Raw genomic sequence first — 57,377 nt, 5'->3', positions numbered from 1 at the left:
GTTGGGATCACTATCAGGTCGACGCCAACGTGGCAGGCAGCCAGGTCGGGACGACGACGAGTTTCGCCAGCCCCAAGGCTTCATTGATTTGGGAGCCGACCACCCAGCAGACTTATTATTTCAGCTACGCGCAGTCGTTCACGCCACCCGCCAACAATATCACCTCGCTCAGCTCCTCCCTGGGGCTTTCGCAGTATGGCACGCAGCCGAACCTGAAGCCCGAGGGCGATGAGACCTTTGAGATCGGCGCCAAATGGAGCCTTCTCGATGATCGGCTCGGCGCAACAGCGGCCTTGTTCCGTGTGAATAAAAGCAATGCCTCCTACACCGATCCGGTGACAGGCATTGCGACAACCACCGACGACAATGACCGTGTTCAAGGCGTGGAGCTGGGCCTGACCGGGAAGATTACCGCCGAATGGGATGTGCAGGCGTCCTACTCCTACATGGACAGCAAGATCGTCGCATCCGCCATCAGCGCGTTCACGCCCGTCTCCGCGGCGGGCAACCGGGTGCCATACGTTTCGAAGCACGGCGCCTCTTTGTGGTCGACTTATGATGTGGCCTCCCTCGTCCAGGGATTGCCCGGCCATCTTCTTGTCGGCGGTGGTGTTAACTATCGCTCTGATTATTTTGTGAACGACTTGAATACGCTGCGTATACATGCGGCGACCACGGTCGATGCGATGGTTTCTTACGATCCTACCGAAAAATACCATGTCGCGATCAACGTCACAAACCTCACCGATGCGCTGGCCTACAGCTCCGCTTTTTCCAACGGGTACGCGACGCCGGTCGCTGGCCGCACTGTGACCGTGACCGCGGCTGTGAGGTTCTAGTCAATGCTGATCGAAATTCCCCAGGTCCTGTCGGCGGAAGAGGTCGCCACCGTCCGCCGCATGATAGAGGTAGCGGCGGTTGTGGATGGTCGTGTCACGGCCGGTGACCAGGCGGCCCGTGCGAAGCATAATCTTCAGCTTCCGGAAGGTTCGGCCGCGGCGCGTGAAGCCGGCGACATCATCCTGCGGGCGCTGGGCCGAAACGCCCTGTTCAACAGCGCCGCGCTGCCCTTGCGCGTCCTGCCGCCGCTTTTCAACCGGTACGATGTCGGCATGCGGTTCGATACCCATGTCGATGGCGCCGTGCGGGCGGTACCCAATGTCGGGATCCGGATGCGCGCGGATTTGTCGTCAACACTCTTCCTCACGGATCCTGAGGCTTATGACGGCGGGGAGTTGGTGGTCGAAGACAGCTACGGCGTGCATGTGGTTAAGCTGCCCGCCGGTCACATGGCCCTGTATCCAGCCGGCAGTTTGCACCGGGTGAACGAGATCACCCGTGGCACACGCTGGGCATCATTCTTTTGGACCCAGTCGATGATCAAGGACGAAGGGTTGCGCACGCTGCTTTACGACCTTGATCGCGCGATCATAGAGGTCCGAACGTCCTTGGAGGGCGACACGCAGGGGACCCTGGCACTTACCGGGGTGTATCACAACCTGCTCCGGCGGGAGGCGGAACTGTGAGACGCCCGCGCGGCGCTCTCTCTCCGCCTTCGTTGCGACGCCCGCAGCGCTGATTGTGCCGATGAAGAAGCCAAACATGAGCGTAGGCAATCCCAAGCCATAGGCTGAGGTCTGCCGCGGACATCATCAATCGAGTTTTCTTGAATATTGGAGGAATGGCCATGAATGAATCGGCGACACTATTGCGACATCAGGTGGCCTTGCTGTGGGTGATGACGGCAATTGGCAGCCTGATCTACGCCGTCATGCAGTTGTTAACTTATCTGAGCGCCTACATCGCGAACCATGGCGCCACGCCGGAAATTGTCTTGGACGCAGGCGCTCTATGGGCGTTCGCCATCCTTTATGTGCTTTGGCTCGTTCCCCCCCTGTTGGCTGTCACAGTGCGCTCCGGCGCGGCGAACTGGTCCATGCTCCTCCTGGGGGGGCTCCTTGTTCTTGGGGGTACATTGGGTGGTATCTTTGACGGTATTCGTGACGGCGGCCACATCATGGCCACCGCTTTGATTGCGGTTACCTTGCCTGGCGTCATCGCGCTCCGCGCGACGTGGCGTCTGCTGCGCAACGATAGGAACCTGGTTGTGAACAGCAGGGCAGCTCACGATGGCGCGCCTGGCTGACGGGCCAAGGTGGGGAAAGGGCGCCGACATGTGGGGAGGATGACGCTTACGCGACCATTCCGGCCATCCTTATTGCCGCGAGGTTCAGGAACTGGGCAAAGCCTCGGCGCTCGATCCGAGACGGCAGCGATCAGCCAGATATCGGGCTGGGGATTTGCCCAGGGCCTTCCGGAACATGGTGATGAACGCGCTTGCGCTCTCATACCCGAGATCCTGGGCGACCACCTTGACCGAAACCCCCTGGGCGAGGTGCTGCAAGGCCAGCTGAATGTGAAGCTGCTGGCGCCACCGTCCGAAGCTCATACCGGTTTCCGTTCTCAGGATGCGCGTGAGGTTGCGCTCGGACGCGCCGACTTGGCGGCCCCATTCGGCGATTGTCAGGCGCTCCGCCGGGTCGGACAGCATGGCATTGACGATCTTTCTAAGCCGTGGATCGCGCGGCATCGGAAAGTGCAATTTCTCGACGGATGCGGCCGCCAACTCATCCAGAAGCACCGTAACCAAGCGGCCGTCCGGGCCACCCATGTCATAAAGCGGGGGAAGCGACGCGGTACGCAGCATCAATTCCCGGAGGAGAGGGGTGACGGCGATTGTACAGCATTCGGCCGGCATGACCGCCGCCGCGTCTGTCTCGACAAAGAGGCAGTAGATCTTGAGATCGCCGGAGGCTCTGAGGCTGTGGGCCTGCCCGCCCGGTATCCAGAGTGCGCACTGCGGTGGGACTATCCATGCGCTGTTATCCACCTCGCAGGTGACGACACCGCTGAGCGTCAGGATCAGCTGCGCCTTTCGATGATGATGAAGGCTGGTTTCCTTCATCGCCGCGAGTTTGGTCTCGACACCGACGGCGATGACCGGACGCGCGATTTCGTAAGCCCAGTGTTCGTCAGCGTCATGCTGCCGGGGACCAAACGCATCGTGAGCGTCCAATTCAGCATTAGCTGGAGAGAATTGGCTGGGCTGGTGATGTTGCAGCATGATTGCCCGACACAAAGAGGGGAGGCGCCCATCATGCGACCGGCGGCGCGATATCTGCAAGTGATAATCAGTATCACATCTATGACAGGCCGCTAATACCAAGGAGCGATGATTCCCATTCGTCGCTCCTTGGTATCGGCGGCGACTGCCGCCGCGCGCCGTAAGGCGCGGAAGCCAAGCCGCCGGATGGCGGCGCCGGCGACTAAGGTCGATGAGCCTGCCATAGGTCAGGATCATCGCTACTTGGTATAAGGTAGATGCTGCGGCTGCCCGCCGGCCCGTTCTTGGAGGTCGGCAGCACGATCAGCGGACTGGGCATTGTCTCATTAAGGGAGGTGCCGGATTATGCCTCATATGTTGAAAAGCTGGCCGCATATCTTCTTAAGGTTGTTTGCCTTTTGGTCGCGTCCCATGCCGCTGGCGTCATCCTGGGCGCCGACGGCAGGCGGAGGACATCACTGACCTTTCTGGAAAGGATACGGCGCAGGTCCGGCGTCATGGGGTGAAACGTCGCCGTGGACCTGCCCGGTGTTATTCGCCTCCGGGGCCGGGGTGTCCAATACCGAGGCCACCGCGGCATGGTCGGGAAAGCCCGCGTGGGCGCCGATGGCGGTGATGGCCAGACTGGCGGCGGCGGCGGCGAAGCGCAGGGCGTCGGCCAGGCTGTCGCCGTGGAGCAGGCGGGCGAGCACGGCGGCGTTGAAGCAGTCGCCAGCCCCGGTCGCGTCCACCAGGCGCGCCGGGAACGCGGGCTGGATCACGCTCTCCTCACCCCGCACGGCGATGGCCCCCCGGGCGCCCAAGGTCACCACCACCAACCCCGGCCCTTGGTTCAACAGCGTGCGGGCATGCTCCGGCGTCGGCGGCTGGCCGGTCGCGGCACGGAACCCGCCTTCGTTGAAGAACACGATGTCGCTCAGGGGCAGCAGCGCCGCCAGCCGTTCCGGGCCCGGGGCCACCGCCGCCTCCACATCGATGGCGACCAGGGTGCCGGTGGCGCGGGCCAGGCGGCTCACGACATCGAACTCCGCCAGGTCGTACGGCATGGCGTAGACGATGCGGGACTGTTCCAGGGCCGGGGCCAGGGTGGCCGTATCCAGCGGCCAGCCGGGCAGCGGCGCGTAGACCAGCGCCTTCTCCCCATCCCCCTCCACCAGGATCAGGGCCGTGGCGCAGGGTCCCGGCACCCGCCGCACCCACTGGGGGGCGACGCCGAAGCGCTGGAACTCCGCCACCAGGTGGTCGCCATCGCCATCATCGCGGCCGACCCGGCCGTAGGCTGCGGTGGGCAGGCCCAGGCGGGCGGCGGCGCAGGCCACGTTGGCCGCCGTGCCGCCGGCGTGGCGGCCCAGATGCCGGCCCAGCACCTTCTCGTCCGCCGCCGGTGCGCGGTCCACGGCGAAGACCAGGTCGATATTGGGGTCGCCATAGGCCAGCAGGCCAAAGCGGCGGGGGCCGGGCGGGATCATGGGGCCACCCCCGTGCTGGCGAGGGTCCGGAAGCGCCCGACGCGGGCGGCGGCGTCACCGGCGGCCAACGCCAGGGCCTGGCCCTGCATCAGCAACGGCAGGGGCGTCATGGGCTCATCCATCCCGGGCACGGGGAAGTCCGGCCCGCCCAGCACCGCCACCGCCGCACCGCGCTCGCGGGCGGCGGTGGCGGTCTCAGCCAGGTGGTCCGCCGCGCGCGCGCCGGGGGGCGCCAGGAGCAGCACCAGGTCGGTGGGGGTCAGGGCCTGCAGGCGCAGGGCGTGGTGGAACTCCTCCACCGCATGGGGCAGGGCCGCCAGTCCCGCCGCCGCCGTCAGCAGGTCGGCGATGCAGCGGGCGGTGCCGGTGTTGGGACCGGCGCCGACAATGTGCAGATGGCGCCGGGTGGCCAGCGTGGTGCCCAGGGTGTGGATTGCGGTGTCGGATCGCAGGACGCTTTCCAGGGTGGCCGGCAGGGCGGCGAGCTCCCGGCGGGGGCCTGCCATTGGCCGTCGCAGCACCTCGCCCCATTCCAGCGCCAGCAGGATCAGGACGGCCAGCGTGGCGGTGGTCGATTGCGTGGGCATGCCGTCCTTGCTGGCGCCGGGGCACAGGCCCAAAACCGGCGGGGCCAGGAAGGGCGTGCCCTCCCGATCGCAGATGCCGATAACCAGGGCGCCACTCTCCCGGGCGCGGGCCAGGGCGTCATGGGCGGGCGACGGACGCCCGCTGGAACTGATCACCGCCACGGCGGTATGGGCTCCCAGGTCGGGGTGGCCATATCGCGCCAGGTCGAAGGCCTGGACCGCCTGGCAGGGAATGCCGGCATAGGCGGCGAAGGCCGGCGTGGCCATCAGCCCAGCGGACAGGCTATCGCCGGACCCGGCCATCAGCAGGCGGCCGATCCCCCGGGCGGTCAGCGCCGCCGCCAGGTCCCGCACTGGTGCGGCCAAGCGGGTTAGCGCCCTGTCCACGGCGGTGGGGGTGTCCGCCCGCTCCCGTGCCGTGGCGGGCAAGGGCATCAAGGTGTCGGCCTCCGTCATGCCGCCAGCCGCCGCTGGGCGATGGCGGCCAACTCGGCCGCCAGGGCATCCAGGCCGTAGTCCAGGGCGTTCACCGCCTTGAATTCGGCGGTGAGGCCGGCGGGCAGGGCGGAGGCGCCGCACAGGGCGCCGGCCAGTGCTCCCGCCATGGTGGCGATGGAATCGGTGTCGTTGCCGATGGTGGCCGACAGGGCGATGGTGCGCAACGGGTCGCCCTTGGCGTAGGCCAGGATGGCGATGGCCGCCGGCACCGATTCCGCCGCCAGGACCGAGGCGCCGACCTGCGCGTCCAAGGCCTCGAGAAAGGCCAGGTCGTCCGTGGCCCGCGCGGCGATCTCCAATGCCAGGTCCAGGCGCGCCTGGAAGCGGGGGCCGGGGCCCACGCGGGCATGCCGGGCGGCCAGGGTGGCGCCTTGGCGTCCCCCCTCGATGCAGGCGGTGATGACGTCGGCGATGTCATCCGTCACCAGGGCCCGGGCCGTGCCAGCGGCGATGGCGCAGGCGGCGGCGATGGCGACATCGGTGTCGTGCGAGGGCAGGCAGGTCACCAGCGCCTGGGCACAGGCGGCGTCCAGGTCGCCGGGATGGACCAGGCCGGCGGGCGCCACCCGCATGGCCGCGCCATTGGTGGTGCCGATGGTCGTCATCTTGCGCCGCGACTGGCCGATGACCCCCACCAGCGCTGGGTCGGTGCCGGCACGCAGGGCCGCCACGATGCCCACCGTGCTGGGCCCCATGAAGCCGGCCTTGGGCGAGGTGTCGGCCCAGTCCAGCAGACAGGCGACCCAGCCGGCCGCGTCCAGGCGGCCCCCGCCGCGCACCAGGGCGCGGGCCAGGTAGTACATCTGGCTGGCGTCGTCCGTCACCTCCGCCCTCTTGCCGGCGTTGGCGCCGGCGAAGGTGTCGGCCGTGGGCGTCACGAAGCTGGCAACCGGCCCGCCATGGGCGGCCAGGATCTCGGCCATGGACCATTGCTCGGTGGGGGCGCCCAGCGCGTCGCCCATGCCGGCCAGCAGCAGCGAACCGGCGATCCGGTCCTGCAGGGTGTGTGTGTTCATGGATGTCATGTCCGTCAGGAGGAAAGAAGGGTGGCACGGCCGGCTGCGGCGCGGCGCCGGGCGGCCAGGCGTTGGTGCTGCTTGACCAGGACCAGGGCGGCGATGGTGACCAGGGGCGGGATCATGAAGACCACCTCGGCCGGCACGGCCAGCAGGCCCAGGCGGGCGGCCATGACGGTGGCGCCACCGAAGACCAGTGCCGCCGCCACCGTGCCCAAGGGCCGGTGGCCGCCCAGGAACACGGCGGCCAGGGCCAGGTATCCCCGCCCCGCCGCCATGTCGGCCTGGAACAGCGTCAAGTAGCCCATGCCGAGGAAGACGCCGCCGCCGCTGGCCAGCAGGCCGCTCAGCAGCAGGCCGGCATAGCGCAGCCGCTTCACCGGCAGACCGGCGGCCAGCGCCGCCTCCGCGTTTTCCCCCGCCGCCCTGAGGCGCAGGCCGAAGACCGTGTGGCGCAGCGCCCACGCGACCCAGCCGGTGGCGGCCAGGGCGCCATAGACCAGCACGTTGTGCCCGGCATCCCCGTCGCCGTTCAGCAGGACGCCCAGCACCGGCACGCCGTCCATTCCAGGCCAGCGCAGGTTGGGCAGGGCGAAGCTGGTCAGGCTGGCGGTGGAGCCCTTGTCCCCCGTCAGGTGGGCCATCAGCAGCACCGTCAATCCCTGGGCCAGGATGTTCAGCCCAATGCCGGCGACGATCAGGTCGGCCCCCAACTCCAGATGGAACACGGCCAGCAAACCCGCCAGGGCCGTGCCGGCCAGCAGGCCGGCGGCGCACCCCAGCCACGGGTGCAGCCACAAGGGGGCGTCCGGGAACCACAGGGCGGAATAGGCGGAGGTGATGACGCCGGCGAAGGCGGCCACCAGCATCACGCCCTCCAGCGCCACGTTGATGCAGCCGGCCAGTTCGGAGATCAGGCCGCCCAGGCTGGCGAAGATGATGGGGGTGGCGGCGCGCAGGGTGCCCGCCACCACCACGGTGGCCACGGTGCCGGCCGCGACAAGGTCCAGGCTCATGCCGCCCTCCCCCCGATGCGCGCGCTTGCCCGGCGGGCCAAGCCCAAGGCCAGGGGCGCCAGGCGGTCCGACACCACGAACAGGATGATCAGCGCCTGGATGACCAGAACCACCTCGCGCGGGACATCGGTGGCGCGCTCCATGGCCTGGGCGCCCACACGCAGGTAGGCGTAGCCCAGGGCCGCAAGGGGCAGGGCGCCCACCCGCCCGCGGGCCAGCAGCGCCACCACGATACCCTCCAGCCCGATGCCGGGGGTGAGGTCGACGGGCAGACGCTTCAGCAGGGCGTTCGACACGTGGAAACCCGCCAATCCGGCGAAGGCGCCACCCAGAGCGAACGCCAGCGCCGTGGCCCGGGCCACCGGCACCCCGGCGCGGACCGCGAACCAGGGGTTGGCGCCGGCCAGGTCGATCTCATACCCCAGGGTCGTCCGCCGCAGCAGGAACAGGGCCGCCGCCACCGCCGCCGGCGCCACCAGCACCATGGCCGTCACGGTGGTGCGGGCGATCAACGGCGCCAGGGTCGCGGCCTCGGGCAGCGGGGGCGTGGTGATGAAGCCGGCGGAGGGGTCGTTCAGCACCCGGCCCACCACCAGGCGGTAAACCTGCACCGCCACCACGTTCAGCATCAGGGTGGTCACGATCTCGTTGGCCTCGAACCGGGTTTTCAACAGCCCTGCCACCAGGCCCCAGCCGGCGCCGGCCGCCGCCGCCGCCAGGAAGGCGAGCGGCAGGGCGGTCGGCGTATCCCCCAGGCCCAGGCTGATGGCCGCCGCCGCCAGCGCGCCCATGAACAGCTGGCCGTCAGCACCCAAGGAAAACTGTCGCGCGCGGAAGGGGATGGCGATGGCCAGCCCCACCAGGGTCAGGGTGGTGGCGTCCTGCAGCCAGGCGCCGAAGCGCACCAGCCGATGCACCACCACGCGGCCATCGGCGGCGCGCTCGATCGAGGGCAGGGGGCCGGTCAACAGCGCGCGGAAGGCGGCCCAGGGCTGGTCGCTGACACAGGCCATGACGGCGAAGCCCAGGGCCAGGGCGGCACCCACGGCCAGGGCGATGCGGGCCCCTTCACGCGACGGCGTCATGGTCGTCCCCGTCCAACGAGGGCCCCAGCCCCGTCATATGCAGCCCCAGGGTCTGGGCGTCGACGGCCCCGGCCGCGAACCGGGCGACAATCCGCCCCCGGTACAGCACGGCGATGCGGTCCGACAGGGCCAGCAGTTCATCCAGGTCAGCCGAAATCAGCAGGATGGCGGCACCTTGATCCCGCAACGCGGCCAGGCGGGACTGCAGGGCGGATGCGGCGGCGATGTCCACGCCCCGGGTCGGCTGGCTGGCGACCAGGAAGGCGGGGGCGTCGGCGATCTCGCGCGCCAGGATCAGCTTCTGCATGTTGCCGCCGGACAGCGCGCCCATGGGCTGGTCCGGCCCGGCCGCGCGCACGCCGAACCCGTCGATCACGGCCTGCGCCCAGCGTCGCGCGGTGCCGCGATCAATCAGGCCCCGTCGTGACAGGGGCGGGCGGGCGTAGCGGGTGGCCAGCAGATTGTCGAGGATGCTGAGCGTCGGGGCGGCACCGTCATGCAGCCGGTCCTCCGTCACCACCGCCACGCCCAGGGCGTGGACGGCGCGGGGGGAGAGGCCGGTGAAGACCCGGCCATCCAGGCGGGCGTCGCCGGCGCTGGGGATGGCGGCGCCGGACAGCAGGCGCGCCAGCACGTCCTGCCCGTTGCCCTCCACCCCGGCGATGCCCAGGATCTCGCCGGGCGCGACGTCGAAGCCGACGTCGCGCAGCCGGATGGCCCCGTCATCGTCGACATAGCCCAGGCCGCGGGCGACGACACGCGGGACTGGGCGGGTGCGGGCTGTGCGACGGGGCGGCGGGGGCGGCAGGTCCCGACCCACCATCAGGTGGGACAGCGCGCCCTCATCCAACTCCGCCATGCGGGCGCTGCCGGTGACGCGGCCCTGGCATAGGACGGTCACGCCACCGGCCAGGGCCTTCACCTCATCCAGCTTGTGGGTGATGACCAGGATGGTGCGGCCGGCCTCGGCCAACTGGCGCAGGGTGGCGAACAGGGTTGCGGTCTCCGGCGGGGTCAGGACGGCCGTGGGCTCATCCAGCAACAGGATGCGGGCGCCCCGGTGCAGCACCTTCAGGATTTCCACCCGCTGGCGCACCCCAACCGGCAGGCTGGCCACCGTGGCCGCCGGGTCCACCGCCAGCCCGGATTGCTCCGCCAGCGCCCGGACGCGGGCCGCCGCCGCCGCCCGGTCCAGTCGCCCACCGGCCCGGCGCGGCTCATGCCCCAGCACCACGTTTTCCGCCACCGTCAGCGACGGCACCAGGTTCAGGTGCTGGGCGACCAGGCCGACCCCGGCGGCGATGGCATCGCCGGGGTGGCGGAAGTCCACCGGCCGGCCATGGATGCGCAGGGCGCCGGCCGTCGGCCGCTCCAGCCCATACAGCATCTTCATCACCGTGGACTTGCCGGCGCCGTTCTCACCCACCAGGGCGTGGATCTCGCCGGCTGCCACGGCGAAGCTGACGCCACTGTTGGCCAAGGTGCCGTTGGGGTAGCGCTTCTCCACACCCTCCAAGGCGATGGCGAGTGGGGCGACGGTCATGGCCGCCCCCCTGCGAAGGCGGTGGGGACGGTCAGGGTGCCGTCGATGATGCGCTGGCGCGCGGCCGCCACCGCGGCGCGCACGGCGGGCGGCACCGCCAGGGCGGCCTCCGGGTTGTCCGCCAGGCCGATGGCGCCCTCCTTCAGGCCCAGGGACTCCGTCCGGCCCAGCGGCAGGCGGCCTTGTTGCCACAGCCGCAGGGCGCGCAGGATGGCGGCGTCCACATTCTTCATGACGGAGGTCAGGATGCGGGCGGCGCGGCGGGGGCTGGACGTGCGGTAGAGGGCCGCCTGGTCGGAATCCACTCCGATGACGTAGCGCCCGGTTTCCTCGGCCGCCTCGATGACGCCTTGGCCGGTGGCCCCCGCCACCTGGAAGATGACGCCGGCCCCCTGGCCATACTGGGCCTTGGCGATCTCCTTGCCCGTCGCGGGGTCGGAGAAGGAGTTGGCGAACTGGCGCAGGATCGTGATTCCGGGCGCCGCGTCCCGCGCCCCGGCCTCGTAGCCGGTGGCGAAATCGTTGATGACGGGGATGGGCATGGCGCCCACCAATCCCACCGCTTCCCTGGCCCCGGGAATCGTCCCGGCCCGCACCAGGCCGGCCGCCAGCACGCCGGCCAGATAGCCGCCCTCGTTCTGGCGGAAGCGCATGGAATAGACGTTGCCGCAGGCGCAGTGGGCGTAGTCGACCACGCCGTCGAACAGGATGAAGGTGACGTCCGGATAGTCGGGGGCCACCTTCTGCACCAGCGGCCCCATGGTGTAGGTGCCGGTCACGATGATGGGGAAGTCGCCGCTGTCGGCCAGGTCCACCAGGCCGCTTTCCCACCGCGTGGGGTCATAGCCGCCCTCGATGGTGCGGGTGGCCAGGTGCAGGTCGGCCTCCGCCTGGCGCAGGCCCCGGGCCGCGGAATCGAAGAAGGACTTGTCGCCCAGCGCCCCGTTGACGAAAAAGGCCACGCGTGGCGGGCCGCCGTCGGCCGCATGCGCGCCGGCGCCCGCTGGCGCCAGCCCCGTCATGACCATCAGCACAAGGGTGAGCGCCGGTCCCCTCATGGCAGCCGGGCCAGGCGCTCAGCCATCAGGGACAGCAGGCCATCCGTATCCAGGCCGGTGTACAGCATGGCGTTGACCTCGCCCTCCTGGTGAAGGCGGCTGCGCCCCTCGTCGGGGCCCGGACGCCAGTCCACCTCCAGCCGTCCGGCCTGTCCGCTGAACAGCTGGGGCCGCAGCAGGGCCGCCACCGGACAGGCGTCGTGCAGCAGAGGATCCTTTTCGCCGTACACCGCCAGCATGGCGGCCAGGGCCTGGGCTGATCGCGTGGGTTGGGCCGCCAGGGCCGCCAGCCACGCGGGCGTCATGGCCGCCTGGCCGGTGACGTCCAGCGGGAAGACCTCCAGCCTGGCGCCTGCGGTCATGACCACATGGGCGGCCGCCGGGTCCGCCCAGAAATTGAACTCCGCCGCCGGGGCGACGTTGCCGGGGCAATGGGCGGCCCCGCCCATGACGTGGATGGAGCGGGCCCGCGCCAGCAGGCCGGGATGCCGTATCTCCGCCAGCGCCAGATTGGTCAGCGGTCCCATGGCCACGATCGTCAGGTCCGCCCCCAGCGGCGACAGCAGCAGGTGGGCCAGGGCGTCGGCCGCATGGTCCGCCACCACCTGCCGCGCGTCCACGCCCAAGGCCACCCCGCCCAGACCATCCTCGCCATGCACCAGGTTGGTCCGGGCCTGGGGATACAGCAATGGCCGCGCGGCACCGGCGTAGACGGGGATATCCGGCCGGCCGAACAGGTCCAGCAGGCGCCGGGCGTTGGTGGCGGTGACAGCCACTGGCCGGTTGCCGGCCACGCAGGTCACCGCGCGCACGTCCAGTTCGGGAGAGGCGACCGCCAAGGCCAGGGCCAGGGCGTCGTCGATGCCGGGATCACAGTCAATCAGAACCGCAGTCATGAACGTCTTTCTTGGGAAATAGCAAAAGCGTGTTTCAGGTGTGCAGGCTGTCCAGGGCCACCGTGTGCTGGATGCCGAGGCCGCCATCGGCCATCCGCACCTCCATCACCACCTGGGGCTCCGGCGCCTCCCACAGGATGTGGATCATGCCGAAATTGCGTTGGGCCACGGTGCCTATGGGCAGGCGGTTCAGGTTGGGGCCGGGCAAGGGCCAATAGTGGGTCAGGCCGCTGCTGGTGACGTCATAAAGGGGATAGGGCGTGCCCCGCGTCAGGACGCTGATCTCGCCGTAATGCACCTCCCCGCTCAGGAACAGGACGCCGCCGGCGCCGGTGCGGGCGATGAGGTCGGCCAGGCGCTGACGCTCCAGCGGGAAGTTGGTCCAGGCCTCATAGCCCCGGTGGCCGGCGGCATAGGGGACGCTGGACCCGATCAGGCGAACCCGGGCCGGTCGCCGCAGTTGCGCCTCCAGCCAGCGCCATTGCGCGACCCCCAGCATGGTGGCCGCCGGATCCAGGTTGGGCAGATAGGGGCCGAAGCCGCTCTTGGCCGTGCGTTCCGGCTCGTCATGGCGCAGCAGGGGGCTGCGGTTGTAGCGCAGGTCCAGCAACAGGATCTGGACGCGCCGTTCCGGCGGGCCCAACTCCAGCGCGTGGTAGACGCCATCGGGACGCGTTCGCCTCGGGTCGTTCGCGGGCACCTGGAAGAAGTCCAGGAACAGCGTGCGGGCGGCGTCCTTCCCGGGGAAATCGGCGCCACCGTCATGGACCCCATAATCGTGGTCGTCCCAGGTGGCCTTGATGGGCACATGGGCGCGGAAGGCCTGGAATTCGGGGGAGGCGTCCAGACGCTGGTACATCTTGGCCAGGGCCGGAATGATCCCCGCCTTGGCCGTCACGGCGTCGTCGGCATAGACGGTGTCGCCCAGGAACAGGAACAGGTCGGGGTCGGTCGCGGCGATGGCCGGCCAGATGTCCTGCGCCATTTCCGGATGGTCGCAGCAGCCGAAGGCGATGCGCGTCAGGCGTTCCCCGGCCACACGCGGCGCCGGGGCGGCCCGCCCCAGGCGGGTCAGCAGCGTGGCGCCCGTGGCGGCCAGCAGGGAACGGCGGTTGAACATCGGGCACCCTCGGGGTGGAAGGCCCCGCCGGTGACGGCGGGGCCCGATCGGGCTTTACGTGTCAGGCTCAGTATTTGGTGCGCAGGGTCACGACGAAGGTGCGCGGGCTGCCCAGGAAATAGCGGCCGGACGTCAGCGGATTGCTGGTCGTCAGTTCCATGCCGATGCCGGCCAGGTAGTGCTGGTCGAACAGGTTGTCGACGTTCACCGCGATCTCGGTGTCGTGCAGCGGGCCCGTCCATCCGTCGTCCAGGCGGTAGGTCGCCGACAGGCCCACCAGGGTGTAGGCCGGCATGTATTCCCGCGGGTAATAGGCCGGGCCGCCTGCCACCACCGTGTTCTGCACCGCGCCGTAGGTCCCGGCCTGGCGGCCGACATAGCGGGCGTTGACCATCAGGCGCAGCGGGTCGATGGGGCGCCAGCCCACCTCGCCATAGAGGCTGTGGCGCGGCTGGCCCAGCACCGGGTCGCCCTTGGCAATGCCCTCCGCCGGGGTCGCCACCTTGTAGAAGGCGTCGTTGAAGGCGTAGTTGCCGTAGAGGTCGACGGCGCCGAACTGGGCGGTGGCGGTCAGTTCCACGCCGCGGGAGGTGATGCCGCCCTGGTTCAGGAAGGTGGTGGTGGCGTCGCGGCTGAAGATATCGCCGTCGGGGTTGCCGTTCTGGATGGAGATGCGATTGTCGTAGTCGATCCAGTAGCCCTGGACGGAGAAGCCGACATTGCCCAGGGCCCAGCGGGCGCCCACGTCGTAGTTGGTGGAGGTCTCCGGCTGGATGCCCTTCTTGCTGTCGATGGCGGCGGTGCCCTCGAACACGCTGTCGGGCAGGGCGCTGAAGTTCCGCGAGCCGCTGGCGAACAGTTCCAGGCTGTCGGTCAGGTGGTACAGCAGGCCCACCTTGGGCAGCACGTCGGAATGAACGCTCAGTTCCCGCGTGCCGGCGAACTCCACCGGCGAACGGTAGGTCTCATCGAAATCCTGGTAGGTCAGGCCGGCCGACACCTCCGCCTTGCTGTCCAGGAAGCGCAGCTTGTACTGGCCGTAATACATATGCGTGTCGGACGCGTAGTGGCGGTCCTGGGTGATGGAGTACAGGCCGCTGTCGCTGTAGTCGTCGCTGATCTTGGGATCGGTGACCTTGTACCAATTGCGGGTCTTGGCGCGGTCGATATGCTCCACCCAGACGCCGGCGCGCAGTTCCTGGTTATCGCCGATGGTGCCCTTCAGCTCGCTCAGGCCGCCCTCGCGATCCATCTCATAGCCGCCCTTGCGGCGGGAGGCTTCGCGTGCGCCCCACTGGCTGGCGGGGTTCATCTGGTATTTGGCGGCGGCTGGGCAGCCGGCGGCCTTCAAGGCCGCAGCGCTGGTGCCGCCGGGGTAGGTGACGGCCGCCACCGGGATCAGGGCGCCGCTGGCGGTGTGGGCGTACTGGTTGGCATAGCATTCCTGCACCGTGCCGGTGGCCTTGCCGCCGGGCGCCACCGCGCTGTAGAGCTGGCCGTTGGCCGGTAGCTGGACGTAGGGCACATAGAACCAGCCCGCCCCCTCCTCATGATGGTAGTAGGGCTTGACGGAGAAGGAGATATTGTCCGTCAGGGGTGTCGAAATATCGATGTGGCTGAAGTATTCGCGGCTGTCGATGCCGCGTGTCTTGCGGTTGTTCTGGTCGATGTTGGGGTCGCCGGTCCAGGCGTCGGTCAGCCCGTCGGTGTTGGGATTGGTCTCGAAGTTGGCCTTGTAGAAGGGTGCGCTGACGGCGCGCAGGGCCACGGCGTCGTAATCGTTATCCGACAGGTTGTTGTAGCTGAAGCTGGCCTTGACCTTGGCGCCGTTGTCGAACTCCTTCACCATCTTGAAATCGACATGGTCGCGCTTGCTCTCGCCCGATTGGGCGCCGGGCCAGGTGTTCAGCTGCTCATGCGAATAGCTGACATAGGCCGTCAGGCCGCGCGCGATCTCACCCGTGTCCAGGCGGGCGAAGGCGCGGCGGTAGCCGACGTCGCCGCCCGACAGCTCCGCCGCGCCGCCGGCGGTGGCGGCGGGGTCGCGGCTCTGGAAATCGATGTAGCCGCCCAGGGCCTGGTTCGACGGCGTGCCGATCTCACCCGCCGATTGGGAAACGGAGATGCGCTCCAGGTTGCCGCCGTCGACCAGGCGTGACGGCATGGTGCCGCCGTTGGACAGGGTGGAGCCGTTGGGGATGCCGTCGACGGAAACGCCGATCTGCTCCTTGTTCAGCCCGCGCATGCTGAGGCGCATGGAAAAACTGCCGGTCATGGCGTCGCTGGACCCCACCAGCACGCCGGGCACCCGGTTGATCATCTTCAGGGGATCCAGGCCGGGTGGCAGCTCCTTGATGGCCTCCGCGTCGACGATGCTGTTGGCCCGCGTCTCGCCGATGCCCAGTTTATGGGCCGTGATGACGATGTCATCCAAGGGGGCGTCGTCAGACCCGGTCGCCTCCGCCGCACTGGCCATCCCGGACACCGCCCCGGCCAATATCCAGAGAGAGGCGCCGGCTAAGGCCGTCCTGGTCAGTTCATTTCTCCGCGTCGCCGTCCGGCGCCCCGTCATCCGCTTCATGCCCCAATACCCCTTCTTGGTTTCGGCCCCTGCCGTGATCTCCGCGGCCCTCGCCGCGGTGCCTCCATCCGGTATGGGCTTTCGATGAAACGTTTCATATTTAATGCGCGGCAGGTGCGCAATGTCAACTTATACGTTTCACTCAAATGTCATGAAGGGCAGCCGCACTGATCCCCCGCCGCAGGGCAAGGGTCAAGGGGGCATGGGGCAGAGTTCAGGGGGTGGGCGGGGGTGCCACGGTGCCGCGTTCGACATAGGTCACGTCGAACACCAGGCGGCGCCGGGACTCCGTTGGCTTGGCGATGCGGCGCAACAGGGTGTTCACCGCCTCGATCCCCATCTCTTCCACCGGGATGTTGATGGTGGACAGGCCGGGAAAGGCCAGCGCGCCGTAGGGAATGTTGTCGAACCCGATGATGGAAACGTCCTCCGGCACGCGCAGGCCCCGCTGGCGCAGGGTGTTGATGGCGCCCAGCGCGATCAGGTCGGCGCCCACGCACAGCGCCGTGACCGACCCGTCCGCCACGGCGGCGGCCACCGTCGGTTCCAGGTCGAAGGAATAGGCGTTGTGCAGGTGCCAGGCCAGGGCGTCGTGCCGGCGCAGCACCTCGGCGCTGCTCTCGGACCGTTGGCGGGAACTGCGCACGTCGGTCGGGCCGGAAATGACCCCGATGCGCCGGTGCCCCGCCCGAATCAGCCGCTCGGCCGCCATGCGCCCCCCGGAATCGACGTCGATCTGGATCAGGTCGTGGCGGGGGTTGTCGCGGTCCAGCACCAGCACGGGCAGCCCGCCGGTCAGGTGGGCCAGCGTGTCCTCGTCATTGATGGGGAACCAGATCAGGCCGTCCACCCCGCGCTGGATCAGGGCTTGGGCGGCGGCGCGCTCAGCCTCGGGCGAGCCCTGCGTGTCGGTGACGAAGACGCTGTAGGCGCTTTCCCGTGCCGCATGCACGACGTTCTGGGCCAAGGCCGGGAAGAAGGGGTTGGTCAGGTCGGGCAGGATCAGGCCGATGGCGCTGGTCTTGCCCGTCCGCATGGCCTTGGCGCTGAGGTTGGGGCGATAGCCCAGGCGCGCCGCGACCTCCAGCACATGGCGGCGCGTGTCCCCGCCTACGGAACCGACATCGTTCAGCGCGTACGACGCCGTTGCCACCGACACGCCCGCCGCCAGCGCCACGTCCTTCAGGGTGGGGCGTTTGGCGCTGTTTTCATCCTTGGTCATCGGGGTCTCTGGTTGGCGGGGGTGGTTAATCGTTTGCGGCGTATTTCAGCCGAATCCCGTTGGAAATGGGAAGGGGCATGGTGGCGCCCAGTTGACGAGGGCGGTGGAAGTCCGTCAAGCGCCGAGCTTTTATGAATCGATTAAAAATTCGTAATCCCACCTTGACGGGCAAGAAATGCCAGGCAAGCATAGGAAATACAGGGCATCAGTTCGGCGGCGCTGAGCCACCGGGCGCGTCTTTTTGCGCCTTATAAATGAAACGTTTAATTAAAGCAGACCGCACCGCCAGGGTAATGGCGTGGCGGCAACGGACAGGGCATGAACGATGGGAGTTAAAAACGATGGGACTCATGAGGGTGACGACGGCGGCGGCGCTGGTGGCGTTGGCGGCGGGGGAAGGGGCGGCGGCCGCGCGGGCGGCGGAGGCGGCGGACGGCCCGCCCGCCTTGGAGGAGATCGTGGTCACGGCGCAGAAACGGACGGAGGACCTGCAGCAGGTGCCGCTTTCCGTCAGCGTCATGAACGGCGATGACATGCGCGGCCTGGCGGTGTCGGGTGATGACATCCGGGTGCTGTCCGGGCGCGTGGCCAACCTGAACGCGGAGTCCACCTTTGGCCGCGTCTATCCGCGCTTTTACATCCGGGGACTGGGCAACGAGGACTTCACCCTGAACGCCTCGCAGCCGGTGGCGCTGTACTATGACGACGTCGTGCTGGAGAACCCGGTGCTGAAGGGCATGCCCGCTTTCGACCTGGAACGGGTCGAGGTGCTGCGCGGTCCCCAGGGCACGCTGTGGGGCAAGAACACCACGGCGGGCGCCGTCCATCTGGTGTCCCGCAAGCCCACGGACGCGACTGAGGGTTATGCCGATGTCACCTATGGCAACTTCAGCAGCTACACTGCGGAATCGGCGGTGGGGGGCAGCCTGGGCGACGGCCTCGCCGCCCGGGCGTCCGTCTTGTATCAGCACCGCGACCCGTGGGTGCGCAATGTGGTCACGGGGAACAAGCTGGACGGCTATGACGATTTGGCGGCCCGGGTGCAGATTCAGTGGAAGCCCGGTGAGCGCTTCACCGCCCTGGTCCAGGCTTTCGGCCGCTCACTGGACGGCACCTCCACGCTGTTCCACGGCGCCGGCACCGATGCGACCGTCGGCGTCCTGCCCTTCGACAAGTATGACCTCGCGGAGGAGAGCGATAACAACAACCGGCAGAAGGTGACCACGCGCGGCGTCACCCTGAACGTCGCCTATGAATTCGACGACGTCACCCTGACCTCCATCGCCGCCTGGCTTACCGGCAGCATGTTCAGTGTCGGCGACGTGGATGGTTCCCCCCGGCCGGCGCTGGTCAACGCGTCCGACGTCGACGGGCTGACGCAGGTGACGCAGGAACTGCGTCTCGCCTCCAACCCCGGTGGGCCCTTTGGCTGGCAGGGCGGCCTCTACTATTTCTCCGAGGATCTGAACTACTGGAACACCACCGCCAACAACAGCTTCCAGACGGCGGATGGCATGCCCGGCTTCGGCGCCTATCAGCGGGCGCGCCAGCGCAGTCACAGCGGTGCGGCCTTCGGCCAGGCCAACTATTCCCCCACCGAGCGCCTGACCCTGACGGCCGGCTTGCGCTACACCGTTGATGCGGTGGACTTCTGGCAGGACTCATCCTCCTTCACGCCCAAGCCCACCGACCTCGCGGCCTTTCCCAACTTCGCCACCGATCCGTTTTACAAGGTGGCGGGCCGGGGCCCCGGCCCCTGGTTTCTGCCCCGGTTTTCCAGCACCGACGGCCGCTGGGGCAAATTCACCTATGACGGCAGCGTGGCCTACCGCCTGGATGACCAGATCAACCTCTACGCCCGCGTGGCGGAGGGGTACCACGCCGGCGTGATCACGGGGCAGGCCATGTTCGACCCGTTGCAGAAGGCCGATCCCGAAACAGTGACCTCGTACGAGGCCGGGGCGAAGGGTGACTTCTTCGGCCGGCGCTTGCGTACCGACCTGTCGATCTTCCACTACGTCTACCGCAACCAGCAACTGGTGGCCTACAGCACCCTGGCGGCGGGTCAGGAAATCATCCGCCTGATCAACGCCAAGGGCGGTGTCGGCACCGGCTTTGAGCTGGAGAGCAAGCTGCAGGTGACGGACAGCCTGCTGCTGGGCGCCAATCTCGGCTTTGTGAAGACCGAGATCCAGGGCCCGACGGAGGTGGATGACCCCCGCAATCCCGGCCACCCCTTGGACATCGCCGGCCAGCCCTTTCCCTTCGCCCCCCGGTGGACCGCTTCGCTGACGGCCGACTACACCTATCCGCTGGGCGGCGGGCGGGAGGTGTTCCTGGGCACGGACTGGACCTATCGCGGCGATGAGAATTTCCAGCTGACCAGCTTCGTTCAGCCGCAATTCCGGGGGCAGGGGTATTGGGAGGGCGGGGCCCGGGCGGGCTATCGCTTCGGCCGCACCCAGGTCGCGGCCTGGGTACGCAACATCACCGACGCCTCCGTCTTGACCAGCGCCGTGAACGTCAACGGCTACGCCGGCGTGTTCACCAACCCGCGCACCTACGGCGTGGAACTGTCCACCCATTTCTGAAGACCAGCGATCCCCGGTGGCGCTCCCCCGGGGATCAGGAGCGACCATGACCGATACCCTTGCCCCACCCTTGGCCGATTTCATCCGTTGCCTGCCAAAGGCGGAGCTGCACCTGCACATCGAAGGCAGCCTGGAACCGGAGCAGATGTTCGCGTTCGCCCGCCGCAACCGCGTGGCGCTGCCCTTCCGCACGGTGGAGGAGGTGCGGGCGGCCTACGCCTTCACCAACCTTCAGGACTTCCTGGACATCTATTACCAGGGGGCCCAGGTCCTACGCACGGAGGAGGATTTCCGCGACCTGGCGCTGGCCTATTTCCGCCGGCTGGCCGCCGACGGCGGCGTGCATGCCGAGATCTTCTTCGATCCCCAGACCCACACCGACCGGGGCATCCCCTTCCAGGTGGTGGCCGACGGCCTGCTGGCCGGCATGGCGGCGGCGGAGAGGGAGCTGGGCATCACCGCCCACCTCATCCTCTGCTATCTGCGCCACCTGGATGAAGAGGCGGCCTTCGCCACGCTAAGGGCGGCGGAGCCCTATCTGGACCGCATCGCGGGCGTGGGGCTGGATTCGTCGGAGGTGGGCAACCCCCCGTCCAAGTTCGCGCGGGTGTTCCAGGCTTCGCGGGAGCGGGGGCTGAAGCTGGTGGCCCACGCGGGGGAGGAGGGGCCGCCCGACTATGTCTGGCAGGCGCTGGACATCCTGGGCGTGGATCGCCTGGACCATGGCAACCGCGCGCTGGAGGATGAGGCGCTCACCCGCCGCCTGGTGGACCAGGGCACGACGCTGACGGTGTGCCCCCTGTCCAACCTCAAGCTCTGCGTTGTGCCCAGCCTGGAGGCGCATCCCTTGCGGCGCATGCTGGACCTGGGCCTGAGGGCCACGGTCAATGCCGACGATCCGGCCTATTTCGGCGGCTACCTGCTGGACAACTACGTGCGGGTGGCGACGGCCCTGGGCCTGGACCGGGGGCAATTGGCGCAACTGGCCCGCAACAGCATCACCGGCTCCTTCCTGGATGCCGCCGCCCAGGCGCCCCACCTGGCGCGGTTGGATCAGGGGCATCATAACTAATTGGATTTAAACAGAAGATGATCTCTTTGCCGGAGCCTGTCGCCTTGACGCGACGGGTGCCGGGAAGCCACCTGCTGACCGGTGTTCTTACTGTTCGTCAAATCGTCGCCGCGAATCGTAAACGCTCTCGCGATTGGCGGCGACCCAGTCGACGAGCGCCAGCAAGGGCGTCATCAGGGCGCGCCCCAGCTCGGTCAGCGCATATTCGACGCCCGGTGGCCGGGTGTCGAAAACAGTCCTCCGCAGCAATCCATTCCGTTCGAGATCGCGCAGGCCCTGCGTCAGCATGCGCCGCGAGATATCCGGCAGCGATCGCAGCAACATGTTGAAACGCTTGGGCTCTTCCTGAACCTCAAGAAGAATGAGGACGGTCCACTTGGCGGTGATCTGATCCAATATGCTGCGGACGGGGCAATTGTGCGGATCAAACCCCTCGGCTTGCCAGGCGGCGATGCGCGCGCGCCGCGACCCCGCGCCCAGGTTACTCTCAGGTAACGTGGTCACGATAACCTGCCTCCTTGTTGCGAAATCGAAAGGTCCCTAATTGAGACCTGCGATCATTTATACCGAGAGGCTTCTTCATGACCACCTATCTCGTCACCGGCGCTTCGGGCCAGTTGGGCCAGCTTGCGGTCGCCCATCTCGCAACCATCGTCGATCCTTCAGAGATCATCGCGTTGGTTCGCTCCGACGCGGCGGAGGCCGTCTATGCGGCCCAGGGTATCGCTACCCGGCGCGGGGATTACGATGACCGGGCGTCGCTGGTCGCCGCTTTTTCCGGCGTCGATCGCCTGCTGTTCATCTCCTCTTCCGCAATCGGCCGCCGCGTCGCCCAACACGAGAATGTCGTGGAGGCGGCGAAGACGGCCGGCGTGGGCTTCATCGCCTATACCTCCCTGGTCGGCGCGGCGGCCAAGGCGATGGTGCTCGGCCAGGAGCATGTGGCGACCGAGGCGATGCTGGCGCGCAGCGGCATTCCCCACACCCTCATCCGGAACGGCTGGTACATCGAGAATTTCCTGATGAACCTGGGGCCGGCGCTGGCCATGGGCCAAATCTTCGGCACCTCCGGCGACGGCCGCTTCTCGGCCGCCACGCGGGCGGACTATGCCGCCGCCGCCGCCATCGTCCTCAAGGGCGGGTATGACGGTCAAACCCTGGAACTGGGCGGGGACGACTCCTTCACCATGACGGAGTTCGCGCAGACGCTGTCGCACTTGAGCGGCAAGCCCATCCAGTTCGTCAACATCCCGCAGGATGCCTTGGTGAGCGGCATGGTGCAGGCCGGCTTGCCCGGGCCGGTCGCCGTGGTTTTGGCTGATGCCGATGCCCGGGCCGCCGAGGGGGTGTTGCTCACGGAGGGCAAGCGGCTGTCGCGTATCCTTGGGCGGCCGACAACGTCTTATGGCGCCGTGCTCGAGGCGGCGCTTGCTCAGCCGGCCTGATCAGCGGGCCGGATCAGCGCGCAGGTGATCGGCCCGGCGATTGGCCGGGCCGATGCCGCCTCGGGGCCTCACCGATCAATTCGCCGCGGGTTCCGCAGCAATGACCGGCCTGGCGAATTCCGGGCTGCGCGCGCCCAGCTTGTAGAAGCCGATGCAGACGGCGTTGCAGATGAACAGCAGCAGGGGGATGACGACGTAGCCGGCGTAGAGCGCCAGGATGGCGGATCGCGGCTGTTCCACCAGCTGGCCGTTCTTGGTCGGAATATAATGGGCCAAGTTGAGCATGATGCCCAGCAGGGCCACGCCCAGGGCGAAGGTGCCCTTCTCGATCACGGCCATGATGCTGGACAGCAGGCCCTCGCGCCGCAGGCCGGTCAGTTCCCGGTCGTAGGCCAGGGTGTCCGCCAGCATGGAGATGGAGAGCAGGATCATGCCGCCGGCGCCGACGCCGCTGGCCACGCCACGGATCAAGAGTTCAAGGGTGCTGACGCCATCCTTGCCGACGAACAGCCAGCTGGCCGCCGCTAGGGCCATGACGGCCATGCCGACCAGATAAGCATTGCGCTTGCCCATCCGCCGTTCCAGCCACAGCCAGGCGGGCATGGATAGTCCGGAGGCGATGTTCTGGGCCAGGGCCAGCTGCATCTGGCCCTCATAGCCCAAATGCAGCACGTTCAGCATGAACAGCAGGCTGGTGGTGGCCAGGCTGGCGAAGGCCAGGAACTGGCAGACCTTGGCCGCCATCAGCAGGCAGAAGGGCCGGTTGCGGAACACGGTCACCCATGAGCCGCCGGCGGCCTTTTCCGCCGGGGTGGGCGCGTCCTCCAGCACCGGCGCCTTGGCCGTCCCGAAGAAGGACAGCGCCATCGCGGTGCCGATGATCAACGCCATGGTCCAGCCCATGATGGCGTAACCCTGCGCGCCCCCGCCGCCGTGGGTGATAAGGGCGGCGGTGCCCGCCATGGCCAGGATCTGGCCCAACGAGACGAAAAGCGTGCGGAAGGACAGCAGGCGCGACCGTTCATAGCGCGACGGTGTCATCTCCGACGGCATCGCCATATAGGGTACGTTGAACAGGGAATAGCCGGTGGAATAGATGATCAGCGCCAGCAGCATGTAGAGGATCAGGGCGGTGTCGCCCATGTCCGGCGCGCAGAAGATCATCAGGAACGAGGCTGCGGACACGAAGCCTCCGGCCAGCAGAAAGGGGCGGCGCCGGCCCCAGCGGCTGCGCGTGCGGTCGCTGAGCGTGCCGATGACCAGGTCGGCGACGGCGTCGTACAGCTTCGACGCCATCAGCAGATAGCCCGCCAGCTCCGTGTTCTTGCCCAGCACGGTGGACATGAAGGCCGGGAAATAGGCTGTCACCGTGTTCAGCATGATGGAGACGCCGACGGTGCCGACACCGAAGCCGATGCAGACGCCCATGCTGAGGCGGGTGGTTTCGCCGGTGCCGGCGGGCGGGACGGTCATGGGCGATCTCCATCCAGGAAGTCGACGATGGCCCGCGCCTTGGCCACAGGGTCGGAGGCGACCGGGGCCACCCGGCCGTGCCGCAGCAGGCCCGCCGCCTCGTCGATGGCGGCGTTCAGGGCCGCCAGCTCCCCTTGCGCCTTCAGCAGCAGCACGGGGCAGTGGATGAGGGGAAGGCGCTCCAGCGGCCGGTAGCGGAAGGCCGCGAGATAGGGCAGGGCGTAGGTGTCCAGCGCCTTCAGCACATCCAGGGCGGCGTCGTGCAGTACCCGGTTGCTGGGCATGTGGCCGGGCAGGCGGTGGTCCGGGTCGCGCATGAAGTGCGGAAAATACAGCGCCTGGTCACGCACGAAATGAAAGGCCCAGACCAGGTGGGCGCCATGCTCGTCAGGCTCCTTGCGGGGGGCGTAGTGCTCCAGGACGGCGGCGCGGGTGGCGTCATCGTACTCCTTGATGCCATCCAGCACGGCATGGCGCACGCGACCGTTCCCGTCGGCGCCGCCCGCCATGACCGCCAGTTCGCAGGCCGTGCGGGCGCCGGTGTGGGTGCCATAGACGTCGAAGGCGCTGATGTCCATGGCATCGGCCAGACGCACCACGCTGTCGGCGAAATAGGCGATGTCCGGCGACGGGATGGCAGGGGCCGGTGAATCGCCGTTGCCCAGGGTGTCGGGTGCCACCACCGTGCGGCCGGACCGCGCGATCTCCACCATCAGCCCTTCCAGCCAGCGGGAGGAGGTGGGGGAGGCATGCAGCAGGAACACCGGCGGCTGGGTCGCCGCCGGGTTCACGATGCGCCGTAGGTGGACTTGGCCCTCCCGGATACGGATGAAGGCGCGTTCGACCGATGTGTCCGTCATGCCCGGAACTCACCAAGAAGATGATCGCGCAGGGTCGGTCCCTGGTACTCCCGCCGCAGCAGGCCGCGCTGCTGCAACAGGGGCGCGACGTGGGCGCAGAACAGCTCCAGCTCGCTGGGCATATAACCGGGCTGCAGGGTGAAGCCGTCGCAGGCGCCGGCGTCGATCCAGGTTTCCATGCGATCGGCCATCTGTTCCGGCGTGCCGACGAAGATGGCGTGGCCGCGTGGCTTGCGGGCGTAGTCGCGGCAGGCGTCCGCGATGGACAGGCCGGCCTCCACCGCCGGTGTCAGCATGCGGCGCACGTCTTCCGCCGGGAACTCGCAGGCGGCGCAGATCTCGTCCAGCGGGAAGGGTTGGTTGGCCGGCAGCCGTGTCAGGTCATAGCCGATGGATTCACTGAGGTATTCGATGCAGAGCTGGTCGTCGGCCAATTCCAGCACATGGCGGTGCTTGCGCTGCGCCTCCTCCTCCGTATCGGCCAGGATGAAGGCCAAGCCCGGCATGATCAGCATCTTGGAGGGGTCTCGGCCCAGGGCGCGCGCCCGTTCGTGGATGTCGTCGCGATAGGCGCGGCCGGCGTCGATGGTGGGGGCGGGGCAGAAGATGGCCTCCGCCGACTGGGCGGCGAAATTCCGTCCGTCCGGCGACTGTCCCGCCTGCACCAGCACGGGCCGGTATTGCGGGGAGGTCGGGAAGTCCAGGGTGCCGGCGATGTCGAACCACTGGTTCCTCAGCGCATCGGCGGCGTTGGCGGCCGGGTGGCCCGCCGCCTGCCGCCAGAAGGCGTCCGCGGCGTCGACGAAGGCCTGGGCGCGGGCATAGCGCGCCGACTTTTCCAGCAGTTCCGGCTCGCCGAAATTCCAGGGACTGTTGGGGTGCACGGTGGTGACGATGTTCCAACCGGCCCGGCCCTCGCTGATGAAGTTGAGGGCCGCGAACTTGGCCGCCACCTCCGCCGGCTCATTGTAGGTGGTGGACACCGTGGCGACCAAGCCGACGCGGCTGGTCACGCCCGCCATGACGGCCAGCAGGGTAAAGGGGTCCAGCGTGGGGATGGCGAGCCGGCCGGGCGTGCGGCCGGCGGCGTCGCGCCCCTGCAACTGGTCGCCGAAGACGATGGCGTCGAAGCGCGCGTCCTCCACCATGCGGGCGATGCGCTCGTAATAGGCGCGCTGGAACACCGCGTCGGGGGTGGCCTTCTCCACCCGCCAGCCGCCGGGAAAGAAGCCGATGCCCTGCAGGAAGGCCCAGAGGTGCAGTCTACCGTTCTCGCGTGACATCAGGCGGGGACCTTCTTCGAATAGGGGTTGGCGGGCGCGGCCAGGCCCAGGCGGGCGCGCGCCGTGGCGCCGGTGGCAGGCTGACGGGTGTAATGCCGGCGCAGCGCCTCAAGCTGGTCGATGGCGTCCGGCCCCGCCACATGCAGGCCCTCGGCCTTGCCGGCCCGCACCAGGGCCTCGCCCTGTTCCACCGTGGCGGCGGTCACCTTCAGCAGGCGCACGGCACCCCGGGCATCGACGCCCGCCAGCCGGTCGGCGCCGCCCAGCACCACGTCCGCCGGTATGGTGCTGCCGGCCACGTCGTCCAGGTCGCGTACCAGCAGGGGATGGCCCTGCGGCGGCCGGGCGGCGTTCAGCGGACCCATGGTGGCGAAGAAGGGGCCGCGGTAATCCACGCGGCGGACCTTGGCGCTGTCCAGGTAGGCGCCGCTGTCCTTGTTCAGGATCAGCGCGTCCTGGTCCCAGCTATCCCACAGGGCGCGGGTGGCGCGGATGAAGTCATCATGCTTGGCCACCCGGTCGCCGGGGGGCAGGTGGTAGGCGTCGCCATAGGCGGCGTCGAAGCGGGCGCCGCCGTGGAGCAGGGGCAGCCAGCCGGCCCGGCCCGAGGTCAGGAAATCCGCTGCCGACAGGGCACGGGCGATATGGAAGGGGACGGAATGCACGGCCGGCAAGGCCGCGACGACCACGGGCGTGGCCAGGCGCCGGGCGATCCAGGGCAGGGTCACCACCGCTTCCAGCCGGCCCGGTTCCAGAGTGCCGGCCCCGGTCTCGTGGGCCAGCAGGACGAAGTCGGCCCCCGCCTGCTCGATGCGGTCGGCCTGCTGGCCCAGCCGGGCGAAGGCCGCCCCGTCCCGGGGCGAGACGTCGATGCTGATTGATAGGTACATGGCGCAAGCCTCAAATCGTGTTGACGTGTTTGCCGAGGGGGTGGATGGGTTCCGCGCCGTCCCGCGTGATCACCACCAAATCCTCGATGTGCACCGATCCCCCAATGCCGGTGTCCAGCGAGGGGCAGTCGACGCTCAGGATCATGTTTTCTTCCAGGGCAAGGTCGTTCTTGCCGTAGAAGCCGCCGCGCACCTCGCCCGGCTCGTCCGTGTGCATCAGGCCCACGCTGTGGGGCCCGAAGGTCACCAGGTCACCCGCGCCGGTCTTGCGCAGGGTTTCCAGGCCGATACGGCTGACCTCGGAGAAGCGCAGGCCGGGGCGCAGCTGTTCGCGGATGGCCTTCCAGCCGGCCTGCGCCGCGTCCGCCGCACGGACCGCCGCCGCCGCCGGTTCGCCCACGAACACGGTGCGGGCATAGTCGCCGTGGTAGTTCTGGAAGTGGCCGACGCCGTCGAAGAACAGCGACTGGCCGTCGCGCACCGTATCCGACGTGGGCAGGTCGGAGGACACGCGGTCGATGGTCATGAAGACGGCGCGGTTGCCGCGCCGGGCGCTTTCCACGGCGAACAGCCGGCGCAGGTCGCGGTAGTTGGCGCCGGCCCGCACCTGGGCGATGACGGCATCGACTGCCGCCGCGTTGGCCTGGGCGCCGCGCCGCATCAGCGCCAGCTCCAGGGGCGACTTCACCACCCGGATCCAGCGTAACAGGTTGTCCGCCGGGACCAGGCCGCCCGGCCGTTCGTGCCGCTCGCACACCATGCGGACGACCTCATGGTCATAACCCAGCCGGCCGGACCACAGGCCCAGGTCGCGCAAGGCGCGGGTCAGGGCGCCGCCGCTGTCCGCCAAAAGGGGACGGGTGCGCAAGGCGGCATCGGTGCGGTCGCGCCGGCGTTCCTCGACCTGGGTCAGGGGGGCGGCGCCCCGGTCGGCGAACAGGCCGGCCCAGGGGCTGGCTGTCCTTTCCTGTCGCGCGCCATCAGGGCCCGTGTCGCCAGGGCCCTCATCACCCGCGTCCTGGAACAGGTAGGCGGCGACGCCGTCGCGCGGGCCGCCATCGACGAAGGTGTAATAGTAGATGAAGTGGGAGGTGACGATGGCCGGCGCCTGACGGGGGTCGCGCGTCAGGATGGCGAAGGTCGTGGGCGGCTGGCCTTGCCGGGTGGTCCCGATCTGCGGCCAATAGCCCAGCGCGTGGAAGACATTCAGGGGATCGCCCAGCACCAAGCCGTCTATCCCGAACCGCTCCATGATCTCACAAGCCCGGGGCAGGTTCATGGGGCCGCCCTGTTGCAGCCCCTGCAACAGGGCGTCGTCGTCGGCCATGAGGGCGGCGATCTGGGCGCTCAGTTCATCCATGGAACACCTTGGGGGAAAAGCTCCGGGGGCCGGCGGCGCAGGGCCGGCGGGGAACACGCCCCCGTCCGGCCCGCGCATGCGTCACAGCAGGCCCAGGGGACGGGCGCGGGTCTTGATGTAGTCACCCAGCCAATCCAGGTTGCGGAACCGCAGGGTTCCCCGGCCCACGGCGGCCGAGGATTCCGCCATGCCCGCGACCAGGCGGAAGGCCTTGGTCATGAGGAACAGTTCGCCGTGCTCCTTCTCCGCCTTGGTGAAGGGGCGGACGGTCTCATAGCCCTGTTCGAACGCCTCGCCATAGCTTTCGGAGAAGCCGTAGAACAGGTTGCCCCAGACGAAGTTCTTCACGTCCTGCATCAGGTAATCCTCACCCGTCCCGTCGAAATCCAGGAAGGTGATGCGCCCGTCGTCGGCGACATGGACATTGCTGGAGTGGAAGTCGCAGTGGCATATGCCCATGGGCACGTCGTCGGACCGGATGTCGATCAGGCGCTGCGCCAGGCGCTCGCTGATGATGGCGTAGTCCCGCAAATCGTCCGGTCGGTCGTAGACGAAGTTGAGCAGTGCCGGAACGGTGACCTTGAAGCGCACCAGGTTGTCGGTGGGGAAGGGGCGCCCGCCATTGTAGGCGATGCCGTGCAGGTGCATCTGGGCGAACAGGGCGCCGATGCGCTCGGCGTTTCCGATGTCCAGGCGTTCGGTGAACTTCTTGCCCGGGGCCCAATCGTAAAGGGCGATGGCGCGCGGCCCCTCGGGCGAGTCCAGCTTGAAGTACAGCTCCCCATCCCGGGTGTGCACACCAGCGGAGGCGGGGAAGCCCTGCTGGCGCAGGTAGTCCAGGAAGTTCAGCTCCGTCGCCACTTCATCCACGCCGCGGTAGGTTTTGCGCCACACACGCAGGGCGTAGCGCTCTTCCGCCCCCTGGACCAGGTAGACGTCGTTCATGCCCCGGTACAGCAGGAAGGCGTTGACGGGACCGGCGATGGGGTAGCGCCGGGCCACTTCCGCCGCCAGGAAGTCCGGTTCCATGACCGAGTGGGAGATCTTGGCCATGGGCAGGGCGCTCTGCGACGGCACGGCGGCGAGGGCGGTCATTGGCAACTCCTAACAATCAGGGATCAAGGCTGGTCAAGGAACCGGCGCAGCTCGACACCCATGCGGGTGACGGCGGCCGGAAGGTCGAAGATGTCCCGGTCCCATTCCGGCATCTCGACGATGCGGTGGTCGGGCAGCAGGGCGGCCGCGGCCAGGGAGACGTCGCGGATGTCCTCATTGGGCTGAAGCACCAGCACGGGCTGCGTCACCAGCGGCAGGCGGGGCTGGTACTGGTAGCTCCACACCGCGACGTAGGCCCACTGGCTGCGGTCCATGACGCGCAGCTTGTCGACCCAGTTGTCGGCGGCGCGGCGCAGGGGAACCCCCGCCGCGCGCGCGGTGACGACGTAATCCCAAAGGCGCTTGGCCATGCCCAGCGCCACCTCGCCCGTCTCATCCAGGGGCGGGGCGGTGTTGGCGACCTCCAGCAAGGCGGCGGCGTCCTCCGCCGTGCGCATGGGCATGCCCGTGACGGCGACGCGGCGCACCAAATCGGGCCGGGCCAGCGCCGCCTCGATGGACAGGAGGGCGCCGGTGTGGAAGCCGTAGACGTCGCAGCCTTCCGTGACCGTCACGCCCAGGTCCGGAAAGACCTCCACCATCGCCGTGGCGTAGCCGGCGATGGTGAGTGGCGCCGGCGGGCGGTCGGACATGCCATAGCCCGGCGTGTCCAGCGCCAGAACCACGCGGTCCGTGGCCATCTCGGCGATCAACGGTTCATATTCGAAGGACGACGACGGGTTCTGGTGGAACAGGATCAGGGGCCGGCCGACCGTCGGGCCCGCCGGTCGGGCGACGCGGTAGTGGACCTGGCCGTAACGGCCATTCGTGTAGCCGCGGATGATGGCGACGCTCATGGAAAGGCGCTCCGGTGCCACCCCGTCGGGCCGGGGTGGAAGAGGGCGGACGGCGCCTTGGCGGCCGTCCGCTGGATGTCGGGGATCAGAACTTGTAGCGGACCTGGAGCCCGAACGTGCGGCGCTCGGGCAGGCCGACCACCAGCGCGGAAAGGGTGCTGGTGTAGGCGAAATTTTTGGTGAAGATGAACTGGTCGCTGATCGACGTGTAGGTCGTGTTGTCGAACAGGTTGTTGATGAACACGTCGGCGGAGATGTCGCCCTGGGTGGCGCCCAGGCGGACGTTCACCGTGTGGCGGTCCGGGGTCTTCACGACGTTGGCGGCGTTCGACCACACCCCTGACTTGTAGATGTAGTCGGCGCGGGCGAACCACGTGCCGTCCGTCCAGCCCTTCAGGTCACCGTTGTACTGAAGGCCGGCGTTGGCGGAGTATTTGGAGGTGTTTGGCATCTCCTTGCCGCTGAAATCGCTGACCCCGGTCAGCTTGGTGACGGCGGTCGACCGGTACGACTGGATGTCGGTGTCGACCAGGGCGGCACCCAGGTTCAGGGCGATCTGCTTGGTCAACGCATAGGTGCCGTCGAACTCGATGCCCTTCAGATCCACGTCGCCGGTGTTGTCGTAACTGGTGATGGCGAAGGCGGAGTTGGTGACGGGATCGATGCCGGACAGGTTCAACGAATTGATCTGGTTGCGCCACTGGGCGTAATAGCCGTCCAGGGTGAAGCGCAGGCGGCCATCGAACAACCGGCCCTTCAAGCCGATCTCATAGTTGGTCACCTCTTCCGGGTCGACCTGCACCTTCAGGCCGGCCGCCGCCGCCGCGCGCTGGGTGGCGGCGGAGGAGGAGATGAAGCTGGTGTTGAACCGGCCGGGGTTCACACCCTTCGCATAGGAGGCGTAGGTCATCAGGTCATCGGTCAGCTGATACTGCGCGATGAAGCGGGGCATGAAGTTTTCATAGGACTTGCTCAGCATCAGCGAGCCGCCGGGATAGTAGCCGGCCGGGACGAAGGCGCTGGTGGTCGCGGTATAGCCGCTGAGCGGCGCATAGGCGAACAGCTTGTCGATCTGATAGCGGCCTTCGGCGCTGAGGCTCAGGGCGTCCGTCACCTGGTAGGTGATGCCGTAGAAGGCGCTGGAGGTGCGGGACCGAGTCTCGCCGTTGGCGGTGAAGAAGGCGGTCGTGCCCAGGGCGCCGTTGCCGCCGCCGTTGCCGGCCTGCGTCCAGGCATCGATGAAGTTCACGCCACCGGTGACGCGCAGGGGGCCGCTGTCATAAGCCAGGCGGAGTTCCTGGGAAAAGTCGTCCGTCTTGCGCTCGACCAGGTAGGGATAGTCGAAGTAGCTGCGGGCGCCGGCCGGGATGGAGCCGAAGCCGTTGTTCGGGATCGAGGTGTCGCCGTAATTGTCGAGATCGACCAGCGCGCTGTACTTCTCGCTGTTCACCCCCAGCAGATAGCTGACGGTCAGGTCGGTGTCGGGGATCTCGTAATCCGCCGCGATGTGGCCATGGTAGAAGTGGCGGACCAGGCCGTAGCCTTGCGTGCCATCGGAAGGCGACAGGAAGCGGCCGTTGGGCAGGGACAGGAAATTCTTGATGTAGCTGTCGGTCAGGGTGGAGGCCGACGGGGTGGTGGACGTCAGCGACGGCGCGGTGCCGCAGAAGGTGGGGTTGCCGTTCAGCGTGCAGTTGGACTGGCCCTGGACCACGACTTTGCCCGAGGCGTTCGTGACCGTGTAGGCGGAGATCAGGCCCTGGGCGGAGGGGCCGTCGTCATCCTTCGACAGCAGGCCGAAGGCCTTGATCGTCAGGCCCTCGATGGGCTTGAACACCAGCATGAGGGTGCCGCTGGTGGTGGACTGGTCGCCCAGGGTCTGACTGGTGTTGGAGGCGTTTTCGTAGGAACCGCTCTTGGAGAAACGGTCGCCGGTGACACGGAAGGTCAGCTTGTCACCCACGATGGGGCCTTCCAGGGCGGCGCTCATGCGGTAATTGTCGCGGGTGCCCACCATGACGCTGGCGCTGCCGTGGAATTCATCGGTGGGAACCTTGTTCACCACGTTGAAGGCGCCGGCGAAGGTGTTGCGGCCGAAATAGGCGCTCTGCGGACCCTTCAGCACTTCGACGCGTTCCGGATCGGAAATGGTGGTCAGCGCGGAGGCGGAACTGACGGGCACGCCGTCGATGAAGGTCGCGACCGTGGTGATGTCGACGATGGCCGGGGCGAAGCCGCGGATGACCATCTGCTGGAAGGAGCGGTCGCTGCGCCCGGCGGCGTTGTTGGTGACGTTCATGCCGGGGGTCTGGTCGGCGATGTCGTTGACCGAGACGACGCCCCGCTGCTCGATGGTGTCGCTGGTCAGCACGCTGACGGCGACGGGGGTCTTGAGCACATCTTCCGACCGCTTGCGCGCCGTGACGACGATTTCCTGCAGTTCCCCAAAGTCCTCCGCCGGGGTGGCGGCTTCGGCGGCGGCATGAGCCATCGGTGGGGCGATGGTGAGGCCGGAAGCGATGCTAATGCTGAATAAAGAGGCGCCAATCAGCGCGGTGCGCTTCGTTTTATTGACCACGGAAGTCTCCCAGTTTTTGAGTGCTCTCTTCAGGCCACTAGTTTTTATTGGTGCCGCTGGGTAATTCTCTGAATCACAAACAGCGGGTGAAACGCTCCTGTTGGGAAAACTGCCAGATTTCCCCTTTTCCTCGGTCTTGTGCCGGAATTAGGTTTGAGGATTAATTGTGAGGCCGGGCGACGCAATGCCGGGGATGCCGCTGACCGCCAGATGGATCATCCGGTCGCTTGTTCGGACATGTCACGGCGGGGAAGGGGCCGGGCGGTGACATGAAAAAAGGAGGCCAGGACGATGCCCGGCCTCCTGCCATCATCGGTGCGACCGGAACGCCGGCCGTCAATTCAATCCGGTGCTCTTGATCGCGGAGCAGACGTACCAACTGCCCAGCAGGGTGCGGCCCTGGGGATCGCCTTGCGTGAAGAAATCATCCCGGCTGGCGCGGGCCTCCGCGACGCCCTTGCGATAGCCGACGATGACGTCCCCGCCCTGGAAACCGGCGCCGACGCTGGTGGCCACGTAGTCCACGCGGCTCAGCGCCGCCATGAACGGCTCGTTGTTGTAGTGCGATTCAAAGTCACAGCGCATTTGCTCCCAGAGCCCCAGGTGCTCATGGCGCGGCGGCACTTCGACATGGGCCATCACCCCCCCTGGCCGCAGCAGGCGATGGCATTCCGCGAAGATGTTGCGCATGGCGGCGGCCGAGGTTTCATGCAGCAGGGCGGAAGAGGTGACGAGGTCGAAGCTGCCGTCCTCGAACCGGGTGCGCTCCGCGTTCTGTTGGCTGAAATGGATGGCCTGGCCCATGGCTTCGGCGCGGGCGTGGCCGTAGCGCAGCATGGGTGCGCCCACGTCTATGGCGTGCACCTCCGCGTCGGGGAAGGCGGCGGCGATGGCCACGGTGCTGTGCCCGACGGAGCAGCCCAGATCCAGGATACGGCGGGGCTTGAGGTCGGGATAGAAGTCGCGCAGGTGGGCAACCAAGGTCTGGCCGCGCCCATCGTTCTTCCATCCGCCGTTCAGGTTGCGCAGATAGGTGGAGGCGAAGCGGTCATACAGGGCGCCCGCCCGGAAATCCTCGGCCGACGTGTCCACGTGGTAGCTGCCGGGCATGCGATGATGGTCGAACGCCGCGATGTAGCGGGGAATGGCCAAGTCCGGGTCCAGCGTCAGCGAGCCGCGCGGCGCCACCGTCTGTTCGGACACGGCGTGGGCCAGGGTGTCGTACTGTCGATCGACGCTGGCGCCCAGGGTGCGCCAAATCTGATCTTGGTAGAAGAAGCTCAGGGACAGCCAGTATTGGTGGAAGGGCTGATCTTCCAGCGCCGCCCGCATCTGGGCGCTGGACTTGGGCGCGGCGCCCGTCTTCGCTTCGATCTCGGGAACGATCACCTCGTTCACCAGTCGCTTGTCCAGCGGGTCCATGTTCTGAATGGTCCACAGGCGCATGGCCAGGAAGTGATCTTCCATCGCCTGTTCGTCATGCGTCGCCTGCGGCATGACGGCGTGTCCGAAATGGTCGGTCATGATGCGTCCTTCCAGGAAAGGGTCAGTTCGTCGTCACTTCGTCCAGCACGGTGTCGTAGTCGCGCTGTTCCCTCAGGCTGTCCGGCAGCAGCTTGTCGCGGGCCACGCCCAGGACACGGTCATAGGCCAACCGCCGGTACGCGGCGCGATAGGCGCGCGCCTCCGGATCGGGGCGGAAGGCGTCGACGTCCGCGGGTCCATAGCCGCCGGCCAGGCGTTCGTGGGCATCCAGACGGTCACGCAGCACCATAACCTCGCCCAACAACGCCATCACCATGGCGCCCAGCGCGTCGGTCACGGCGTCCTTGAATATGGTCGGCTGGCTGCCTTGGGCGCGGCTAACCCGTTCCTGGTTCTTGCGTTCCATCGGTCCCTGTTCCTTTTCCCGGATTGTGAGAGCCCCGCGAGGGGGGCGTTGTCAGGCCCGTGCCGCCGGCGGGACAAAGCGGATCAGCGTGCCCGTGCGGGCCAGGATGTCCTTCTTGTCCAGGTCGGGCCCGAAGGCCTCGTCGGTCACCGCGTCGCGCTGGTGCAGGTCGTAACCCGTTTGGCTGGACAGGATGACGACCACATCGGTCGCGTCCTCCACCGCGAACGGGAACTCATGCCAGGTGCCCAGATGCAGGGTGAACCCGGCGCTGCCGTCGAACAGGAAGGCCCGGGCCTGCGCCAGATCCGGCATGTCGCCATCGGACGGCGGCGCCATGACGACGACGAAAGGCTTCCCGGCCAGCGGGATGAAGGTCTGGGTGTGCTGGAAGTGGCGTTCCATGAAGCGCACCTCCGACGGGCGGGTGTCCACGGTCGCCAGGCTGACGTCCACCGGGTGTTCGCAGGCGAAATCCACCGGATAGCGCATCAGGACCCGGCCCTTGTAGAAGTCGACCGGGACGGGCTTCACGTCGGCGGCGCGGCCCAGGATGCGGCCGAATGCGGCTAGGGCCTGCGGTGTGGCGGGCTCGACGGTCAGGGTGACGACGCCCGCGGGGGCTGGGGCGGCCTGGATCATTGAAGCTACCTCGTTCAGGAAGGCGGCGCGGACGCCATGACGGGGAAGGGCCGGTCGCGCCGACCGTCAGCGATAGGGGCCCACCCTCTGGCCCTCTGACGCCAACAGCATGGCGGCGGCCTCGCCACCCGCCTGGCGCTGGCGGACCATGCCGCGCCGGGCCAGCACGAACAGGGCGCTGCCAGCCAGCAGCGCCGGGATGACGACGATGGCAATGGAGTAGCCGACCATCGCCGGATTCCGGAACAGGCGGTCGGTCAGCGTCGCCACCAGCAGCGGGCCCAGGGTGGCGCCGATGATGGTGTTGACCAGCCCGCTCAGGGCGATGGCGCTGCCGCGCATGGTGGGCGGCACGATGGACTGAAGGGTGGCGAAGGTGGTGGCGCCCAGCACGGCGAAGATGGCGCTGCTGCTGGCCACCAGGAACATGGCGAAGACGGGGCCGGGCACGAACACGGCCAGCGCCGACGGGATGGCCAGCAGCGGGCCGACCATCAGGATGCCGAATTTCGCCATGGCCAGGGAACGGCGCGCGAAGTGGTCGATCATCAGCCCGCCCACCAGTGGCCCCAGGAAGGAAAAGGTCATGGAGAACGGCCCGAGCCAGGCGCCGATCATCGCCGGGCCCAGCCCGAAGGCCCGCGTCAGCATGGCGGGTGACCAGGCGGCGGCGGCATAGGCAGCCATGAAGCACAGGGCGAAACCCAGATACAGGGGGACGAAGACAGCGCCGTTGCGCTTCAGGAAGGACAGCTTGTCGGCCAGCGAAGTGGGGTCCGCCGCCCCCCGGACGCCCCGTCGGGGCGGCTCCCGGGTCATCAGCATCATGGCGACGACCGCCAGGCCCAGGGTGCCGCAGCCGATGAAGGCCACGCGCCAGGGGGCGGCGTCCTGCAACAGGGGAATGCCGGCGAAGCGGCCGTTGGCCGCGGCGGCCATGATGAAGCTGGTCAGGGAGATGGCCATGCCATTGGCGACGGCCTGGCCGGTGAGGAACAGGCTGAGCGGCTTGCCCCGGCGATGGGGCGGGAACAGGTCGGCGATCAGCGACACCGCCGCCGGGCCCAGCGCCGCTTCCCCCAGGCCCACCAGCAGGCGGGAGGCGAACAGCTCGCCGAAGGTCGCCGCCAAGCCGCCGCCAATGGTGGCCAGGCTCCATACCAGCACACCGACGGTGACCAGCAGGCGCCGGGACACGCGGTCGGCGATCAGGCCCAGGGGGATGCCCACCGTGGCGTAGAACAGCCCGAAGGCCAGGCCCTGCAACAGGCCGATCTGGAAATCGGCCAGGCCCAGGTCATGGCGGACCGGGTCCACGACAATGTTGATGATGCCGCGATCGATGATGGACACGATGGCCGCCAGGAACAGCACGGTGACGGTCCACCACGCCGTGCGCCGCCTGGGATAATCCGCCTGGTCGGCGGCGGAGACAGGGGCCAGGGACCCTTCGGAAATCATCGTCGTCACCGCATGTCTCCCACTACATGTCTCCCACTGCGGCGGGCAACCCGGCGGGATGCCTCGCCTGTTCACGTGCCGGGCCCGAACGATGGGCGGGGCGGTGCGTCACGGTGCCGCCGCGGGCGGCGGAAGCGTGTCCAGGAAATCGCCGAGGTCGGCGGCGAACCGGTCCGGGGTTTCCCACATCGGCCAGTGGCCGATGCCCGGGTAATGGATCAGCTTGACCTGGGTCCCGGTGAACCGCCGCACCGACGCATCGGCGCTTTGCGAGATCACCGTGTCCTCATCCGACCATTGCAGCAGGACGGGCGCCCGGACCAGGCCGGCGGTGGCGCCCACGTCCGTTGTGCGGAACAGGGCGACATTGGATTTGAGGTAGGCCTGCTGGTTGGCGATGGCCCCGGGAAGGTTGGCCATGTCGTACATGACGCCCGCCAGATAGGGCGGCACCGACCAGCCGGGGTGGGAGGTGTCCTGCAGCACCAGGCTATAGAAGAACCGCGGATGGTAGTCGGGCAGCACCGCGTTGTGGAAGGCCAGCATCCAGCGGATCCGCCAATCGACCTGGCGGGTCTGGCTGGGGCGTTCCAGCGGCAGCATGGAAAAGGCCATGGCCCGGATGCGGTCGGGATTCCCGGCATTCAGCTCCAGCGCCACGTTGCAGCCGTTGGATGTCGCCACCACGGCCAGCGGGCCAACCGCCAGCTGGTCAAGCACCAGGCCCACCAGCCGCGCGGCCTCGGCGGTGGTGTAGCCCCGGGGATTGGGGCCGCTGAGGCCGTAAGGCGGCCAATCCACCCGGATCAGGGTGTAACGGTCCGACAGGCGGTTCACCAGCGGGTCCCATTCATGCAGGTTGACGCCGGTGCCGTGCAGCAGCAGCACGGGCGGCCCCTTGCCCTCCACCCGGACATGCAGGGGCACGCCATCCACGGTGATGAACCGGGAGGACGGCGCCTGCGCGTACCGCGTGATCGCCGCCGCGCGATCGGTGGCGAACCAGCCCAGCTTGGCTGGAACAAACCATGCGAGGAACAGTGCTAGCGGCAGCCCGACGCACGCGCCGGTCGCCACCCCAATCCTGCCAAATCTCACGACGCCCTGTCCTTTGTTTTTAAAAGGTAATCTTAATGCACAAGGCTGTTCTTATTGTCGCAACCCCTGGCCGCTGGCGGCCTATTGGTCCCGCCGGAGATAGGCGTCCACCAGGTCGGCCACGCGCTCCGGCACCTCTTGCGCCGGGAAGTGTCCGGCGGTGTCCAGCCAGACCACCGACCGGCTTTCCGCACCGGCCAGATAGTCATAAAGGGCGATTTCCGCCGCGGGGGGCAGCACCGGGTCGCGCCGCCCCCACAGGATCAGGACCGGCGCCCTCACGGCGCTGAGGTGATCCATGGTCAGCTGCTTGTTGGCGGTCAGGGCGTACAGGACAAAAGGATTGGGCTCGGGCGCCCGCAGGCCGGTGGTATAGGAATAGTCCACCGTCTCCCGCGTCAGGCGCTTGGGCTCACCCCACAGGTAGCTCATGTAGACCTGCCAGTATTGCAGGTCGCGGTAGCCGATGGCTTTGGCCCGGGCGATTTCGACATCCAGCGCCGGTGTCGTCTGTATCTTGGCTTCCGCCACGGAGTCCGCCGGGGTGTTGGCCAGGATGAGGGCCGTCACCCGCTGCGGATAGGTCCCCGCGAAATAGTAGGCCAGCGTGCCGCCGCTGGACGTGCCGAACACGGCGGCCTTGTCCACGCCCACCTTGTCCAGCAGCCGCGCCACCAGGGCCTCGGGCGTGCCCACCGTCCGGGCCGCGTCGTCGCTGACCGGGCCCGACAGGCCGCCCGGCGGTTGGTCGAAGCGGATGATGCGATAGCGGTTCTTGAGCCGCGCGACCACGCCGTCCCAGGCGTTGAGGGTACCGTTTGACCCGTGCAGCAGCAGCAGCACCGGGCCCTTGCCCTCGTCGCGGTAGCGCACCTCGACGCCGCCCAGGTCGGCGTAATGGTCGCCCGGCGCGCCCAGCCGCTGGCGCAGCTCCGCCAGGGACAGCCGTTGCGGCGCCGGGGCTTCCGCAGACAGGGCGGGGCCGGCGCCGGCCAGCCACGCCGCCGCCAGCAGCAGCGCCGCGCGCCGGCGGGCCGCGCCCTTGCCCTTGATCATGACACCCCTTGCCATCATGCCCGCCCCGACGTGACGAACCACGAGCGGAAGACGCCGTCCGACGTGTCGCCGAATTTCCGCAGGGCGCTGCGGCCGTTGAAGGCTGTCGCCTGATAGCCTGTGCGGATTTCGGTGAAGCCGGCGGCCCGCATCAACTGGCCGTAGTCGGCGGTCAGGGCGCCACGCCAGTTGGGTTCGTTGTTGAATTGGGCCTCCAGTTCCGAGGACAGCTCCTGCCAGATGTCGCCCAGGGTGTGCAGCAGCGGCACCTCCAGATGGATGGCGATCCCGCCCGGCCGCAGCAGGCGGCGGCTTTCCGCCAGGATGTTGATGGCGGCTTCCGGTGAGGTTTCGTGCAGCACGACGCAACTGTAGACCACGTCGAAAGAGGCGTCGGGGAAGGTGGTCCGTTCCGCACTCTGTTGCGAGAAGTGGATGGCGGCGCCCAGATGCTCGGCCCGCGCGTGGGCATAGCGCAGCATGGAGGCGCCGACATCGATGCCATGTACCTCCGCCTCGGGGAAGCAGGCCGCCGCCGGCACGGTGCTGGTGCCGATGCCGCAGCCCATGTCCAGGATGCGGCCGGGGTTGATGTCCGGCGCGACGGTCAGCAGGTGGGCCATGGCGGTATGGCCGCGCAGGTCGTTCAGCATGCCGCCGTTGCGGCCCAGCATGTAGACCGCCCCGCCCCGATCCATCACCGCGCCCTGCAGCACCGAACCGTCGTCATGCGCGTTGCCGCCGGGCATCAGGTGGATATCGCCCCGCGTGATGTAATCGGGCGCCACGAAGTCCGGGTCCAGCGTCAGGGTGCCCTTGGGCGCGTCCACTGCGGCCAGGGCCTCCAACTGGTCGGCCTGCCGTTCCACGCAATCCTCCACCGCCGCCCACAGTTGGCGCTGGGATTCGCGCTTCAGGCTCAGCCATGTCGTGAAGCTTTCGAAGGACTGCATGCGGAGGCGCAGGTCGTCCACCGGGCTGTTGCTGCCGCTGGCCGCGATGGCGGGCGCAATCTGTGCCGCGATCTTCTGCTGCGCCGGTTCCAGCGTCTGGCCGACGAACAGCTTCAGGTCGCGGACGAACAGCTGCTCCACCAACTCATCATGGGTGGGGACCGCGATCATGGGGTGCGCCAGGGCGGCGCGGGATTCGGCGATGCCGCTCATGCCTGCATCTCCATGCCGCCGGTCGCGTGGGACGCTGCGGCCACGTCGGCCAACGCCGCTTCCCGCAGGGGCCGGAAGACCTTGTTCAAGGTGTGCTGGCGCAGGCCGTCCCGCTCGGCCTGGGCCGCCGCGTCGGGTGAGAAGGAGTCCACGGCGCCCGGCGCCAGCACCCGGGCGGCCACCAGCAGGCGCTCACAGGTGTCCAGCCGCGCCCGCAGGACGGTCACCTCCGATGCCAGCGATACGATCATCGCCAGCGTCTGCTCATCAAGGCTGCTTCTGCCCGGAATGGGGTCGAGCCGGTTGGGCGTGCGCGGAAGCCTGCTTTTCACGTGAACCTCACCATTTTATTGGTTGCCCGTTTTCCGTCCACCGTGACCGGGCTGAGCCATAGGCTTCCAGGAAAGTCCCCTGTCGGACCCATGCCGGACGATTTCGGGATTTTGGCGCATCCGCGCGCATCCGGGGCCGCGTTCCAATGGTTTGTCCACCAGATGGATGCGGGGCAGACCATTTCCGCCAGCGCATGGACGTCGCCAGGCACGGGACAGCCGTTTCAAAACGGCTCTCCCGGTGAGGTTCGTGGGTGAGGTTGGTGTTCGTTCTTTATTTTAGCCGATCGGCCGTGTGGCCGTCGGTTCCAAGTGCCGGTTCGGGCCGGACCGCGTTACAATCCAGCCGCCACCGTCGTTGCGCCTTGTCAGGGCGTCCCCCTCCGGCCGCGCAGCACGCAAGCGAGCGCGATCAGGGCGCCGGCCAGGGCCGCGCCGCCCAGTACGCCGAACGCGCCCTGCATCGTGCCCGCCACGCCTTTGGCGGCGGTGACGAACAGCGGGCTGGTGAACTGCCCCAGGAAAAAGCAGCCGGCCCAGACGCCCATGCCTCGGCCACGACGCTCGGCCGGTAGCTTCGACACCGACCACAGCACCAGGGCCGGGATGGCGATGCCTGCGCCCAGTTGCTGGACGAAGGCCGCCGCCGTCATCGTCGTCTGGTCGCCGGCGATGCCGATGCCGACCAGGCCCACCCCCAGCAGCAGCAGGAAGGCCAGGATCTGTTGCGGCCCCGTGAAGCGGCCGGACAGCCACTGGAACAAGGCCGCGCCCAGAAAGACGCCGATGCTGGCGATGGAGATCAGCAGGCCCACCGTCTGGGGCGACGAGACGCCGACCTCCCCGAAGGCGAGGCCGACCTGGACGATGTAGACATAGTAGAGGCTGGCGGAGAACAGGGTGACCAGGCTGGTGATGACGACGTCGGCCCAGGGAAACGCCACCTTGGCGGCGCCGGGTCCGGTGGCGGCCGCCGCCACCACCGGCTCGTAGATGTAGACGATCATGGCCAGGAAGATGGGGAAGGCCACGGCGTAGATGAGGAACGACGCATTCCAGGTCATGGCCGTCATATAGCCGGACAGGGCGACGACGGAGGTGCCGAAGACGGGTCCGACCAGCCCCTGGATCGTCAGCCAGGTGCGCCGCTGATCATGGGCGAAGTAGTCGCCGATCAGCGTGTTGGTCACGGTGAGGATGCCCGCCTCCGCCACGCCGAGGGCCAGGCGGGACGCGATGATCAGTTTCAGGTCATCCAGGAAATAGGGGGCGATGCCCAAGAAGCCATAGATCGCGGTGGCCCACAGAAGCAGCCGGCGCCGGCCATAGCGGTCCACCACCCATCCCATGAGTGGCGATGTCAGGGCGATCATCAGGCCGGGGGCCGTCACCAGCAGGGGCACCAGCGTGCCCACACCGGGGACGGCGCCGAAGCGCTCCATGATCTTGGGCACGGCGGGGGACAGCGCCACGATGGCAAGAATGGGGAGGAAGCCGGCCAGGACGACCAGCACCCCTTGCCCGACGCCGGCTTGGCGCCTGGCCGGGGTCTCCACGGACGTGTTCACGGCCACCATGGGCCTCCTCCCTTATTATCGTGGCCGGGCGGCCGATGGCGCCGCCCGGCGGGCTTGCTCAAAAGACGATGGTGGCGGTCCGCGTCTCGCTGATGACGCTGGGCTGGAATTCGATAGGGATGTAGGACTGGCGGATGCGCACCGCGACCTCCACCCGGTGAACTCCCACCGACAGGCCGCCTGGCTTGGCCACGATGACCGTGGCCAGTTCGTCCAAGGGCCAGCGGTTCTCGGTCTCGGTCCTGAGGGTCGCCAGGTCATACGTCTTGCCGCCGACCGCGATCAGGTTGTCGGCATGGTCGAACCGCTCCCCATTCACCGTCACGTCCACCCCATCGACCAGGCTGAGGCGCTGGCCGCGGTAGTTGGGGAGGCGGACCCGCAGTTGGAAGCCGCTGGGCGCGTCCGTGGGGCCGATGTTGCGGAACCCGCTGGACTGCATAATGGATCGTTCAAGCATGGCTGGGCTTTCCCTCAGGCTCAGGCGGGGCGGATGGAACGGTCGTGGTCCCGCTCCAGCTTACGGATCAGCGCATGCTGGCGGCGCACCTGCTCCAGCGACCGCCAGGGCAGCCGTTCCCCTTCGTATTCGCTGGAGAGGTAGCCGGCGTACCCGGCCTTCTTCAGCGCCGGCACCACCTTGTCCCAAGGGATCTGCTCATCGACGAACTGGTCGTTGATGTTGTGGAACTTGGCCTGGATGAAGACGACGTATTGGATGATGTCCTCGATGTGCTCCGGCGGGACCTTGCAGCCGTCCAGGTAGCCGGGCCGCATCGCCGGATGTTCGCCGGGCTGCGGCGGCAGCGGCCGGTCCTGGAAGACGCCGGTGTCCAGCAGCAGGCCGAAATGCTTGGTCCCGGTGCGCTGGATGAAGTCGACGTAGCTGTCCACGACGGGGTGGCGGATCGGCGTCGGGCTGTGGATCTCCGGGCAGATGACGACGTCGCGGCGTTCCGCCGTTTCGAGCGCGCGGACGATGGTGTCCTCCCAGATGGGGTCCGGCACTAGGTCGAGGGACACGACGCCGATCTTGGGGCGCACGAACTTGAAGCCCAGCCGCGCGGCCAGGTCGATGTCACGCACCAGGTGGCCCGCCGCCGTCACGGAATCCAGCGGCCGGTCCAGGCGCAGCCGGGTGTCGATCCAGCAGCCGTAGTTGGTCGGCTCCAGCGCATGCCGGTCCAGCAGGGCGTACCAGCGGTCCACCCAGGCGGGGTCGGGGTCGGGATAGCCCGGGATGTGCGCCTCGCCCAGGATCTCCACGCCGGTGGCGCCCATGTCCGCGATGGCGGCCATGGCGTCCTCCAGCGTCATCACCGTGTTGAGGTCGTCGGTGAAGCTGTAGAGGGAAACGCCGTATTTGAATTTGGCGGTCAATTGGTCCTCCTGCCGCGCATGGATGGGGGGCGGACTGTCATTTCGCTTTGGATGCCGACGATGCGCGATGGTCGCGGCGGTGTTTCATTGGGCGACCGGACTCACGGGGCCGCCCGGACCGGGACGCGGTGCCGGTTGGCCGCCGTCTCGAAGGGGGGCGCGTCCTCGATTTCCGCCAGCTGCGACAGGATGTGGCCGGGCATGGCGTCGCCCACGAACTTCTGCAGCACCGGGGTGTGGTCGAAGACCCAGTCCCGCACCGGACGCAGAGCCTTGGGCATGTGGTGGAAGGCGCGGCCGGTATGGTACGCGCCCTGGCTGACCTGGGCGGTGTGCGGCTTGCGCCTGTCCTCGTATCGTTGCAGCGCCTGGCGGACCGCCTCTGTGTCGGAGAGCGACACGGCGTCCAGTTCGCGGGCCAGGAAATACCCGTCCTCGATCGACATCCCGGCCCCATACGCCGCATAGGGGGAGGTGGGATGGGCCGCGTCGCCCACCAGGGTGGCGCGCCCCTTGGACCATTGCTTCAAGGGTGGGCGGTCCCGGATCTCCCACCGCTGCAGATGGGCCACGGGGGTCGCGTCAATCAGGTCACGCACCCGTTGGGTGAAGCCCCTGGCCCGATCCCTGCTGTAGGCGAGAAGGTCGCCGGGCGGTGGCTGGGAGGGGTCGCAGGCCTCCAGCACCCACCACTCATAGCCCCATTTCCCCTCGTGCCGGATGGGGGTGTAGCTGACCTGGGTGGTGCGGTTGTGGGCGATGACCCCCCGGCCCTCCGGCGGCGTGTCCAGGAACAGATAGCCGCCGACCAGATGCAGGCGCTGGTGGCGGATGGGGGCGTCGCCCCACAGCCATTTGCGGACAAAGGAGTTGATGCCATCGGCGCCGACCAGCACATCGGCTTCGAAATTCTGGCCGTTGGCGAAGGTCAGGTGGACCTTGCCGGCCCCATCCCGCACGCCGGTCAGCGTGTGATCCAGGCGCAGGACGCCCGGGGGCAGGGCATCGACCATGCGCTTGTAAAGTCCCCAGCGCAGCAGGCCGATGAAGCCCCCGCCATATTCCCGCTCCACCTCGGGCGGCAGGATCACCTCGGCGCGGACCTTGCCGTCATGACGCTCGAAAAAGGTACGGCAGGGGGCGCCCAGATCCTCGGTATCAACCCCGATGAGCTTAAGTATTTTCTGAGGCGGTGGCCAAAGGTTCAGAATATTGCCGGCGGCCTTGATCTCCGTGGCCCGCTCGAACAAGGCGACGTTGAATCCCAGTCGAATAGCGGCAAGTGCCGCGGCCATGCCCCCGGGCCCTGCGCCCACGATGGCGATGGTTCCCTTGATGGATGTTCCCATCAAGCCCTCCCGTTTTATTATCGGATTACCCGGATTTTTTGGCCGGGGATAGGTGCGTCAACCAATCTAAGCAATGCTTAGATTAAGCCGTGCGGCCTGTCAAGCGGGCGTGCGCGGCGGGAAACGGATTGGGGGTCGGGCGCGCAGCCGGCGGGTCGCCGGATGGCTTGATCAGCTGCCGGCCAGGGCGCCCCTGACAACGGATTTCACGACGGCGTCGGCCGCCTCCTGACCCATTTCGTAAGGCTTCACCATCTGCTTATTGCGCAGTGTGGCGAAGCCGTAGAGCGTCGACCAGATCGCCAAAAGCCGGAACGAGAACTCCTCTTCCGACATCGACGGCACGGCGGTCATGATGGCGTCTTTCAGCAATGAGAACCCGCGAAACTGTGCTTCCCGGATCGCGGGGTCCAGTTCCGGCCGGGTGAGTTCGCTCTCGTACATCAGTTCGAACAGCCGGGGGTTTTGTATCGCGAACGTCAGGAATTGGTGGCTGGTCGCCGTCAGGTATTCCACGGGGTCGGATGTGGCCCGTCCTTGCCCGACGCTCGGGCGGATCAGACGCTCATAACCCTCCAGGGCCAATGCCAGCAGCAGCGAGCGGCGGTCGGCGAAATGATGGTAGGGCGCGCCGGATGAAACGCCCACCCGGTTCGCCAGGGTACGGACGGAAAGCGTATCGTGCCCGTGCTCGGCGACATATCCCAGCGCGGCCTCGATAAGGTCCCGTCGGAGATTTTCCCTGTGATACTGGCTCGAAGCGGCGCTCTTTCTGGCCATGGCCTTCCCCGGTGACATGGATTGGATGGGCCGTGCGCCGAAGTTTTTCTGTCAGGCAAACATCACGCGCTTGGTCGCGCCGTCTCGCGGGGCCCCCGTCTTGCTGTAACGTGGTGGTGCCGACCCGTCAACGCTGCTTGCCCGTCCATCTGTCAACAGGGCGCCGCCGGCCGGTCCGTGGGAAAGTGGGCCGGCGGGTGTCGGTTTGCCATCGCCCCGTTCGTCGTTCCGATGCCAGGCCGTCGGCCCGGCCCAACCCCCAGGGAGACTGGCGATGCGCGTGATGGTGCTGGTGAAGGCGACCGAGGACAGCGAAAGGGGGCTGCCGCCCAAGGACTGGATGGATGCGATGATGGCGGCGATGGGCCGCTTCAATGACGACCTGCGCGAGGCCGGCATCCTGGTCATGGCGGAGGGGCTCACGCCCAGCGCGCGGGGCAAGCGCGTGGCCTTCGATGGTCCGCACCGCACGGTGATCGACGGCCCGTTTCCCAACCCGCGCGACCTGGTCGCCGGCTTCTGGCTGTGGGAGGTCAAGGACATGGAAGAGGCGGTCGCCTGGGTAAGGCGCTGCCCCAACCCCATGATGGGCCCCAGCGAGATCGAGATCCGGCCGCTGTACGGGCCGGAGGATCTAGGGGTGGCCTGACGGTCGCGCCTGGGGGACGTCACACCCCCATCGCCTGCCACATCTCCCGTTCCTGGCCGTCGGGGTCCAGGGCCACCTGGCATTGGCTGTTCAACAGCATGACGGCGCGATCCTTGATGTTGTAGCGGGGCCAAGCGGGCTGCCTGGCGGCGGTGGGCACGCCGCTGCGGGCGAAGCTGGTGAAATAGCCGCTGACGGCCTTGGAGGCTTCCACCAAGCCAGGGCCGTCACCCTGCAGGTCCGGCATTTCCGTGTTCAGGAAGGTGACGGAGATGTCGGTGGCGTGGCCGGCGCGCAAGGTCCAGTCCGTGCCCTTGATGGCGATGTTGGACGGGAAGTCGTTGCGGTAGCGATAGACGGGGGCCGCCTGCGCGGCCTTGCGATCGGCGATGGCGACGGCACCGTTGCCCATGCTGATGGCGGTCTCGATGGCGATGCCCTGTTCCACCGGCGTGGCGTCGGGCCGGGTCCGCCGGTAGGTTGCCAGGACACGTTGCGCGTCGTCGCCCAGGGCACGTCGCATATGGGCGTCCAGTCCGGCGGCATCCATGTGGAAAAACGCCGGGTGGTCGCGTTCGAAAAAGGTGGCCTCATCCCGCATAGTGCCGATCAGCAGCGGTATGCCGGCCGCGATGGCGGGCGCCGCCGGGTCGAAAGGATCATGGGGCAGTGTGGTCCCGTCCACCACTGGACCCCATCCGCCGGGCTTGGCGGCACGAAGGGTCGCCAGGCTGGGCCGGGGCGGGGGATGGCTGGCCCGCCATTCCGGGGTCGGCACGGCCAGGGGCCCCTGGCCCTTTTCGGCGGCCAGTTGCAGGGCCAGCAGCTTGTCCGCCGGCACGTCGTGCAGCCTGGTGAAGTCCTTGGGTGCGATATCCAGTGCCGCCAGCACGCGGCGGGTCGTTTCCGTCGCCACCTCCCTCGGCAAGCCGCGCAGCAGGTGGCCGCTTTGCAGGCCGGCCTTGTGGTACAGCCCTTGAGAGGCCGGCATGGCCATGACGGCGCAGGTCTTGGCACTGCCGCCGGACTCGCCGAACACCATGACATTGCCGGGGTCGCCGCCGAAGGTGGCGATGTTGTCCTTAACCCAGCCCAGCGCCGCGATAATGTCGAGGATGCCCTGGTTGCCGGAAGTGGCGTAGTCCGCACCCCCCAGGTCACCCAGATAAAGATAGCCCAGCAGCCCCAGCCGGTGATTGGTCGCCACCACCACCACGTCGTAGGTCGCGGCCAGGCGGGCGCCGTCCTGGATGCGCTGGCCACCACTGCCGGTGGTGAAGCCACCGCCGTGGCAGTAGACCATGACCGGCCGCTTGGCGCCGTCGTTCACCGCCGGGGTCCAGACGTTCAGCACCAGGCAGTCTTCGCTGTAGGCGGGTTCGTGCTCCCCGTAGGTGGTGCCCGGCCCTTGCAGGGCCGGCGGGCCCAGCAACGTCGCGTCCCGCACCCCCGTCCATGGCGACACCTTGGGCGGGGCCTTGAAACGGTTCCGGCCCGAGACGGGACCCGCGTAGGGAATGCCCCTGAAGGCCAGCGCGCCCCGGTCGTGTCCACCCCGCACGCGGCCCGCCGTGGTTTCAAGCTCCACGAATGGCTCTGTCGTCCTGGTGAACCAGATGCCGTCGTCGGCACGGGCTGGAATCCAAAAATAGGGGGCGGTCGCCACGGCCGCACCCGCGCGCAACACGGCGCGGCGGTTGAGGGATAGGGGCACGTTTATCCTCCCGTTTCATTTTATGGGCCGGCAACGGGTCCCGGCCAAGGAACCAGCGGCGGAACCAGCGACGGCCTTCCTGATAACGGTAACATAAATGCCGCGATGGGCAACCGCCGGGGCGGCGGGACCTGGCCGGGAATATCGGGGGCGTTTGACGCTCACCCCGCCGAGTGGATCATTTCCACCCGGTTACGGCCGGCCTCCTTGGCGCGGTAGAGGGCGGCGTCGGCGCGGGCGTAGAGGTCGTCCAGCCCCTCGCCGTGGCGCAGTTCCGCCAGGCCCAGGCTGGCGGTGATGCGGATGGCGGCGCCCCCCTCGATCGGAACGCAGTCGTCGCCGATGGCCTGGCGCACCCGGTCGGCCAGCAGGCGGGCGCCCTGGGCCGCGGTATGTGGCATCACCACGGCGAATTCCTCCCCGCCGATGCGCCCCACCAGGTCGGTGCCGCGCACATGGCTGGCGATCATCCGGCCGGCGGTGGCCAGCACGGCGTCGCCACCGGGATGGCCGTGGGTGTCGTTCACGCGCTTGAAGTCGTCCAGGTCCAGGATGGCCAGCGTCAGGGGCGTGCCGTGGCGATTGGCCAGTGCCACCATATCCTGCGCACGTTCCATGAAGTGGCGGCGGTTGGCACAGCCGGTCAGCGGGTCGGTGGTGGCCAGGTGCAGCAGGCGGTCATTGGCGGCGCGCAAGTCGGCGGTGCGGTCCGCGATCTGGTGTTCCAGTTCCGCCTGCCGCCGCCGCAGGTAACGGGTGCGCCACCGCACCACCACCACCACCGCCAAAACCAGTAGCCCCGCGGCCAGCAGCCGCACCCATAGGCGCTGGTACCAGGCCGGCGTCACGCGCAGCGGCAGGGCCATGTCCCGTTCCGTCCACAGGCCGTCGCGGTTGCTGCCCCGCAGCCGCAGGGTGTAGTTGCCCGGCGGCAGGTTGGAATACAGCGCCAGGCGGCGGGTCACGTCGGCCTTGATCCACCCGGAATCATAGCCCTCCAGCTGGTAGGCGTAGAGGTTCCGGCCCGGTGACGTGTAGTCCAGGGCGGCGAACTCCACCGCCAGGCTGTCCGTCTCGGGGGTCAGGACCAGGGGCGCATCCTTCTTCAGCCGCCCCACGGGATAGGCTTGGCCGCCCACCCGCAGGTCGGTGATGACCACGGGGGCCGCGAAGCGCCAGGCGGGCAGGGTGCCGGGACGCACCACGGTCAGCCCGCCCTTGGAGCCGAACAGCGCCTCACCGGCCGGGGTGGCGGCGCTGGCGCCCACGAAATAGTCCACCAGGGCGGACCCATCAGCCCGGCGCACCGCCCGGATTTCCAGGGTTTGCGGGTCGATGCGCGCCAGGCCGTCGTCGGTGCCGGCCCAGATGACGCCCTCCCCATCCATCTGCAGGCTGCACACATTGGGGTGGGGCATGCCCTGGGCGATGCCGAAGTGGCGGAAGCGCGGCTTGCCGTTCGCGTCGCGTCCGGTCATCAGCGCCAGGCCGCCGCCGAAGGTGCCCACCCACAGGCGCCCCTGGCGGTCGATAAGCAGGCTGGAGATATAAGGGTCGGGCAGGCCCTGGGGGTCTTCCGGGGCAGGGGCTATGTGTTCGACCTTGCCGGTGGCCAGGTCGAAGTGGTTCAGTCCGTTCCGGGTGCCGATCCACAGTTCATGATCGCCGACGGTAAGCAGGGCACGGATGGTGCGATCGGACAGTTGCTCCTGATCGTGGGGGGCTCCACCGAAGACCGGGCGCCCCGGCGTGCCGCCGGGACCGTCCATGGAATAGCTGTGGAGCCCATCCTCTTCGCCGCCCACCCACAGCATGCCCTGGTGGATGACAATGGTTTCGGTCGGAGCGGCGGGATCGCGGCCCGAAAGGGTGACGCGGCGCACGGCCAATGCCGCCGCATCGGCGCGGTAAACACCGCGCCGCGTGGCGATGTACACGCGGCCCGCCTCATCCTGGGTCATGGAATAGACGATGTCGGGGGGCAGCGCGTCCTCCGGCCGCCCGGGATCGGGGCGCAGCGCCGCCACCCGCCCGGCCAGTGGGTCGATCACATCGACGCCGCCATCGAAATACCCCAGCCAGACGTGGCCGTCGCGGGCCGCCATCACGGCGAACACGTCGCTGGCGCTCAGGCCTCCGGGCCGGCTGCCGCCGAACACGGTGGCGATCAGGCCGCTGTCATGGGGGTGGTAGCTGAGGCCGCCTGTGCCGCCCACCCACAGCGACCCCGCGCTGTCGCGCATCAGCGCCCAGATGTCGTCATGGGCCAGGCTGTTGGGCTGGGTGCGGTCATGGCGGATGGGCCGCATCGCGCCCGTGCGGGTGTCGATGACGACGATGCTGCGGTTGCGCAGACCTACCCAAATCTCATCGGGACCCGCGGCGCAGATGGCGGAGATCCAGCCCATCAGGTCGGTGGCGCCGGGATTCACCGCGTGCGGGGACGCGCCCGGCGTGTCGATGACGAACAAGCCTTGGCGGATGGTCCCGATCCAGATGCGCCCGTCACCATCCTGGAACAGGACCGAGACGTTCGTTGGCTGCGTGTCGGCGCTCGTGGCCTGGGGCAGCGGCACCGCCGTGAAAGTGGCACCGTCCGGGGCCCGATAGGCCAAACCCCGGGCCGTGCCCACCCACAGGCCGCCGGCGCCGTCGCGCAGCACCGCCTGCACCCGGCCAGCTGGCAGATCGCCCACCTGCGGCGCGCCGGCGCGCAGGGCGGTCACCGCCCTGCTGGCGATGTCCAGGTGGCGCAAACCGTCCTCGGTTCCGATCCACAGGCCGTGATCGCCGTCGCCGGTGATGGCGCCGATGTCCGGCCGGCCGGCGATGGGGCCTAGGGGTATGGTTTCGAACCTGTCGCCGGCGGCGTCGTATAGCGCCAGGCTGTTGGTGCCCACCCACAGGTGGCCGTCGGGGTCGACGAACAGGCTTTTGACGAAGTCGCTGGGCAGGCTGCCAGCCACGGCCAGGTCGGCGGTGTAGCTCTTGAAGCGGTATCCGTCCCAGCGGGCCAGGCCGCTTTGCGTCCCCACCCAGATGAAGCCGTCATGATCCTGCACAAGGGCGGTGGGCACCGGGTGGGGCAGCCCCTGGTCCCGGCCATAATTCTGGAACACCGTTTCCGCTAGGCCTGACCACCGCTCCATCCCGGCGGCCCAGGCATGAGGGTAAAGACCGGCCCCGGCCATCAGCAGCGCGATACCGCACAACCGGATGCCGCGTATGAGGGAACCGCCTATCCGCGCCACGCTCAAGATACTGCCGCCCATCATTCACACAATGCATGGGACCATAACATGCGGGGCGTGTCTTAACACCCGCCGCTTGCTACCGGCACGCTATCTTCTGGTCAGGGCATCGGGAATTTTCAGCGGATCTCAGGTGGCTTTTCAATATCTTGCTCTCGTCGGGCCTTGTGCCGCACCGGGGTTTTGACCCATCGTTCGCCCAACAAAGGAACATGGGGGCATCCGTTGCGCACTTCCCTGGTGGCCGTCCTGGCCCTGACCCTGGTCGCGAATGGGGCGTTGGTCACGACCATCGCATCCGCCGCACCCGGCGCGCCTGTCGCCGCAACTCCGCCCGCCCTGCAGGGCCTTCCCCTCCAGGATGGCCTGATGCCGGTCCGGGTCGACAAGACCCAGGGCAAGATCTTCCTGACCCTGCCGGCGCCGGGCAGCGACGGTGTGATGGCGCGGTACCTCTACACGCCGGCGCTGCGCACGGGCCTGGGCTCCGCCCCCACCTTCCTGGACCGGGGACGCATCGGGCAGACGCAGGTGCTGGCCTTCCGCCTGGTGGGCGCCAAGGTCGCCCTTCAGTTCGAGAACCCGCGCTTCCGCAATCCCACGGCCGCCGGTCCCAGTGCCGACTTCGCCACCTCCATCGTCTGGATGGGGGATGCCGTGGCATTGCCCGACGGGCGGGTGGCGGTGGACATCGCCAAGTTCCTGACCGCCGACATGCTGGGCATCGCCAAGTCGCTGGGGCAGGAGGGCGACGCCATCGGCACCGGCGGCGCGCCGCAGGGGGCGGGCCGGGGCTTCAGGCTGGACGGGGGCTTGAGCGCCGCCGATCCCGCCTCGCTCAAGCTGTTTCCCGACAATCTGGAGGTCGACGCCATCCAGACCTACACTTCCGATCATCCGGGGGCGGAGGTGGAGAACATTGCTCCCGACGCCCGGCAGGTCAGCTTCACCGTCCATCACAGCTTCGTGCGCCTGCCAGGCCCCGGCTTCACCCCGCGCGCCTTCGACCCCCGCATGGGCGGCTTCTCCACCCAGGCGGTGGATTACGGCCGCCCCCTGGGCCAGGACGTGGTGCACGACGTGGCCAACCGCTTCCGCCTGGAAAGGGTGGACCCGGCCGCCGCCCGTTCCCGCGTCAAGAAACCCATCGTCTTCTACCTGGACCGCACGGTGCCGGAGCCGATGCGCACCGCCCTGCTGCAGGGCATCAACTGGTGGGCGCAGGCCTTCGAGGCCGCCGGCTACATCGATGCCTTCAAGGCGGAGCCGCTGCCCGAGGGCGTGGACCCCATGGACGTGCGCTACAACATCGTCAACTGGGTGGACCGCGCCACCCGCGGCTGGTCCTACGGGCAGGAGATCGTGGACCCGCGCACGGGGGAGATCGTGAAGGGCATGGTGGTCTTAGGCTCCGAACGGGTGCGGCAGGACATCCTGATCTTCCAGGGCCTGGTGGGGGCGGACAAGATCGGGACCGGCGGGCCCAACGATCCGGTGCAGGTGGCGCTGGCCCGTTTGCGCCAATTGGGCGCGCATGAGGTGGGGCACGCCCTGGGCTTCGCCCATAACTTCGCCGCCAGCACCCAGGGCCGCGCCTCGGTCATGGACTATCCCGCCCCGCGCATCGGCCTGGTGGATGGCCACCCCGACCTGTCGGACGCCTATGGCACCGGCGTGGGCGCCTGGGACAGGGCGACGGTGGATTGGCTGTACGGAACCGCGCCGGCCGGCCAGGACGACCAGGCGGCGGCCGACGCCAAGGCCGCGGCGGCGGTGGCGGCCGGCCTGCGCTATGTCCAGGACGACAACGCCCGCCGGCCGGACACGGCCCAGCCCTGGGGTGGCCTGTGGGATGACGGTGCCGACCCGGTGGCGGAGCTGACCCGCCTCATGGCCGTGCGCCGCGCCGCCATCGAGCAGTTCGGCCTGAGGGCGCTGGCGCCGGGGGAGGCGGTGGCCGAGCTGCGCCGCCGCTTCGTGCCCATCTGGCTGTTGCACCGCTATCAGGTGAACGCCGCCGCCAAGTCGGTGGGCGGCGTCACCTTCGCCTATGCGGTGAAGGGCGACGGGCGGGAGGCGTCGGTGCCCGTGGCCGCCGATGCCCAGCGTGCCGCCCTGTCGGCCCTGCTCGCCACCCTGTCGGCCGATCAGTTGCGCGTGCCGGCCGGCCTGCTGCCCCTGCTGTCCGCCGCGCGCAACGGCAGCGACAACCGCCAGTTCGATATCGAGCTGTTCGCCACCGCCGGCGGCCCGGTGTTCGACCCGCTGGTGGCGGCGGACGTCGCGGCCTCCGTCACCCTCAACACCCTGCTGGCGCCCAGCCGCCTGGCGCGGCTGGCGGTGCAACACGCCGCCGATCCCCAGGCGCTGGGGGTGAATGAGGTGCTGGAGCGGCTGGTGTCCACCGTCCTGCCCGACAAGACCGACGCCGTCAGCCGCCGGGTCGCCTATCGCGCCATCGTCACCATGGCCCAGGTGGCCCGCCGCCCCGGCACCACGCCGGAGGTGGCCGCCCTGCTGGACCAGCGCGTGCATGAGGTTGCCGAGGCGCTGGCCCGGGGACGGGGGGACGCGGAGGAGCGCGCCTGGGGCCTCAGCCTGGCCCGCCAGCTGCTGGACCCGCAGCAGGCGGACAAGCTGCTGGCCGACCGTTCCCGCGCGGTGGACGTACCGCCTGGCGATCCCATCGGCGGGGAAAGCGACTGGATGGATTTGCCCTGAGCGGCCAGGCTTCCCGCGAAAGCTCTGCCCACCCATATGTCGGGCGGGGCCGCGCGGCTCCGCCTGTTGAGGAAGGGGAAATGCCATGATGCGGCTGAACGATGACCTGACGGTGCGCACGGTGGTGCATGCCGGTGGCATGGAGTGGGTGCCCAGCCCATCCCCCGGTGTGGACCGCCGCATGCTGTCGCGTATCGGGGATGAGAAGGCGCGCGCCACCTCCATCGTCCGCTATGCCGCCGGCAGCCGCTTCCCCACCCATCGCCATCCAGGCGGGGAGGAGTTCCTGGTGCTGGAGGGCGTGTTCCAGGATGAGACGGGTGATTTCCCCGCCGGCACCTATGTCCGCAATCCGCCCGGCAGCGGCCACGCCCCGGGTTCCGCGCCCGGCTGCGTCATCTTCGTGAAGCTGTGGCAGTTCCGGGCGACGGATGCCGAGCGCGTCGTGCGCCAGCCGGGGGAGGGGGAGGCGCTGCCCGCCTGCCCTGGCGTCGAGCGGGCCCTGCGCCTGTTCGCCGATGGGCATGAGGAGGTGCGGCTGGAGGATTGGGTGCCAGACGCGGATGTGCGCCTGAGTAACCCGCAGGGCCTTGAGTTGCTGGTCCTCTCCGGTGGCTTCGCCGAAGGGGACGAGGCGTTCGGCGCCCAATCCTGGCTGCGCTTGCCCGCCGGCCAGGACCTGGTGGTCCATACCGGCGGGCAGGGGGCCCGCGTCTGGCTGAAGGCCGGGCCGTTGCTGCAACCCGACGTCTGCGCTTTCTGATCAGGCCAGGGCGGCCGGCACGCGGCGGGCGGGCCAGAAGCGGCTGTCGCGCAGCAGGCCGGCGGAGACCAGCGACACCAGCACGCCGACGGGGAAGATCTCGTTAAAGGTCATGGACAGCCGATAGAAGGGGTTGGCGTACTTCGCCTTCATCTTGTCCATCTCCGCCGTCAGGGCGGCCAGGGCCTCGTCCGAGGCGCCCTTGGCCTTCTGCTGGCTGATCATCGCCTGGGCGTAGTCGTTGACATAATCCATGTGGTGCAGGGCCTGCGTCACTTCCCACGCCAGGGCGTAGATCACCCCGCCGACGACGCTGATGCCCAGGCCCAGGAACAGGGCCGGCCAGAAACGGATGACGCCGCCCAATGTGGTATCGCGGTGGCGCTTCACCGCCAGGAAAATGGTGCTGAGCCCCACCAGCATGGTGGCATAGCCCAGGGCCATTTCGACGGCCATGGGCAGGTGGCCGTGTGGGACCGTGGTCAGCACCGCCATGGCCAAGCCGGAAATGAGGCCGGCGGCCAAGCCGTAGGTCAGGATTTTGCGCAGCATGCGAACGCCCCTTTGGTTCCGTGTTATCCGTGCCCCTCAGTGCCCCGCAAATCCGGCCGCGGGCAATCGCCCGAACGGGTGATTTGGCTGGAATCACCCATTGTTCAGGGCACCAGGCCCAGCTCGCGGGCGCGGTTGACGGCGTCGGTGCGGCGCTGGGCGCCCAGCTTCTCGAACAGCCGGGCCAGGTGCGTCTTCACCGTGTTGGGCGAGATGTCCAGCACCAGCGCGATCTCCTTGTTGGACCGTCCGGCGGCCAGCTCACGCAACACGGCCATCTCGCGCGTGCTGATGCCCAGCCCGGCCTGGGCCTGGACGTTGCCCTCGACCGGCAGCGGCGGGGCGGGGCGCATGAGCCGAACGCCCACCGCGACACCCAGGGCGAGGAAGCCGGCCGCGATCAGGAACAGGGTGATGTCGTCGGAATGGGCGCGGGCCAGACGCTGATAATCCAGCCATTGCAGCGCCATGGTACCGGCGGCCAGCGCCAGGCCATAGAGCGCAACGCGCCGCACGGACGGCAGCCAGTCCGCCCGGCGCTGGAGCACGGCCCGCATGCGCTGCGGCACCTGGGGCTGCGGCAACAGGGGACGGCGCATGGCTTTCCTTTTGGCTGATCAGACCATTCGCCATGAAGGTCCGTCGGCGACCGTCCCGCTGTCAAGCCGGCCTCAGCCGGCGGCGTAGGCCACGGCGATGCGGGCGGCCAGGGCGGCGTTGTTCTTCACCAGGGCGATGTTGGCCGTCAGGCTGCGACCGCCCGACAGCTCGTTGATGCGGGCCAGCAGGAAGGGCGTCAGGTCCTTGCGGCTGATGCCCCGGGAGTCGGCCTCCGCCACCGCGTCCGCGATGGTGCCGTCGATGAAGGCGGGGTCCAGGGCGTCGGCTTCGGGAATGGGGTTGGCGATCAGGATGCCGGTGCCGCAGCCCAGATCGCGATGCAGGCGCATGGCGGCGGCGATCTCCTCGGCGCTGTCCAGGCGATGGTCGGCCTTATGGCCGCTGCTGCGGGTGAAGAAGGCGGGGAAGTCGTCGCTGCCATAGGCGATGACGGGCACGCGCTGGGTTTCCAGGAACTCCAGCGTCTTGGGGATGTCCAGGATGGACTTCACCCCGGCGCAGACCACGGTGGTGGGCGTGCGGCCCAGCTCCGTCAGGTCGGCGGAGATGTCGAAGGTGGCCTCCGCCCCCCGGTGTACGCCCCCCACGCCACCGGTGGCGAACAGGGGGATGCCGGCCAGGTCGGCGAGGCGCATGGTGGCGGACACGGTGGTGCCGGCGCTGCCCCGCCGCACCATGACGGCGGCGAGATCCCGGCTGGACGCCTTCACGACCCCCTTGGCCTGGGCCAAATCCTCAAGCTCCTCCGCCGTCAGGCCGGCGCGGGCCACGCCCCGAACCACGGCGATGGTCGCGGGTACGGCGCCGTTGGCGCGCACCACATCCTCCACCGCCAGCGCCGTTTCCAGGTTGGCGGGGTAGGGCATGCCATGGGTGATGATGGTGGATTCCAGCGCCACCACCGGCCGGCCGGCGGCCAGCGCGTCGGCGACCTCGGGGCTGAGGACGGGTTTCAGAAGAGACATCGGGGACCTCAAATCGTCAGGCGGTGCAGGTAGGCGTCAAGCAGGTGCGGTGACAGGCCGGGGTGGACGCTGGCGGCGCTTTCGGTGGTCAGCGCGCCCACCAGGGCGCCCATCCTGGCGGCGGCGGTCAGATCGTCGCCGGCCACCAGTCGGGAGAGGGTGCCGGCGATCATGGCGTCGCCGGCGCCGGTGGTGTCCAGGGGCTGGGCGGGAACGGCCGGGATATGGGCGGCGACGCCATCGCTGGCGATGGCCGTGCCCATCGCCCCCAGCGTGACGACCGTGCCGCCGGTACCCCGCGCCCGCAGCGCCAGGGCCGCCGCCACGGCGCCTTCAGGGCCGGCATGGTGGCTGCCCAGCAGGGCGTTGGCCTCATCCAGGTTCATGAACAGCAGGTCGATGCCCGCCAGGTTACGGGGCAGGCGCGCCAGCTTGGGGATGGAGACGGCGTCGATGGCGAGGTTGAAGCGCGCGCCCTGTCGCCGCCTGGCCAGGGCCGCCAGTGTTTCGGCCGGCAGGTTGCAGTCGGCGAAGACCCAGCTGGCCGCCGCCAGATGCGCCCAGGCGCGGTCCAGCAGGGTCGGTGTGAACAGGTCGAATATGCGCATGTCGGCGGCGGCCAGGGCCAGGTCGCCGTCCGGCCCCAGAATGGCGGCGTATTCGGCGGTGGGGGCCTCGCCAGTGGTCACC

The 57,377-nt window shown here is 68.4% G+C and carries 49 protein-coding genes (2 of these 49 only partly in view); 9 read left to right on the top strand and 40 right to left on the bottom strand.

Annotated features, from left to right (window positions below):
- The 3 genes from FBZ90_RS16945 to FBZ90_RS16935 form a co-directional block, all read left to right on the top strand.
- Positions 1-839, top strand: partial view of a TonB-dependent receptor gene (locus FBZ90_RS16945; RefSeq protein ID WP_246130461.1) — the final stretch only. Its footprint begins 1,426 nt before the window's first position; only the last 839 of its 2,265 coding nucleotides appear in the window; its start codon lies beyond the left edge, outside the window; the stop codon is at positions 837-839.
- A 3-nt stretch (positions 840-842) separates the two neighbouring features.
- Positions 843-1,526, top strand: a complete 684-nt coding sequence (locus FBZ90_RS16940) for a Fe2+-dependent dioxygenase (RefSeq protein ID WP_145733846.1) — start codon at positions 843-845, stop codon at positions 1,524-1,526.
- A 161-nt stretch (positions 1,527-1,687) separates the two neighbouring features.
- Positions 1,688-2,146 (top strand): hypothetical protein, encoded by a 459-nt coding sequence (locus tag FBZ90_RS16935; RefSeq protein ID WP_145733845.1) that lies wholly within the window; start codon positions 1,688-1,690, stop codon positions 2,144-2,146.
- A gap of 84 nt (positions 2,147-2,230) precedes the next feature.
- Here the strand turns inward: FBZ90_RS16935 and FBZ90_RS16930 are convergent, their stop codons facing one another.
- From FBZ90_RS16930 to FBZ90_RS16875, 12 genes are all read right to left on the bottom strand, one after another.
- Positions 2,231-3,124, bottom strand: a complete 894-nt coding sequence (locus tag FBZ90_RS16930) for an AraC family transcriptional regulator (protein ID WP_145733844.1) — start codon at positions 3,122-3,124, stop codon at positions 2,231-2,233.
- A 455-nt stretch (positions 3,125-3,579) separates the two neighbouring features.
- Complete coding sequence (locus tag FBZ90_RS16925) at positions 3,580-4,593, bottom strand: carbohydrate kinase family protein (RefSeq protein WP_145733843.1); 1,014 nt, start codon at positions 4,591-4,593, stop codon at positions 3,580-3,582.
- Positions 4,590-5,636, bottom strand: coding sequence for an SIS domain-containing protein (locus FBZ90_RS16920; RefSeq protein WP_145733842.1), 1,047 nt, complete (start codon positions 5,634-5,636; stop codon positions 4,590-4,592). The genes FBZ90_RS16925 and FBZ90_RS16920 overlap by 4 nt, the downstream gene beginning before the upstream one ends.
- Positions 5,633-6,694, bottom strand: coding sequence for an ADP-ribosylglycohydrolase family protein (locus tag FBZ90_RS16915; RefSeq protein WP_145733841.1), 1,062 nt, complete (start codon positions 6,692-6,694; stop codon positions 5,633-5,635). Before FBZ90_RS16915 ends, FBZ90_RS16920 begins: the two co-directional genes overlap by 4 nt.
- A 14-nt stretch (positions 6,695-6,708) precedes the next feature.
- The gene (locus tag FBZ90_RS16910) at positions 6,709-7,710 is read right to left on the bottom strand and encodes an ABC transporter permease (protein ID WP_145733840.1); all 1,002 of its coding nucleotides are present in this window, start codon (positions 7,708-7,710) and stop codon (positions 6,709-6,711) included.
- Positions 7,707-8,795, bottom strand: a complete 1,089-nt coding sequence (locus tag FBZ90_RS16905) for an ABC transporter permease (protein WP_145733839.1) — start codon at positions 8,793-8,795, stop codon at positions 7,707-7,709. The genes FBZ90_RS16910 and FBZ90_RS16905 overlap by 4 nt, the downstream gene beginning before the upstream one ends.
- Positions 8,779-10,338 (bottom strand): ABC transporter ATP-binding protein, encoded by a 1,560-nt coding sequence (locus tag FBZ90_RS16900; RefSeq protein WP_145733838.1) that lies wholly within the window; start codon positions 10,336-10,338, stop codon positions 8,779-8,781. The genes FBZ90_RS16905 and FBZ90_RS16900 overlap by 17 nt, the downstream gene beginning before the upstream one ends.
- A complete protein-coding gene (locus tag FBZ90_RS16895) occupies positions 10,335-11,396 on the bottom strand; it encodes a BMP family ABC transporter substrate-binding protein (protein ID WP_145733837.1) in 1,062 nt (353 codons plus the stop codon). Before FBZ90_RS16895 ends, FBZ90_RS16900 begins: the two co-directional genes overlap by 4 nt.
- Positions 11,393-12,292 carry a nucleoside hydrolase gene (locus tag FBZ90_RS16890; protein ID WP_186455860.1) on the bottom strand — a complete coding sequence of 300 codons (900 nt, stop codon included), beginning with the start codon at positions 12,290-12,292 and terminating at the stop codon, positions 11,393-11,395. The genes FBZ90_RS16895 and FBZ90_RS16890 overlap by 4 nt, the downstream gene beginning before the upstream one ends.
- A 34-nt stretch (positions 12,293-12,326) precedes the next feature.
- Positions 12,327-13,412 (bottom strand): alkaline phosphatase D family protein, encoded by a 1,086-nt coding sequence (locus tag FBZ90_RS16885; protein WP_145733835.1) that lies wholly within the window; start codon positions 13,410-13,412, stop codon positions 12,327-12,329.
- A gap of 67 nt (positions 13,413-13,479) precedes the next feature.
- Positions 13,480-15,888 (bottom strand): TonB-dependent receptor domain-containing protein, encoded by a 2,409-nt coding sequence (locus tag FBZ90_RS16880; protein ID WP_186455859.1) that lies wholly within the window; start codon positions 15,886-15,888, stop codon positions 13,480-13,482.
- Positions 15,889-16,207: 319 nt separating this feature from the next.
- Positions 16,208-17,215: a LacI family DNA-binding transcriptional regulator gene (locus tag FBZ90_RS16875; RefSeq protein WP_145733833.1), complete on the bottom strand. Its 1,008-nt coding sequence runs from the start codon at positions 17,213-17,215 to the stop codon at positions 16,208-16,210.
- 350 nt (positions 17,216-17,565) lie between these two features.
- Here FBZ90_RS16875 and FBZ90_RS16870 point away from each other — a divergent pair, with 350 nt between their 5' ends.
- Together FBZ90_RS16870 and FBZ90_RS16865 are read left to right on the top strand one after the other, a co-directional pair.
- Positions 17,566-19,806 (top strand): TonB-dependent receptor, encoded by a 2,241-nt coding sequence (locus FBZ90_RS16870; RefSeq protein WP_145733832.1) that lies wholly within the window; start codon positions 17,566-17,568, stop codon positions 19,804-19,806.
- Between the two features lie 46 nt (positions 19,807-19,852).
- Positions 19,853-20,878: an adenosine deaminase gene (locus FBZ90_RS16865; protein WP_145733831.1), complete on the top strand. Its 1,026-nt coding sequence runs from the start codon at positions 19,853-19,855 to the stop codon at positions 20,876-20,878.
- An 87-nt stretch (positions 20,879-20,965) separates the two neighbouring features.
- Here the strand turns inward: FBZ90_RS16865 and FBZ90_RS16860 are convergent, their stop codons facing one another.
- On the bottom strand, positions 20,966-21,382 hold the full coding sequence (locus FBZ90_RS16860) for a winged helix-turn-helix transcriptional regulator (RefSeq protein ID WP_246130460.1): 417 nt from the start codon (positions 21,380-21,382) through the stop codon (positions 20,966-20,968).
- 77 nt (positions 21,383-21,459) lie between these two features.
- Here FBZ90_RS16860 and FBZ90_RS16855 point away from each other — a divergent pair, with 77 nt between their 5' ends.
- The gene (locus FBZ90_RS16855) at positions 21,460-22,323 is read left to right on the top strand and encodes an SDR family oxidoreductase (RefSeq protein ID WP_145733830.1); all 864 of its coding nucleotides are present in this window, start codon (positions 21,460-21,462) and stop codon (positions 22,321-22,323) included.
- Between the two features lie 75 nt (positions 22,324-22,398).
- On the opposite strand, the gene FBZ90_RS16850 is transcribed toward FBZ90_RS16855, so the two are convergent.
- The 21 genes from FBZ90_RS16850 to FBZ90_RS16750 form a co-directional block, all read right to left on the bottom strand.
- Positions 22,399-23,796 (bottom strand): MFS transporter, encoded by a 1,398-nt coding sequence (locus FBZ90_RS16850; protein WP_145733829.1) that lies wholly within the window; start codon positions 23,794-23,796, stop codon positions 22,399-22,401.
- A complete protein-coding gene (locus FBZ90_RS16845; protein WP_145733828.1) occupies positions 23,793-24,656 on the bottom strand; it encodes an alpha/beta hydrolase in 864 nt (287 codons plus the stop codon). Before FBZ90_RS16845 ends, FBZ90_RS16850 begins: the two co-directional genes overlap by 4 nt.
- On the bottom strand, positions 24,653-25,939 hold the full coding sequence (locus FBZ90_RS16840; protein ID WP_211102095.1) for an NtaA/DmoA family FMN-dependent monooxygenase: 1,287 nt from the start codon (positions 25,937-25,939) through the stop codon (positions 24,653-24,655). The genes FBZ90_RS16845 and FBZ90_RS16840 overlap by 4 nt, the downstream gene beginning before the upstream one ends.
- Positions 25,939-26,829, bottom strand: a complete 891-nt coding sequence (locus FBZ90_RS16835) for an LLM class oxidoreductase (protein WP_145733826.1) — start codon at positions 26,827-26,829, stop codon at positions 25,939-25,941. The genes FBZ90_RS16840 and FBZ90_RS16835 overlap by 1 nt, the downstream gene beginning before the upstream one ends.
- A gap of 10 nt (positions 26,830-26,839) precedes the next feature.
- On the bottom strand, positions 26,840-28,189 hold the full coding sequence (locus FBZ90_RS16830; RefSeq protein WP_145733825.1) for a M24 family metallopeptidase: 1,350 nt from the start codon (positions 28,187-28,189) through the stop codon (positions 26,840-26,842).
- 81 nt (positions 28,190-28,270) lie between these two features.
- Entirely contained in the window at positions 28,271-29,284 is a 1,014-nt protein-coding gene (locus tag FBZ90_RS16825) for a phosphotransferase enzyme family protein (protein WP_145733824.1), read from the bottom strand.
- A 23-nt stretch (positions 29,285-29,307) separates the two neighbouring features.
- Positions 29,308-30,141: an alpha/beta fold hydrolase gene (locus FBZ90_RS16820; protein WP_145733823.1), complete on the bottom strand. Its 834-nt coding sequence runs from the start codon at positions 30,139-30,141 to the stop codon at positions 29,308-29,310.
- An 85-nt stretch (positions 30,142-30,226) separates the two neighbouring features.
- Positions 30,227-32,719, bottom strand: coding sequence for a TonB-dependent receptor (locus tag FBZ90_RS16815; RefSeq protein WP_145733822.1), 2,493 nt, complete (start codon positions 32,717-32,719; stop codon positions 30,227-30,229).
- A 336-nt stretch (positions 32,720-33,055) separates the two neighbouring features.
- Positions 33,056-34,243 (bottom strand): class I SAM-dependent methyltransferase, encoded by a 1,188-nt coding sequence (locus FBZ90_RS16810; RefSeq protein ID WP_145733821.1) that lies wholly within the window; start codon positions 34,241-34,243, stop codon positions 33,056-33,058.
- A 22-nt stretch (positions 34,244-34,265) separates the two neighbouring features.
- On the bottom strand, positions 34,266-34,610 hold the full coding sequence (locus tag FBZ90_RS16805) for a hypothetical protein (RefSeq protein WP_145733820.1): 345 nt from the start codon (positions 34,608-34,610) through the stop codon (positions 34,266-34,268).
- 51 nt (positions 34,611-34,661) lie between these two features.
- The gene (locus FBZ90_RS16800) at positions 34,662-35,252 is read right to left on the bottom strand and encodes an ureidoglycolate lyase (RefSeq protein WP_145733819.1); all 591 of its coding nucleotides are present in this window, start codon (positions 35,250-35,252) and stop codon (positions 34,662-34,664) included.
- 66 nt (positions 35,253-35,318) lie between these two features.
- A complete protein-coding gene (locus tag FBZ90_RS16795; RefSeq protein ID WP_246130464.1) occupies positions 35,319-36,713 on the bottom strand; it encodes an MFS transporter in 1,395 nt (464 codons plus the stop codon).
- Between the two features lie 108 nt (positions 36,714-36,821).
- On the bottom strand, positions 36,822-37,790 hold the full coding sequence (locus FBZ90_RS16790; protein ID WP_186455858.1) for an alpha/beta fold hydrolase: 969 nt from the start codon (positions 37,788-37,790) through the stop codon (positions 36,822-36,824).
- Between the two features lie 102 nt (positions 37,791-37,892).
- On the bottom strand, positions 37,893-38,867 hold the full coding sequence (locus tag FBZ90_RS16785; protein WP_186455857.1) for an alpha/beta fold hydrolase: 975 nt from the start codon (positions 38,865-38,867) through the stop codon (positions 37,893-37,895).
- Positions 38,868-38,881: 14 nt separating this feature from the next.
- A complete protein-coding gene (locus FBZ90_RS16780; protein ID WP_145733815.1) occupies positions 38,882-40,033 on the bottom strand; it encodes a class I SAM-dependent methyltransferase in 1,152 nt (383 codons plus the stop codon).
- On the bottom strand, positions 40,030-40,365 hold the full coding sequence (locus FBZ90_RS16775; RefSeq protein ID WP_145733814.1) for a hypothetical protein: 336 nt from the start codon (positions 40,363-40,365) through the stop codon (positions 40,030-40,032). Before FBZ90_RS16775 ends, FBZ90_RS16780 begins: the two co-directional genes overlap by 4 nt.
- A gap of 368 nt (positions 40,366-40,733) precedes the next feature.
- On the bottom strand, positions 40,734-41,942 hold the full coding sequence (locus FBZ90_RS16770) for an MFS transporter (protein ID WP_145733813.1): 1,209 nt from the start codon (positions 41,940-41,942) through the stop codon (positions 40,734-40,736).
- Between the two features lie 58 nt (positions 41,943-42,000).
- Positions 42,001-42,402, bottom strand: coding sequence for a C-glycoside deglycosidase beta subunit domain-containing protein (locus tag FBZ90_RS16765; protein ID WP_145733812.1), 402 nt, complete (start codon positions 42,400-42,402; stop codon positions 42,001-42,003).
- Positions 42,403-42,422: 20 nt separating this feature from the next.
- Entirely contained in the window at positions 42,423-43,322 is a 900-nt protein-coding gene (locus FBZ90_RS16760) for a sugar phosphate isomerase/epimerase family protein (RefSeq protein WP_211102094.1), read from the bottom strand.
- Between the two features lie 101 nt (positions 43,323-43,423).
- Positions 43,424-44,671, bottom strand: a complete 1,248-nt coding sequence (locus tag FBZ90_RS16755) for an FAD-dependent oxidoreductase (RefSeq protein ID WP_145733811.1) — start codon at positions 44,669-44,671, stop codon at positions 43,424-43,426.
- A gap of 171 nt (positions 44,672-44,842) precedes the next feature.
- Positions 44,843-45,451 carry a TetR/AcrR family transcriptional regulator gene (locus FBZ90_RS16750; RefSeq protein WP_186455856.1) on the bottom strand — a complete coding sequence of 203 codons (609 nt, stop codon included), beginning with the start codon at positions 45,449-45,451 and terminating at the stop codon, positions 44,843-44,845.
- A 274-nt stretch (positions 45,452-45,725) separates the two neighbouring features.
- On the opposite strand from FBZ90_RS16750, the gene FBZ90_RS16745 reads away from it, so the two are divergent.
- Complete coding sequence (locus FBZ90_RS16745) at positions 45,726-46,100, top strand: YciI family protein (protein WP_145733809.1); 375 nt, start codon at positions 45,726-45,728, stop codon at positions 46,098-46,100.
- A 19-nt stretch (positions 46,101-46,119) separates the two neighbouring features.
- Here the strand turns inward: FBZ90_RS16745 and FBZ90_RS16740 are convergent, their stop codons facing one another.
- Together FBZ90_RS16740 and FBZ90_RS16735 are read right to left on the bottom strand one after the other, a co-directional pair.
- Positions 46,120-47,814: a carboxylesterase/lipase family protein gene (locus tag FBZ90_RS16740; RefSeq protein ID WP_211102093.1), complete on the bottom strand. Its 1,695-nt coding sequence runs from the start codon at positions 47,812-47,814 to the stop codon at positions 46,120-46,122.
- 161 nt (positions 47,815-47,975) lie between these two features.
- Complete coding sequence (locus tag FBZ90_RS16735) at positions 47,976-51,089, bottom strand: ligand-binding sensor domain-containing diguanylate cyclase (RefSeq protein WP_211102092.1); 3,114 nt, start codon at positions 51,087-51,089, stop codon at positions 47,976-47,978.
- Between the two features lie 201 nt (positions 51,090-51,290).
- Here FBZ90_RS16735 and FBZ90_RS16730 point away from each other — a divergent pair, with 201 nt between their 5' ends.
- The gene (locus FBZ90_RS16730; protein WP_211102091.1) at positions 51,291-53,786 is read left to right on the top strand and encodes a zinc-dependent metalloprotease; all 2,496 of its coding nucleotides are present in this window, start codon (positions 51,291-51,293) and stop codon (positions 53,784-53,786) included.
- An 85-nt stretch (positions 53,787-53,871) separates the two neighbouring features.
- Entirely contained in the window at positions 53,872-54,549 is a 678-nt protein-coding gene (locus FBZ90_RS16725) for a cupin domain-containing protein (protein ID WP_246130459.1), read from the top strand.
- On the opposite strand, the gene FBZ90_RS16720 is transcribed toward FBZ90_RS16725, so the two are convergent.
- From FBZ90_RS16720 to FBZ90_RS16705, 4 genes are all read right to left on the bottom strand, one after another.
- Positions 54,550-55,101 carry a DUF4199 domain-containing protein gene (locus FBZ90_RS16720; RefSeq protein ID WP_145733807.1) on the bottom strand — a complete coding sequence of 184 codons (552 nt, stop codon included), beginning with the start codon at positions 55,099-55,101 and terminating at the stop codon, positions 54,550-54,552. It lies immediately after the preceding gene.
- Positions 55,102-55,205: 104 nt separating this feature from the next.
- Positions 55,206-55,700, bottom strand: coding sequence for a LuxR C-terminal-related transcriptional regulator (locus FBZ90_RS16715; RefSeq protein ID WP_211102089.1), 495 nt, complete (start codon positions 55,698-55,700; stop codon positions 55,206-55,208).
- Between the two features lie 72 nt (positions 55,701-55,772).
- On the bottom strand, positions 55,773-56,687 hold the full coding sequence (locus tag FBZ90_RS16710; protein WP_145733806.1) for a pseudouridine-5'-phosphate glycosidase: 915 nt from the start codon (positions 56,685-56,687) through the stop codon (positions 55,773-55,775).
- An 8-nt stretch (positions 56,688-56,695) separates the two neighbouring features.
- Positions 56,696-57,377: the 3' portion of a carbohydrate kinase gene (locus tag FBZ90_RS16705; RefSeq protein WP_145733805.1), read on the bottom strand. Its footprint extends 425 nt past the window's final position; the window shows 682 of its 1,107 coding nt (coding positions 426-1,107); its start codon lies off the right edge, out of view; its stop codon occupies positions 56,696-56,698.

This window comes from Nitrospirillum pindoramense (assembly GCF_007827955.1).
GTDB lineage: Bacteria > Pseudomonadota > Alphaproteobacteria > Azospirillales > Azospirillaceae > Nitrospirillum > Nitrospirillum amazonense_B.
The sequence above is the reverse complement of the archived record's forward strand: the minus strand, read 5'-3'. Positions and strand labels throughout refer to the sequence as shown.

Bases quoted from the DNA above. Each gene is read 5' to 3' on its own strand.
- FBZ90_RS16940 (WP_145733846.1), top strand. From the start codon at position 843: ATGCTGATCGAAATTCCCCAGGTCCTGTCGGCGGAAGAGGTCGCCACC.
- FBZ90_RS16935 (WP_145733845.1), top strand. From the start codon at position 1,688: ATGAATGAATCGGCGACACTATTGCGACATCAGGTGGCCTTGCTGTGG.
- FBZ90_RS16930 (WP_145733844.1), bottom strand. From the start codon at position 3,124: ATGCTGCAACATCACCAGCCCAGCCAATTCTCTCCAGCTAATGCTGAA.
- FBZ90_RS16925 (WP_145733843.1), bottom strand. From the start codon at position 4,593: ATGATCCCGCCCGGCCCCCGCCGCTTTGGCCTGCTGGCCTATGGCGAC.
- FBZ90_RS16920 (WP_145733842.1), bottom strand. From the start codon at position 5,636: ATGACGGAGGCCGACACCTTGATGCCCTTGCCCGCCACGGCACGGGAG.
- FBZ90_RS16915 (WP_145733841.1), bottom strand. From the start codon at position 6,694: ATGAACACACACACCCTGCAGGACCGGATCGCCGGTTCGCTGCTGCTG.
- FBZ90_RS16910 (WP_145733840.1), bottom strand. From the start codon at position 7,710: ATGAGCCTGGACCTTGTCGCGGCCGGCACCGTGGCCACCGTGGTGGTG.
- FBZ90_RS16905 (WP_145733839.1), bottom strand. From the start codon at position 8,795: ATGACGCCGTCGCGTGAAGGGGCCCGCATCGCCCTGGCCGTGGGTGCC.
- FBZ90_RS16900 (WP_145733838.1), bottom strand. From the start codon at position 10,338: ATGACCGTCGCCCCACTCGCCATCGCCTTGGAGGGTGTGGAGAAGCGC.
- FBZ90_RS16895 (WP_145733837.1), bottom strand. From the start codon at position 11,396: ATGAGGGGACCGGCGCTCACCCTTGTGCTGATGGTCATGACGGGGCTG.
- FBZ90_RS16890 (WP_186455860.1), bottom strand. From the start codon at position 12,292: ATGACTGCGGTTCTGATTGACTGTGATCCCGGCATCGACGACGCCCTG.
- FBZ90_RS16885 (WP_145733835.1), bottom strand. From the start codon at position 13,412: ATGTTCAACCGCCGTTCCCTGCTGGCCGCCACGGGCGCCACGCTGCTG.
- FBZ90_RS16880 (WP_186455859.1), bottom strand. From the start codon at position 15,888: ATGGCCAGTGCGGCGGAGGCGACCGGGTCTGACGACGCCCCCTTGGAT.
- FBZ90_RS16875 (WP_145733833.1), bottom strand. From the start codon at position 17,215: ATGACCAAGGATGAAAACAGCGCCAAACGCCCCACCCTGAAGGACGTG.
- FBZ90_RS16870 (WP_145733832.1), top strand. From the start codon at position 17,566: ATGAGGGTGACGACGGCGGCGGCGCTGGTGGCGTTGGCGGCGGGGGAA.
- FBZ90_RS16865 (WP_145733831.1), top strand. From the start codon at position 19,853: ATGACCGATACCCTTGCCCCACCCTTGGCCGATTTCATCCGTTGCCTG.
- FBZ90_RS16855 (WP_145733830.1), top strand. From the start codon at position 21,460: ATGACCACCTATCTCGTCACCGGCGCTTCGGGCCAGTTGGGCCAGCTT.
- FBZ90_RS16850 (WP_145733829.1), bottom strand. From the start codon at position 23,796: ATGACCGTCCCGCCCGCCGGCACCGGCGAAACCACCCGCCTCAGCATG.
- FBZ90_RS16845 (WP_145733828.1), bottom strand. From the start codon at position 24,656: ATGACGGACACATCGGTCGAACGCGCCTTCATCCGTATCCGGGAGGGC.
- FBZ90_RS16840 (WP_211102095.1), bottom strand. From the start codon at position 25,939: ATGTCACGCGAGAACGGTAGACTGCACCTCTGGGCCTTCCTGCAGGGC.
- FBZ90_RS16835 (WP_145733826.1), bottom strand. From the start codon at position 26,829: ATGTACCTATCAATCAGCATCGACGTCTCGCCCCGGGACGGGGCGGCC.
- FBZ90_RS16830 (WP_145733825.1), bottom strand. From the start codon at position 28,189: ATGGATGAACTGAGCGCCCAGATCGCCGCCCTCATGGCCGACGACGAC.
- FBZ90_RS16825 (WP_145733824.1), bottom strand. From the start codon at position 29,284: ATGACCGCCCTCGCCGCCGTGCCGTCGCAGAGCGCCCTGCCCATGGCC.
- FBZ90_RS16820 (WP_145733823.1), bottom strand. From the start codon at position 30,141: ATGAGCGTCGCCATCATCCGCGGCTACACGAATGGCCGTTACGGCCAG.
- FBZ90_RS16810 (WP_145733821.1), bottom strand. From the start codon at position 34,243: ATGACCGACCATTTCGGACACGCCGTCATGCCGCAGGCGACGCATGAC.
- FBZ90_RS16805 (WP_145733820.1), bottom strand. From the start codon at position 34,610: ATGGAACGCAAGAACCAGGAACGGGTTAGCCGCGCCCAAGGCAGCCAG.
- FBZ90_RS16800 (WP_145733819.1), bottom strand. From the start codon at position 35,252: ATGATCCAGGCCGCCCCAGCCCCCGCGGGCGTCGTCACCCTGACCGTC.
- FBZ90_RS16795 (WP_246130464.1), bottom strand. From the start codon at position 36,713: ATGATTTCCGAAGGGTCCCTGGCCCCTGTCTCCGCCGCCGACCAGGCG.
- FBZ90_RS16785 (WP_186455857.1), bottom strand. From the start codon at position 38,867: ATGATCAAGGGCAAGGGCGCGGCCCGCCGGCGCGCGGCGCTGCTGCTG.
- FBZ90_RS16780 (WP_145733815.1), bottom strand. From the start codon at position 40,033: ATGAGCGGCATCGCCGAATCCCGCGCCGCCCTGGCGCACCCCATGATC.
- FBZ90_RS16770 (WP_145733813.1), bottom strand. From the start codon at position 41,942: ATGGTGGCCGTGAACACGTCCGTGGAGACCCCGGCCAGGCGCCAAGCC.
- FBZ90_RS16765 (WP_145733812.1), bottom strand. From the start codon at position 42,402: ATGCTTGAACGATCCATTATGCAGTCCAGCGGGTTCCGCAACATCGGC.
- FBZ90_RS16755 (WP_145733811.1), bottom strand. From the start codon at position 44,671: ATGGGAACATCCATCAAGGGAACCATCGCCATCGTGGGCGCAGGGCCC.
- FBZ90_RS16750 (WP_186455856.1), bottom strand. From the start codon at position 45,451: ATGGCCAGAAAGAGCGCCGCTTCGAGCCAGTATCACAGGGAAAATCTC.
- FBZ90_RS16745 (WP_145733809.1), top strand. From the start codon at position 45,726: ATGCGCGTGATGGTGCTGGTGAAGGCGACCGAGGACAGCGAAAGGGGG.
- FBZ90_RS16735 (WP_211102092.1), bottom strand. From the start codon at position 51,089: ATGATGGGCGGCAGTATCTTGAGCGTGGCGCGGATAGGCGGTTCCCTC.
- FBZ90_RS16725 (WP_246130459.1), top strand. From the start codon at position 53,872: ATGATGCGGCTGAACGATGACCTGACGGTGCGCACGGTGGTGCATGCC.
- FBZ90_RS16720 (WP_145733807.1), bottom strand. From the start codon at position 55,101: ATGCTGCGCAAAATCCTGACCTACGGCTTGGCCGCCGGCCTCATTTCC.
- FBZ90_RS16715 (WP_211102089.1), bottom strand. From the start codon at position 55,700: ATGCGCCGTCCCCTGTTGCCGCAGCCCCAGGTGCCGCAGCGCATGCGG.
- FBZ90_RS16710 (WP_145733806.1), bottom strand. From the start codon at position 56,687: ATGTCTCTTCTGAAACCCGTCCTCAGCCCCGAGGTCGCCGACGCGCTG.